The following is a 54,983-nucleotide window of genomic DNA, read 5'->3' on the forward strand; positions in this document are numbered from 1 at the left end:
GGACGGCGGCACAGCTGCGGGCGGATCATTGGTACGGTCTGCAGATCGAGGACCAGTCCGGCCTTGCGCGCAACCGCGCCGAGTTCCTGGGCGGCGAATGCGAACGGCTGCGGCACGATCTTGCGCGGACCGAGCTTCGGCGCGGTCTTTTCGCCGACCGGGCCGAGGCCCTGCGCCGGGACGAACTGGAACGCCGCGCCGCCCGCGCCGAAGCCGCCCTTCCACCCCGGACCGATACGCGGAAGTGATCCGCATCGCGCAGCCGTGGCACCGATCTTGCACCATGTCAGACGCCGGCCATTCCGGTGGAGAGTTCCATGATCCGCCTGACCCCAGACCCTGAAGCAACACGCCTTGCCGCCCCGTCGCGGGGGGCGGCGTCCGCACAGGATGGGGCTGGGGCGGTGCCGCCGTTCAATGCGCTCTTCGACATGCATTTGCCACAGCACGATCCCGCAGGTCGTGATCCGGCGCGCCCGCCGGCGACAGGCGCAGGCATCCCGGGAGAAACCGAAGCCGAGCTGCCGGAGGGTGCGGCGGATACCGGAAACGCGCCGGCCGTTCCGCCAGCCCTCGCTGCCCGCGGGCAGCCCCTTTGGCGGAAGGCTGAGGCAGGCAGCCAATCCGAGATGCCTCTGCCGCGCACCGGATCTCGGCCGGGCGCCGCACTTGCGCCCGCAGATCGTCCCGACGCGCCAGAGACGATCAGCAAGGATCACCCCGCACCCGAACCCGTGGCAGCCCCGCTCGCCATCCCGAGCGGGACGGAATCCCATGGCCCCGCCGGAATGGTGGCTCCCGACCCCGCGACCGGGCGCCCGTTCAGCGCGGCGCAGCTTGATCTCGATCGTGCAGGGGCCACCCCCGGAGAGCCAGACGCCATCGGCGGCCTTGACCCCCGTGGCGCCGATCCCCGTGTTGCGGCAGAACCTGCGCGGACGGCTCCGGACGCTTCCGAAGGTCTTGCACCGGCAGGTCAGGCCGCAGTGTCTGTGCCTGCCCCAGCATCCCTCCCGGGCAAGGCCGCCATGGCATCCCCCTCGGGCGGCGCCGCGGCACCATCCGCCGCGCCGTCGAAAGCATCCGCAGGCTCGCCGCCCCCCCGACCCCCGATCACAGCGCCAGCCAGCCTCGCAGCGGCCCCCTCGGTTGCGGCTGGCGCCCCCGCGCCGTCGGCACCAGCACCCACCGGCACGGGCGCACCACCTCCGGCATCGGTGGCGGTTGCCACAGACATTCCCGCGCCCGCAGGCCCTGCCCCTTCCGTGACCGGGGAGATCGCGGTGGCGGTCGCCGGCATGGCCCCCGCAGCACGCGGCGCGCGCGGCAACCCTGACGCGCAGCCCGAGGCGGACACCGCGCCGCGTGGTGCAGAACCGGCGTCCGAGCCCGGCTCCCTGGCCGAGCCCGACGGGCGCCGCGCGAAAGCGCTGCCGCCCGTGGCGCAAGCCCTTCCCGGCGGTGATGCCGCGCAAGCCGCAGCCACACGCCCCGTGCCCCCCCCGGCCCACGGCCCCGACGCGGACCCCGCACGTCCTTCGGCAACTGCTGCGCCGGAACTGCCGCCCTCCGCCCCGCGACCGGCCGAGATTTCGGGCGAGCGCGCCGAAGCGTCCCGCGTGCCGCTGCCGGCAGACTCTGTCCTGCGCGGCCCCGGTGGTGCGGGAACGATGCTGAACCTCTTGCAAGCCGAATGGCCGGCGCGGCTTGCGCGCCAGGTTGCCGCGCAGATGCTGCGCGCTGGCGCCATTCATGACATTGCCGTCACGCCCGAACGTCTCGGGGCGCTGCGAATCCGCATCGCCGTTTCTGGCGGCGAGACTGCCGTGACGATCACCGCCGAGCAGGCCGCCGCAGCCCGCCTTCTTGCCGCCTCCGAGGATCAGCTTGCCGCCGAGTTCGAGGCGCTGGGCCTGCGCCTGGGGCCGTTCAGCGCCGGCAGCGGCGACACCGGGAATGGCGGGGCGCAGCATCGCGCGGCCGGCGTCGCGCCGGCCCCCGACGCGATCCGCGCCAGATCCGGCACCCCGGCCGCCCATCCGGACCAAGACCCATCCACGCCCCGCAGCCCGGGGCGCATCAATCTCATCGCTTGATACGAGGCAGACATGGCACGCGCCCCCGCCCCGGCCGCCCTGGCCGAAGACCCACCCGCTCCGCCCCGGCGAAAGGGAAAACTGCTGCGCTTCATCCTGATGCCGCTTGCGGCGCTTCTGCTGGTCGGGCTGGGGCTTGGCGCGGGCTATGTGCTGTTTGGTCGGATGGCGAATGACCCGTCGGCCCAGATCGAACAGATCCTGGAACGGCGCGGCAGGCTTGCCGCCGAAACCGATCCGGCCGATGCCCAGGCCACCCCGGCCGAGCCTGCCCGCCGCGAAAGCCCGGCGCCAACCGTCTTCGTGACCACCTATTACGAATTTCCCGGCACCTTCACCACCAACCTGCGCAACTCGCGCCGGTTCCTGCAGGTCGGTATCGGCGTCTCCACCCAGTATGACACCCGGGTCATCACCAATGTCGAAACGCATCAGCTTGCGTTGCGCTCCGAAATCCTGAGCGTGATCAGCGAGTTCACCGAGGAGGAGGTTCAGGGCAAGGAGGGCCGCGACCGGATGGCCGGCGCGATGCGCGATGCGATCAACGACCGGCTTGTGCGGCTCGAGAACTTCGGCGGGATCGAGTCGGTGCATTTCACGTCATTCATCCTGCAATAGGCGCCACGATGGTTTCTTCCCGCAAGCTTTCCGCCGAAGAGGTCGAGGCCCTTGTCGGCGGCCTGTTCAACATGGACGAGGACGAGACGACCGGCCGCACCGAGGACGGCCAGGATGTACGCCCCTATACCTTCGGTGGCAATGACCTGTCGCTCATGGGCGACTACTATGCGCTGCGCATGATCAACGAACGGTTCTGCCGGCTGGCGCGGTCGGTCTTCCTGCCGATGCTGCGGATCACGCCGCGGATCTCCTCCTTCCCGCCCGAGGTCAAGACCTTCGATGAATACCGCGACGGGATCGACAATTTCGTCAGCCTCACCACCAGCCGCATCGAGGAACTGCGGGGCAACCAGCTGATCGTGATCGCCCCCAGCTTCATCTCGCTTCTGACGGAAAGCTATTACGGCGGACGGGCCCGGCCGCTGCGCAATTCCCGGGGCGAGTTCACCGCCACCGAACAGCGGGTGCTGAGCATCATCACCCAGGGGCTGAACCAGGCGCTGCAGCTGGCCTGGCGCGATCTGGTGCCGCTGACCTTCACGATCCAGAGCACCGAGGAGAACCTCCAGTTCGCCTCGTTCGTGGATGGCGGCGACATGGTGATCAACTGCTCGTTCATGGTGCAGCTTCCGGAAAGCGACCCGGCAAGCTTTGACATCCTCTATCCGGTGCAGACGCTCAAGCCGCTTGCCTCGCAGCTTCGGTCGCGCGTCCAGTCCGACTTTGTCGATGACGACATGTCCTGGCGTGACAAGCTGGAGCGGGCGATCCTCTCGATCCCGCTGACACTGACTGCGCGGCTTGCAGAGCCCACCGTGCCGCTGCGCCGGCTTCTGCACCTGCAAAGCGGCGAGGTCTTTCCCATCCAGATCGGCGAGGCGATCGAGGTTCATGTCGAAAACCGCCGCATCTTCGACGCCGAGATGGGCGAGATCGGCGGCCGCGCGGCGCTGAACCTGAAAACCCGCCACACCAGTTGAGCCTGAAAGGAAATCCCATGGCCAGATCCAGCGACGGCGAAAGCCGCCCCAGCGTCGAGAACCTGCGGGTGCTTGAAAACATCGAGGTGCGCATGACCGTCGAGGTCGGGCGCACGGAAATCACCATCCGCGATCTGCTCCGCCTTTCGGAAGGCTCGGTGATCGAGCTTGACCGGCTGGCGGGCGACCCGCTCGATATCCTCGTCAATGGCACGATGATCGCCAAGGGCGAGGTGGTGATGGTCGGCGACCGTTTCGGCGTGCGCTTTGGCGAGATCGTGGAGCCCGAGAAGCGCGTCGAGAGCCTTTGACGCGCCACCCGCCTCCGTCCAGGGCCTGCGGTCCGACGATGTTTCCGGTGGGCAGCTTGGCCGATCCCATCCGGCCGGGCGCCCTCACCGTGGTCCCCGGAGCATCGCGGGGCAAGGCAGGACGGCCGGACCCTGACGCCGGGCCGGGCCACCCGCCCCATGCGCCCGCCCACTCAGCCCGTGGCGGCAGCGGTCACATCGTGGCCATAGATCCAGTCAAAGCGGCGCAGCGGCGCATCCGGCATCAACCGCCCGCCGATCCGCAAGCCCAGATGCGCGACGCCGCGCAGAGGTCCGCGCAGGTGATAGGCGCGGGCATTGCGGTTCGCCGCCTCGACCACAGCGCGCACCCGGGACTGACGGCGCATCTGATAGGCGGCAAAGGCGGCGGCGAGACCGTCATGGCTGGCAAGGCAATCGGCCAGAACCCAGGCATCCTCAAGCGCCATGTTCGCGCCCTGGGCCATGAAGGGCAGCGTCGGATGCGCCGCATCGCCCAGGATGGCAACGCCCTGATCTGCGCCATTCACCCGATACCAGTGCTGCGCGACGGGATGACGGAACAGCCCCCAGAGATGCACCTGCCCCACCTGCGCCAGCCAGTCGGGCAGAGGCCCGCCGAACGCCGCAAAGGCGGCGCGCAGGTTCTCGGGGTTGTCCTCATGCGTCCAGCCTTCTTCCGTCCAGCTGCGCCGCTCCTCGACCGCGACGATGTTGCGCTGCGTGCCGCCCCGCAAGGGATAGCTGACCAGATGCCGCCCCGGCCCCATGAAGACCTGCGCCTCGGCGGGGGCGCCCGGGGTCTCGGGGATCACCGCGCGCCAGGCGACCTGATGGGTGAAAAAGGGCGCGACCTTGCCGTTCAGCGCCTGGCGCACCACCGAATGCAGCCCGTCGGCACCGATCACAAGCGGCAGATCGCATTCGGCACCCTGGGCGGTGCGGAGACGCGGCATGTGATCGCCCAGCGTCAGTTCCGTCACCTGCTGCAGCATCCGGAAGCGCACACCGGCATCGCGCGCCGCCTGGGCCAGCATCTCGATCAGATCGGCACGATGCAGGAAGTGATAGCCGCGCCCGGGCCCCAACCCGGCAAGATCCAGCCGCAGCACCTGCTTTCCGCGCAGCCCGTCGCGCAGCACGACCGCCTGCGCCGCGACCCCCTGCTGCGCCAGCGCCGCGCCCAGCCCCAGGGCCACCAGAACCCGCGCCCCGTTCGGGCTGATCTGCAAGCCGGCGCCGACCTCGCGCAGGGCGTCGGCGCGCTCCAGCACCGTGACCTGCGCCCCGCGCATTGCCAACGCCGTTGCCACCGCAAGCCCCGCGATGCCGGCACCCAGCACGGTGATCTTCTGCCCGATCAGCATTGCCGCCCCCTCGGATGAAAACACCGGGACGATGACCGCCCCGGTGCCCGAACCTTGCCGATCCCCCGGGGATCAGTCGTCGCGATGCACCTTTTCGCGGCGCTCGTGGCGCTCCTGCGCCTCGAGGGTCATGGTTGCGATCGGGCGGGCGTCGAGCCGCTTGAGCGAGATCGGCTCGCCGGTCACTTCACAATAGCCATATTCGCCGTTCTCGATCCGCCGCAGCGCGGCATCGATCTTGGCCACGAGCTTGCGCTGCCGGTCACGTGTGCGCAGTTCCAGCGCGCGGTCGGTTTCCTCGCTTGCGCGGTCGGCAATATCGGGAACGTTGCGGGCGCTGTCCTGCAGGCCCTCAAGGGTTTCGCGGCTGTTATCAAGAAGTTCTGCCTTCCAGGCGTGCAGCTTGCGCCGGAAGTACTCCAGCTGCCGTTCGTTCATGAACGGCTCGTCCTCGGCGGGGCGATAATCCTCGGGTAGAAAGACCTCTGCCTTCATCTCGGTTCCCTTTTGTAAACCGGATACGGAGTGCTCTGTCTTTGTTTTTTCAGTCATTTGCATCCGGCACCCTTCCCGGCCCCGCCTTTAGCGCAACCTCTGGGGCTTGTCACTAGGGGATAGTGCGCCTTGCGGCAAATTGAGGGCGCCGCTATCGTGCTGCAAGGCAGAACAGCAAGAAACGGGCAGAATGATGCGATTCACCGGCACCGACCGCTATGTAGCGACCGAGGATCTTGCGGTCGCGGTCAATGCCGCGGTGACGCTGGAACGGCCGCTGCTGGTCAAGGGCGAACCCGGCACCGGCAAGACCGAGCTTGCCCGCCAGGTGGCCGAAAGCCTGGGCCTGCCGATGATCGAATGGCACGTCAAATCCACCACCCGCGCGCAGCAGGGTCTTTACGAATACGATGCCGTCAGCCGGCTGCGGGACAGTCAGCTGGGCGATGAACGCGTCCATGACGTGCGCAACTACATCCGCAAGGGCAAGCTGTGGCAGGCCTTCGAGGCGGAAGGCCGCGTCGTGCTGCTCATCGACGAGGTGGACAAGGCCGATATCGAGTTTCCGAACGATCTTCTGCAGGAACTCGACCGGATGGAATTCCACGTCTACGAGACCGGCGAGACGATTCGCGCCCGGCAGCGGCCGATCGTCATCATCACCTCGAACAACGAGAAGGAACTGCCCGATGCGTTCCTGCGGCGCTGCTTCTTCCACTACATCCGCTTCCCCGATCCCGAAACGCTGCGCCGCATCATCGAGGTGCATCACCCCGGCATCAAGGAAGCGTTGCTGACGCAGGCGCTGACGCGGTTCTACGAGATCCGCGAAACGCCCGGGCTGAAAAAGAAACCCTCGACATCCGAGGTGCTTGACTGGCTCAAGCTGCTTCTGGCCGAGGATCTTGCCCCCGAGGATCTGCGCGCCGATCCCAGAACCGCCCTGCCGCGGCTGCATGGGGCGCTGCTGAAAAACGAACAGGACGTGCATCTCTTCGAGCGGCTCGCCTTCATGGCCCGGTCGGGCCGCTGACACCTGCCGCGAAAGGGGGCCCCGATGGGCGAACCGCAGACCTTCACCATCCGTCCCCTGGCCCCGGGCGACCGCGACCAGTGGCAGGGCCTGTGGACGGGCTACCTGACCTTCTATGAAACCAGCGTCGCCGCGCCTGTCTATGACAGCACCTTCGCGCGGCTTCTGGGCAGCGATCCGCACGATTTCAGCGCCCTGGTCGCCGAAGATGCCGGCGGCCGGCTGCTTGGCCTGGCGCATTACCTTTTCCATCGCCACTGCTGGCGGACCGAGGACGTGTGCTATCTGCAAGATCTGTTCACCGCGCCCGAGGCCCGCGGCCGCGGGGTGGGACGGGCGCTGATCGAGGCAGTCTATGCGGCGGCCGATAAAGCGGGCGCGGGCATGGTCTACTGGCTGACCCAGCAGGACAACGCAACCGCCCGCCGCCTTTATGACCAGATCGGACAGGTCACACCCTTCATCAAATACAACCGCGCATGAACCTGCCGCAACCCAAGGCCGGCAGCAGGCCGCTCTGCCCACCACGCCTGATTCTGGCGGGTCTCGCGCTTGCGATGCTGGTCGCCTGCACCCCGCGCGAGCCCGCCCGCGACGCGGACTTGCCGCCGATGAAGACCTTTGCCGCCGCCCGGCCCGCCCCGCCGCAGCGGCCCAATGTCAACATTGCGCAGGATTTTCTCGAGCTTTCGTTCGAGATGGAGGACGGGCGGAGCCTTCCGGTGCTCAGCCGCTTCGAAGGGCCGGTGCAGCTTGCCGTCACGGGCGCGATCCCCGAAGTCTCGCTCCGCGATCTCGACCTTCTGATCGCCCGCCTGCGCGCCGAGGCCGAGATCGACATCACGCGCATCGGCGATCCGTCCGGCGCGCAGATCGTGGTCGAGTTCCTGCCCCGCGCCACGCTTCAGTCCTTCGCCCCGCAGACGGCCTGTTTCGTGGTGCCACGGGTCGGCAGCTGGTCCGAGTTTCGCCGCAACCGCCGCGCCCCGCTGCTGGACTGGACGACCCTGTCGCAGCGCGAACGCATCGCCGTCTTCGTGCCGCAGGACACCAGCCCGCAGGAAATCCGCGACTGCCTGCACGAGGAAATCGCCCAGGCGCTGGGGCCGCTCAACGATCTGTATCGCCTGTCGGATTCGATCTTCAATGACGACAATTTCCACTCGGTCCTGACCGGCTTCGACATGCTGATCCTGCGCACCTATTACGCGCCGGAACTGGCAAGCGGCATGTCCCGCAACGAGGTCGCAGCCCGCCTGCCTGCGATCCTGCGCCGCCTGAACCCCGCTGGCGAACGCCCCGCCCTGCCCGATCCCGGCCCCACCCCGCGCGACTGGCTGAACGCGATCGAGGTGGCGCTTGCCCCGGAACGCCGCCCCGACCGGCTGGATGCGGCGCGCTATGCGGTGCTGGTGGCGCAGGATGCGGGCTGGCAGGACAGCCGGCTGGGCCTTTCGCTTTACGCGATGGGCCGGGCCGCAGCGGCGGATTTCAGCACGCTCTCCGTGGCCTCCTTCCTGCGCGCCGGGCTTGTCTGGCGCGATCTTCCCGGCGCCGAAGTGCACATCGCCCATATCGACATGCAGATGGCAGCCTTTGCGCTGACCGCAGATCAGCCCGATCATGCGCTGGCCCTTGCCGATCGCGCGATCGGTCCGGCACGGCAGGCCCAGAATGCGGCGCTTCTGGCCAGCGTGCTGATGCTGCGGGCCACGGCGCTTTCCGCGCTGGGCCGCGACCACGAGGCGCGGGCGGACCGGCTCGACAGCCTTGGCTGGGCGCGCTATGGCTTCGGCTCGGACCAGGAGGTGCGGGACCGGATGGCGGAAATCGCCGCCCTGGCCGCGCCAGCACAGGAAGGCGGATGATGATTGTTCTGGCAGGTATCGTGATCGGGGCGATCATCGGCGTGATGCAGGCACGCAAACGGCAGGGCAACCGGCTGGACATGGCGCAATATGCCGCGGCCTGGGCCATCTTCCTGGCGCTGATCGGCGTGTTCATCACCATCTTTGCCGAAAGGATGTTCTGAGCGCGATGTTCCTGCCCTTCTTCCAGGCCCTGCGGAAGGCCGGCGTTCCGGTCTCGCTGCGCGAGTTTCTCGGGTTTCTGGAAGGGATGGCTGCGGGGCTGGTGATCTATGACACCGAGGGGTTCTATTACCTCGCGCGCAGCACGCTGGTGAAGGACGAACGCCATATCGACCGGTTCGACCAGGCCTTTGCGGCAAGTTTCGCGGGGCTGGAGCAGATCACCCCGGACCAGGTGCTTCAGGCGCTGGACCTGCCGAAGGACTGGCTCGAGAAGCTGGCGGAAAACCACCTCAGCGCCGAGGAACGCGCCGCGATCGAGGCCTTGGGCGGCTTTGAGAAGCTGATGGAAACGCTGCGCCAGCGCCTGGCCGAACAGAAGGGTCGCCATCAGGGGGGCAACAAGTGGATCGGCACCGCCGGCACCAGCCCCTTCGGCGCCTATGGCTATAACCCCGAGGGCGTGCGCATCGGGCAGGATCGCAGCCGCCACGGCCGCGCGGCAAAGGTCTGGGACCGGCGCGAATTCCGGAACCTTGACGACAGCGTCGAACTGGGCACCCGCAACATCAAGGTCGCGCTCAAGCGGTTGCGGAAATGGGCGCGCGATGGCGCGGCGCAGGAACTGGACCTTGACGGCACCATCCGATCCACGGCGGAACAGGGCTGGCTGGATGTGAAAACCCGGCCCGAACGGCGCAATGCGGTGCGGGTCCTGCTGTTTCTCGATGTGGGCGGCAGCATGGACCCGCATGTGCGCGTGGTCGAGGAACTGTTCAGCGCCGCCCGCGCCGAATTCCGGCATCTGGAGCATTACTACTTCCACAACTGCCTTTACGAAGGCGTCTGGCGCGACAATGCCCGGCGCTGGGACGCGCAGATTCCCACCACGGAACTGCTGCGCACCTTTGGCAGCGACTGGAAGTGCATCCTGGTCGGGGATGCCAACATGTCGCCCTATGAAATCACCCATGCCGGCGGCGCCAATGAACACTGGAATGCCGAACCCGGCCAGGTCTGGCTTGAACGGGCCCGCCAGCAATGGCCCGCGCATCTCTGGATCAACCCGACGCCGGAACGGTTCTGGGACAACAGCCATTCCATCCGCCTGATCCGCGGCATCTTCCAGGACCGCATGGTGCCGATGACCCTTGACGGGATCAGCCGCGGCGTGCGGATGCTGGGTTGACCCTGCTCCGGCCCGCCACCCTCAACCCGTCCAGCCAGCCTGAGCCAGCCCGATGACCGAACCGACTGCCCTGATCGTCTTTGCTGCGGCGCTTGTGACGGCGCTTGCCACCGGGCTGGGTGCCCTGCCGCTTCTGTCGCCCCGCGCGCGCGAACGTCGCTGGCGCGCGGCCGGCAGCGCCGCCGCCGCCGGGTTGATGCTGGCCGCAAGCCACAGCATGATCGCCGAAGGCATGGCGCTGAACGGCTGGCGCACGCTTCTGGGCCTTGTCGCGGGGGTCGGGGCGATCATGCTTGCCAAACGGGTTCTGCAGCATCCCGATCTGCCGGGGATCGAGCATCTGGCCAGCGCGGATGGGGCACGGATGGTGCTGATCGTCGGCATCATGACCGCCCATTCCGCCGCCGAGGGCATCGGCCTCGGCGTGGCCTTCGGGGGCGGGCGCGATCTTGGCGAGCTTCTGACCGTCGCGATCACGCTGCAGAACATCCCCGAGGGGCTGGCCATCGCCCTGATCCTTGTGCCACGCGGCGTCCCGGTTCTGCGGGCGGCGGGCTGGGCCGTGGTGTCCAGCCTGCCCCAGCCCCTTCTCGCGGTGCCTGCCTTCCTGATGGTGACGGTCTTTGCGTCGATCCTGCCCTATGGGCTGGGGCTCGCGGCGGGGGCGATGCTCTGGATCGCCTTTTCCGAACTGCTTCCCGATGCCTCCGAGGGCATGGCGCGCGGGCCGATGGGTACGGTCGCCGCGCTGTCCTTCGCCGCCATGCTGGCCGTCACGCTTGTGATGGGGTGACGCATTGCCAGCCGCCGCACCCTGCCCCATATCTGCGCAATGTTGAAGCTCACCCCCATCCTGCTGGCGATTGCCTATGCGGTGCTGATGTACCTGTTCTCGTCCTGGCGCACGCGCCGGGAACTGGACGAGAAATCGCAGCCGCTTGCCGACCATGATCTGCGCCTTCTCACCGATCGCATGGCCCGGGCATTGGACCTGCCCGAGATCAAGGTGCATATCTACGAAGTCGCGCCGGTCAACGGGCTTGCCGCGCCCGACGGGCGCATCTTCCTCACACGTGGCTTCTACGACAAGTATCGCGCCGGCCTCGTCTCGGCCGAGGAGATCGCCAGTGTCATCGCGCATGAACTGGGCCATGTGGCCTTGGGTCATGCCCGGCGGCGGATGATCGATTTTTCCGGCCAGAATGCCATCCGCGTGGCGCTGGCGACGGTGCTCAACCGCTTTCTGCCCGGGGTCGGAATCTGGATTGCCAATGCGGTGGCAAGCCTTCTGGCGGCCCGGTTGTCGCGGCAGGACGAATACGAGGCCGATGCCTATGCCTCGGCGCTTCTGGTGAAGGCCGGGATCGGCACCGGCGCGCAGAAATCGCTGTTCCGCAAGCTGCCCGGCCTGACCGGGATGGGTGGCGGTCCGCCCGTCTGGCTGGCAAGCCATCCGCCGACCGAGGACCGCATCGCGGCAATCGAGGCCAACGAGGCCCGCTGGCGCGCGGCTATCGGCTGAGCGCCTTGCCCAGCCGCGGAAGCCGCGCCCGCTTCATCAGCGGCCGCAGGGGCTGTGGCTCGCCCGACAGGCGCTCGGCCGTGGCGCGCACTGCTTCGACGACCTCTGCAACCGGCCCCGGCGCACGGTGCCAAAGCCCCAGCAGGAAGGCATCGGGCGCCTCGGCGCGCATGCCTTCGGCGCCAAGCGCGGCGCGGGGGAAATCGCGCAGGTTCTGGGTGACGATCACCTCGGCCCCGCCCGCAAGAGCTGCGGCCAGCACATGCCGGTCGGCGGGATCGGGCAGCCAGAGCCGCGCTTCGGCTTCGGGATCGGGCATGACCTCGGCCAGGGGCCAGTCGCGGCGCAAAGCCGCGATTTCGGCGCGCGCGATCTCCTCCTGTCCCAGCTTCACGGTTGCCCGTGCCCATTCCTCCAGCACCCGCGCCGACCAGAGCGGCGTGAACAGCCCCTGCCCGGCCACGCCGATCAGGATTTCCCGCAGGACAGTGGGATAGAGAACGCAGGCGTCCAGAAACGCGCGCATCAGTCCAGCCGGAAGAACAGCGCCTTGAGGTAACCGCTTTCGGCCAGTTGCGGCAGCATCGGATGATCCGGCCCTGCGAAGCCCGTGTGCAGGATCTGCGCCCGGCGGCCACCCCGGCCGATTCCGCGCACGCTGGCGGTGCGGAAGGCCGTCAGATCGGCCGCATGGGAACAGGAGCAGAGGCAGAGATAGCCGCCCTCGGCCACCAGCGGCGCAGCAAGCCGGGCGATACGTTCATAGGCACGCAGGCCCGCCTGAAGGGCAGGTTTGGCGGGCGCGAAGGCCGGCGGATCGCAGATTACCACGTCAAAGCGCTGACCCTCGGCGGCCAGCGCCTCCATCACCGCGAAAGCGTCGCCCTGACGGGTCTCGAACCGGTCAGAGCAACCCATGGCCGCGGCGCCCTGCCGGGCAAGATCCAGCGCGGGGGCCGATCCGTCCACCGCGAGGGCCGTCTGCGCCCCGCCGGCAAGCGTGGCAAGCGAAAAGCCCCCGACATGCGAAAACACATCAAGCACCCGCCCCTGGGGCGCAAGCCGGGCGGCGAAGGCGTGGTTGGGCCGCTGGTCATAGAACAGGCCGGTTTTCTGCCCCCCCATGACATCGGCCATATAAGTCGCACCGTTCATCACCACCGGGATCGGCCCGTCGATCGTTCCCCGCAGCACGGTCATTTCCTCGGGCAGACCTTCCAGCCCGCGCGCGCGCCCCGCGCCATTCTTGACGATCCGCTGCACGCCGGTGACCTGCGCCAGAGCCTCGGCCAGTGTCTCGATCATCAGGTCGGCCCAGGCGGCATTGGGCTGGATCACCGCGAGATCGCCGAACCGGTCGATCACCACCCCCGGAAAGCCGTCGGCTTCGGCATGGACAAGCCGGTAGAACGGCGCATCGAACAGCCGTTCGCGCAAGGCCAGCGCCCGGCGCAGCCGGAGGCTGATCCAGTCATGGTCGATCACCGCCTCGGGGTCGCGGTCAAGCATCCTGGCGATGATCTTGGAGTTGGGGTTCACGGTCACGATGCCAAGGGGTGCGCGGGCTTCGTCCTGCAACTGGCAGATCGTGCCGGGAGCAAGCGCGCGCGTGCGGCGATCGACGACAAGTTCATCGGCAAAGACCCAGGGCGCGCCATGACGAATGGCGCGGGCATCGGTCTTGGGCCGCAGGCGGATCACGGGATAATCGAAAGCTGTCATGGCCCTGCTCTAGCCGCTCTGCGGCGATCGCGAAAGCGCCAATCCGCAGGCATGAAAAAAACCCGGCCCTGTCCGGGGCCGGGTCTGTCCTGCACTGGATGCAGCCACGGGCTTGATGCCCTGTCTGCGATCGCGTGTCAGGTTCGGGCACGCTGGGCGATCTGACGCCCTGCGTTCCTGACTGAAACTCTCAGGCCGCTTGCGACCGGGTGCCCCGCAGGCCGGCAAAGCGGCGCGAAAACCAGGCTGCGATGGCGCGTGCCGTTTCGCGGGTCGCTTCGGCACGCAGTTCGCGGGCGCGGCGCTCGATCGCGGCAAAGCAGATCACATCGGCGTCGGTCGTCTTGTTCATCTCGGTCATCTCGGATCCTCTCGGGTTGGTGTAACCCTCCCACGGATCCGAAAATAGGTCAGCCAGCTTGACGTTACCAGCGCCATACCGGAATTGCTGCCATGCAGCATTTGCAATGCGGGGCTGGGGCACTTGCCTTTCACCGACCTGCCCCGCAAGATGATCGGGCGCCGCCGAAATGCCCGCCCGCACTTGTTAGCGCTAACTTTTTCTGGTAAGCCGCTTCCATCCGGTGCCGTCGCGGCACCGCCGCCCCAGTCAACGAGGAGCGACATGCCACTCGACAGCCGCATCGCCCGTGTCACCGACCGCATCCGCGAAAGATCGCGCCCTCTGCGGGAGGATTACCTGGCCCGCATGGCCCGCGCCGCCGCCGACGGCCCCGCCCGGGCCCATCTGACCTGCGGCAACCAGGCCCATGCCTATGCGGCGATGGGCCAGGACAAGGAGGCGCTTGCCACAAGCCGTGCCCCGAACCTTGGCATCGTCACCGCCTATAACGACATGCTGTCGGCCCATCAGCCCTATGAAACCTACCCGGCCCTGATCCGCGAGGCGGCGCGCGCGGCGGGAGGAACGGCACAGGTGGCGGGGGGCGTTCCAGCCATGTGCGACGGGGTCACTCAGGGTCAGGTGGGGATGGAGCTGTCGCTGTTCTCCCGTGATGTCATCGCGCTCGCCGCCGGGGTTGCGATGAGCCATAACGTCTTTGACAGTTCTGTCTATCTCGGCGTCTGCGACAAGATCGTGCCGGGGCTGGTGATCGCTGCGGCCACCTTCGGCCATGTGCCGGCGGTGTTCATTCCCGCCGGGCCGATGACTTCGGGCCTGCCCAATGATGAAAAATCCCGCGTGCGCCAGCAGTTTGCGACCGGCGAAATCGGCCGCGACGCGCTGATGGCAGCCGAGATGGCCAGCTATCACGGGCCGGGCACCTGCACCTTCTACGGCACAGCAAATACCAACCAGATGCTGATGGAGTTCATGGGTCTGCACCTGCCCGGGACCAGCTTCGTCAATCCCGGCACCCCCCTGCGCGAGGCGCTGACGGTCGCCGCGGCGCAGCGCGCGCTGCAGATCAGCGCGCTGGGCAACGATTATCGCCCCGTCTGCGATATCCTTGACGAACGCGCCTTCGTGAACGGCATCGTCGGGCTGATGGCCACGGGCGGATCGACGAACCTTGTGCTGCATCTGCCGGCGATGGCCCGCGCCGCCGGGGTGATCCTCGATCTCGAGGATTTCGCCGATATCTCCGAGGCGGTGCCGCTGATGGCCAAGGTCTATCCCAACGGGCTGGCCGATGTGAACCATTTCCATGCCGCCGGAGGCCTGGGCTACATGATCGCGCAATTGCTCGAGGCCGGGCTTCTGCACGAGGATACGCGCACCGTGGCCGGCGACGGCCTGCAGCTTTATACCCGTGAGCCGCGCCTGTCCGGGGGCGCGCTGACCTGGGAAGCCGGGGCGCGCGAGACGCTGAACGACCGGATCCTGCGCCCCGCCTCGAATCCGTTCCAGGCGCAGGGCGGGCTTCGGCAGCTTTCGGGCACGCTGGGGCGCGGGGTGATCAAGATTTCCGCCGTCGCCCCCGAACGCCATGTGATCGAAGCCCCGGCGCGGGTGTTCCACGACCAGTCCGAAGTCAAGGCCGCCTTCCAGCGCGGCGAGTTCACCGAGGACACGGTCGTCGTCGTGCGCTTCCAGGGTCCGAAGGCCAATGGCATGCCCGAACTGCATTCGCTTACGCCGGTTCTCGCCGTGCTTCAGGATCGCGGGCTGAAGGTGGCGCTGATCACCGATGGCCGCATGTCGGGCGCCAGCGGCAAGGTTCCCGCAGCGATCCACATCAGCCCCGAGGCCGCCGATGGCGGGCCGCTCGCCCGGCTGCGCGACGGGGATCTGGTGCGGCTTGACGCCGTAAGCGGACGGCTTGATGTTCTGGCGGCGGATTTCGATGCCCGCACGCCCGCAACGCCCGATCTCTCGGCCAATCGGCAGGGGCTTGGACGCGAACTTTTCGATGCCTTCCGCGCTGCGGTCGGTCCCGCGACCGCCGGTGCCGGCGTCGTCATCTGAGCCTGAGGAGACCTGAATGACCCCCGAAGACGCCAGCGCCCGCGCCGCCGAAATCTGCCTGCTGGCCCCTGTCGTGCCGGTGCTGGTGATCGAGGATACCGCCCATGCCCGCCCCCTGGCCGAGGCGCTGATCGCCGGGGGGCTGCCGGCGCTGGAGGTGACGCTCCGCACCCCCGCCGCGCTGGATGTGATCCGCGAAATGGCGACGGTGCCGGGCGGTGTGGTCGGCGCCGGCACGCTGCTGACCCCCGAGGATGTGCGCGCCGCCAAGGAGGCCGGGGCGCAGTTCGGCGTCTCGCCGGGCGCGACCGGGCGGCTGCTTGACGCGGCCGAGGCGCTCGACCTGCCGATGCTGCCCGGCGCCGCCACCGCAACCGAGGTGATGTGGCTGCTGGAACGCGGTTATACCACGCAGAAGTTCTTCCCGGCCGAGGCCGCAGGCGGCGCCCCCGCGCTGCGCGCCATTGGCGCGCCGCTGCCACAGGTCCGGTTCTGCCCCACAGGCGGCATAAGCCTTGCCAATGCGCGGGACTATCTGGCGCTGCCGAACACGCTGTGCGTGGGCGGAAGCTGGGTTGCGCCCAAGGCGCTGATCGAGGCCGGCGACTGGGCAGGCATCACCCGCCTCGCCCGCGAGGCCAGCGCGCTTCCGCGCTGAGATCCTGCACAAGGAACGTCCGGCAGGCCATTGAAAAGGTTGGTCAGTGACGGATCGGGCGACAGACACATCTGCGCCGGTCGGTCCGGGCGCCTGTCCTCGGGCCAGACGCCCGGACATGCCACGATCCTGGCGCCGGGGCCGGCGACTGGGAGGGCATCACCCGCCTCGCCCGCGAGGCCAGCGCGCTTCCGCGCTGAGATCCTGCACAAGGAACGTCCGGCAGGCCATTGAAAAGGTTGGTCAGTGACGGATCGGGCGACAGACACATCTGCGCCGGTCGGTCCGGGCGCCTGTCCTCGGGCCAGACGCCCGGACATGGCACGATCCTGGCAGCGCGGCCGGCGGCAGCCAGCGGACGCTGATGCAGCCTCGTCGGTCCGGCACCCGTCACAGGCGGCAAGAGACCATCGACCGGAGCAGCAGGTTTCCGGAACTCCGGCGGGCGCTCCTGACGGGCGCTTCAGCGTTCATGTGACCACGTTCACGGGATGGCATCGTTTCACCGTGGGCCGCCAACCGACTGACGCGGTGCCTTTCACCTGCCGCGGCAGCCCCGTGAGACATCCGGCAGCCCCCGGTGCCATTGACGGCCCCAGTCTCTCCCGAGACTGAACGGCAAGCCGGAAACCGCCGCTGGACTGGCTTCCACCGCCCCTCCGGCGCTGCAGGTTTCTCTGCGCCGGGCAGCTAGACGCTGTGCAGGTAAAGATCGAAATCCACCTCGGAGACGGTGCGCGCGACGCGGGCGTATTCGGCAGCCTTGATCGCGGTGAAGGTGCGGTGCATGTCCGCGCCAAGCGCGTCGCGCAGGAAGGCCGAGGCGCGCGCCGTCTCGATCGCGCTGCGCCAGTCGGGCGGGATGGGCAGATCGGCGGGGCTGTCATAGCCGTTGCCCGTCACCTCCGGGCCCGGGTCGATGGCCTCGGCCAAACCCTTTGCGATCCCGGCCAGCACCACTGCGCCGACCAGATAGGGATTGGCATCCACCCCCGCCGGGCGGTGTTCGATGCGCCGGGCCGCGACGGCCCCTGCCGGCACGCGCAGCGCGACCGAGCGGTTGTTGACCCCCCAGTTCGGCGAAACCGGCGCATAGCTTTGCGTGGCAAAGCGCCGCCAGCTGTTGGCATGGGGCGCAAAGACCAGCATCGCCTCGCCCATGGTTTGCCGCAGGCCGCCGATGGCGTGCAGAAGCGCGGGCCGGAAGCTCTCGCCCGCGCCTTCGGCAAAGACGTTGCGCCCGATCGCATCGCGCATCGAGACGTGAAAATGCATCCCCGATCCGGCGTAATCGGCATCGGGCTTGGCCATGAAGCAGGCCGTCACCCCGTGCCGCCGCGCCTGCATCCGCACGATCCGCTTGAGCCGGATCAGATCATCGGCCGCCTGCATCACATCGGTCCGGTAATCCAGCGTCAGCTCGTACTGGCCCGGGGCATATTCCGAGATCACCGTTTCGGCACGGATGCCCATCGCCTCGGCCGCGCGATAGATATCCGAGAACAGCGGCTCCATCCCGTGCAGGTGATCGACGGAATAGACCTCGGTCTTGCGGCTTTCGCGCCCGTCGAGAACCGCGCGCGCGGGGCGCATCCTGCCATCGGCGCCGCGCTGCGGGTCAAGCAGGAAGAACTCCAGCTCGAAGGCCCCGGCCGGATGCAAGCCCTGCGCGGCCAGGGCCCGCACCTGCCGTGCAAGCGCGTGGCGCGGATCGCTTGTCATCGCGGCGCCGTCCAGGTGGTACATCGACATCAGAAGTTCGGCCCGCGCGGGATCGGTGCCATGCAGCAGCCTGAGCGTGCCGGGCACCGGCCAGGCGCGCAGATCGCCATCGCCCTGATCCCAGATCAGGCCGGTTTCGTGGACATCCTCGCCGCAGATATCCAGGCCCAGGATCGAGATCGGCAGATGCCGGCCGTTGCGGTAAAGGCCCTCCAGCTCGTGCCGGCGGATGATCTTGCCGCGCCCGATACCGTTGGCATCGGTCAGCACGATGTCGATGGCCTCGACCTGCGGATGGGCGGCAAGGAAGGCGGCGGCCTCGGCCGGATCGGCGCCGTTGGGGGAAGCGATCATGCGAAAAGCTCGGTCAGGATCTCGTCGAAGGCGGCAACAAGCCGGTCGATCTGCTTGCGGGTCGTCACGGGGCTGACCAGCATCATGTTGTGGAAGGGCGCGATCAGGCAGCCCCGGTTCAGCAGGGCGGCGTGGATCGCGGCCTCGAGATCCGGGTGATGCGCGGCCACGGCCTCGGATCCGGTGCGAAGCGGCTGCGGATGACAGATGAACTCGACCCGCGCGCCCACACGCACCACATGCCAGGGCGCGCCATGCCGGGCAATGGACTTCGCCAGGCCCTTTTCCAGCCGGGCGGCGCCTTTTTCCATCCGGGCATAGGCCTTTTCGGTCATCACCTCGGCCAGCGTGGCGCGCATCGCGGCGAATTGCAGCGGATTGGCGGAAAGTGTCGTGCCCATGCCGGAATGACCACTGGGCCTGCAGGCATCATAGGCGGCAAAGCGCGCGGCGATCTCGAAGCTCATGCCCCAGACGCTGGCGGCAACGCCGCCCGCGACCGGCTTGCCCAGAACGAAGATGTCGGGCGCAAGGCCATGGCGGGCGGTATAGCCGCCAAGACCGCTCGAGATCGTATGCGTCTCGTCGAGGATCAGCAGCGTGCCATGTGCCCGGGTCAGCGCCCGAAGCCCGTCGTGGAACCCCGGTTCGGGCAGGACCATGCAGCAATTGGTCATGACCGGCTCGGTAAGCACCGCCGCCACATCGCCGGCAGCCAGCAGGGTTTCAAGGCCGGCCAGGTCGTTGAACTCGGCCACCACGCCGGTGCGGGTCAGGTCGGCCACCTGCCCCACCAGTCCGGGCCGCGCGATGGTCTGACGACCCTCGTCAAGGCAGATCATCGCATCGTCCACCGTGCCGTGATAACAGCCGTTGAACACCAGCACCTTGGGCCGTCCGGTCACCGCGCGCGCCACCCGCAACGCAAAACGGTTGGCATCGGTGGCCGTGGTCGCGATCTGCCAGCGGAAGGGGCCGAAGCGTTCGCTCAGCAGATGGCCGACCTCAAGCGCCTCCTCGCAGGGCAACATGTAGGTCAGCCCCCGCCGTGCCTGACGGCGGATCGCCTTGGCCACCGGTGCCGGCGAATGGCCGAACATCGAGCCGGTGTCGCCGAGGCAGAAATCATCAAGCTCGTGCCCGTCGGCATCGCGGATCCGCGCGCCCTCGGCCCGGTCGATCAGCAGCGGGAAGGGCTGCGGCCAGTCGCGCATCCAGTGCATCGGGACGCCGTGCAGAAAGGCCTCTGACCCGGTTTCAAGCCGGGCGCGGCTGTAGGGGCGCGCCCGGGCGAAGCGGCGCGCCTCGCGCTCGGTCATGGCGGTGATGCGGCTGCGGGCGACACCCGCGATCTGGTCGGTCTTGTCCATGGCTCATCCTCTGCCCAAGGCGTAGCCGCGCCGCAGGGCTGCGTCAATCACCGCGCAGGGGCGCGGTGATCGTGCCAAGCCAGGCGCGGAAGGCCTGCAGCGGCGGATGCCCCGCGCCCGTTTCGGGCCAGACCAGCCAGTAGCTGCCCACCCCGGTCGCCGCCGTCCCGCAGGCGCGCACCAGCCGGCCCTCGGCGATTTCGCCCGCGGCAAGGAAGGCCGGCAGCAGTGCCAGCCCCACCCCCGCAATGGCGGCCTGGGTCATCGTCGCGAACTGGTCGAACATCATCCCGCGCGCCGGGGTCGCGCCCTCGATCCCGTGCTGGCTGAACCACTGCGCCCAGGCATCGGGCCGGGTTTCCAGCTGCAAAAGCGGCAGGCTTGCCAGATCGCCGGGGCCCGAGACCGGATTGCGGCGCAGGAAATCCGGGGAACAGGTGGCGATCAGCCGTTCGTCGAACAGCTTCATCGCCCCGGCGCCCTGCCAGTCGTCGCGGCCAAAGTGGATCGCGGCATCAAAGCCTTCGCGCGCAAAGTCGAAGGGCCGCAGCCGGGTGGCAAGGTTGATGGTGATGCCCGGATGGGCGGTCAGGAAGGCGGGCAGGCGCGGCGCCAGCCAGCGGGTGCCGAAGGTCGGCAGGATCGCCAGCGACAGCACCCCGCCCCCGGGGTTCGAGCGCACGCCAAGCGAGGACCGCGCGATCAGGTCCAGCGCCTTGCGCACATCGCGCGCATAGACCTGCGCGGCCTCGGTCGGCACCAGCCGCCGCCGGTCGCGCTGGAAAAGCTGCACCCCCAGCTGCCCCTCCAGCCCCTGCACCAGCCGGCTGACGGCCCCCTGGGTCAGCGCCAGTTCCCGTGCGGCAGCCGCGGTCGATCCGGTGCGGCAGACGGCCTCGAAGGCCTGCAGCAGGCTGATCGAGGGCAAAAGGCGGCGCGGCGCCGCAGTCATATGAGCTTTGTGCATATCATCAGGCGAAAATAACCCGTCCATCGGGGGTTTAACAGGCCTGTTGCGCATGTGATACTTGCATCTGTCGCGCGATCTTGCGCTTTTTGCACACATGTCGGACGCTGCACGCGCTGCTGACGCCCATTGCCGAGGAAAAGATGACCGAGAAACCCGCCCTCAAACCCAAGGATGCCCCTGATCTGTCTCGGTTCGACTGGCGCGACCCGTTCCGCCTTGACGATCAGCTGACCGAGGAAGAGCGGATGATGCGCGACGCGGCCCGCGCCTATGCGCAGGAAAAGCTGCAACCCCGCGTCACCCGCGCCTATGAGCGCGAGGAAACCGACCCGCAGATCTTCCGCGAGATGGGCGAGATGGGCCTGCTGGGGGTCACGGTTCCAGAGCAATATGGCGGGCTCGGCGCCTCTTACGTCGCCTACGGCCTTGTCGCGCGCGAGGTCGAGCGTGTGGACAGCGGCTATCGCTCGATGATGTCGGTGCAGTCCAGCCTCGTGATGTATCCGATCTATGCCTATGGCTCGGAAGAGCAGCGGATGAAGTATCTGCCGAAACTGGCCAGTGGCGAATTCATCGGCTGCTTCGGCCTGACCGAACCCGACGCGGGTTCCGACCCGGCAGGCATGAAGACCGTGGCCCGCAAGACTGCCAGCGGCTATGTGCTGAACGGGTCGAAGATGTGGATCTCGAACAGCCCGATCGCCGATGTCTTCGTGGTCTGGGCCAAGTCCGAGGCCCATGGCGGCAAGATCCGCGGCTTCGTGCTGGAAAAGGGCATGAAGGGCCTGTCCGCCCCCAAGATCGAGGGCAAACTGTCGCTGCGCGCCTCGATCACCGGCGAAATCGTCATGTCCGATGTCGAAGTGGGCGAGGATGCGCTTCTGCCGCATGTGGAAGGGCTCAAGGGGCCGTTCGGCTGCCTCAACCGCGCGCGCTACGGGATCAGCTGGGGCGTGATGGGCGCGGCGGAATTCTGCTGGCACGCGGCGCTGCAATACGGGCTTGACCGCAAGCAGTTCAACAGGCCGCTGGCCCAGACTCAGCTTTACCAGAAGAAACTGGCCGACATGATGACCGAGATCAGCCTTGGCCTGCAGGGCAGTCTGCGCGTGGGCCGGCTGCTGGACGAGGCGAACGCTGCCCCCGAGATGATCAGCCTGGTCAAGCGCAACAACTGCGGCAAGGCGCTGGACATCGCGCGCATGGCGCGCGACATGCACGGCGGCAACGGCATTTCGCAGGAATTCCAGGTGATGCGTCACATGGTGAACCTGGAAACCGTGAATACCTATGAGGGCACGCATGACGTGCACGCCCTTATCCTGGGCCGCGCCCAGACCGGACTTCAGGCGTTCTTCTGAGCGCCGCGACAGGGAGACTAGAATGAACCACTCCGATACCCTTGCCGCCTGCGGCTTTTCCGATGCCGAGCTGACGGCGGGCGATCTGGTCGTGACCTCGCCGATCGACGGGGCCGAGGTTGCGCGCCTTGCCCAGACCGGCGCGCAGGACATGGCCGCCGTCATCGCCGCTTCGCAGGCCGCCTTCCGCCAATGGCGCGAGGTTCCCGCCCCCCGGCGCGGCGAACTGGTGCGCCTTCTGGGCGAGGAACTGCGCGCCGCGAAAGAGCCGCTGGGCGCGCTGGTCACCCTTGAGGCCGGCAAGATCATCAGCGAAGGCCTGGGCGAAGTGCAGGAGATGATCGACATCTGCGACTTCGCCGTGGGCCTCTCGCGCCAGCTTTACGGCCTCACCATCGCCTCGGAACGCCCCGGTCACCGGATGATGGAGACATGGCACCCGATGGGTCCCTGCGGCGTCATTTCGGCCTTCAACTTCCCGGTGGCGGTCTGGTCGTGGAACGCGGCGCTCGCGCTGGTCTGCGGCGATCCGGTGATCTGGAAACCCTCCGAAAAAACCCCGCTGACGGCCCTCGCGACGATGAAGATCATGCAGCGTGCGCTGGACCGGTTCGGCGATGCGCCCGAAGGGCTGGTGCAGCTTGTCATCGGCGGCCCCGAGGTGGGCGAAGCGCTGGTCGCCTCGAAGGACGTGCCGATCATTTCGGCCACCGGATCGACCCGGATGGGACGGATCGTCGGGCCGAAGGTCGCTGAACGCTTTGGCCGTTCGATCCTCGAACTCGGCGGCAACAATGCGATGATCGTCGCCCCTTCCGCCGATCTGGACATGGCCGTGCGGGCCATCGTCTTTTCCGCCGTCGGCACCTGCGGACAGCGCTGCACCTCGCTTCGGCGGCTGATCGTGCACGAAAGCATCCGCGAGGATCTGGTGGCCCGGCTGGTCAAGGCCTATGCCAGCCTGCCGATCGGCGATCCCCGTGTGGCCGGCACGCTGATCGGCCCGCTGGTTGACGCGGCGGCGCGCGACCGGATGCAGGCGATGCTGGAGCGCGCCCGCGCCGAAGGCGGCACCGTGCATGGCGGCGAAACGGTCGAGGGCGTCACGGGCGGCACCTATGTCACCCCGGCCATCGTCGAGATGCCCGGCCAGACCGACACGGTGCGCGAGGAAACCTTTGCCCCGATCCTCTATGTCCTGAGCTATTCGGATCTGGACGAGGCCATCGCCCTGCAGAACGACGTGCCGCAGGGCCTGTCGTCCTGCATCTTCACGCTGAACCTGCGCGAGGCCGAGACCTTCCTGTCGGCCGTGGGCTCGGACTGCGGCATTGCCAATGTCAACATCGGCCCCTCGGGCGCCGAGATCGGCGGGGCCTTTGGCGGCGAGAAGGAGACCGGTGGCGGGCGCGAAAGCGGCTCGGACGCCTGGAAGGGCTATATGCGCCGCCAGACCAATACGGTGAACTACTCGGCGCAGCTTCCGCTCGCGCAGGGCGTCAAGTTCGACATCTGAAACAATGACCCGACTTTCGGCGGAAGGGCCCCTTTCGGGGCCCTTCTTCCATCGTCGCGCTGCGCGTCATGAGCATCGGCCAGGCATGGTGTTCTGCCGGTTGAGATCAGCAATCATTGCCAGCGATTCATTCAGCGCCTCGACCTCGGCGGCTGCGACTGTGCCTCTGCCGCTTCGGGCACTTGCCCCGCCCGCCGGGCCGATCCGCAGAACCCCTCAGGCAGCGCGATCCAGCGCCGTCACCTCTCCGGGCGCATAGTGGCGGCCGAACTCGGTCGCCATGAACTCGGGCAATTGCACCTGTTCCTGGGCAACGAAACCCTGCCCCGGCAGCTTGCCGCTGCGCACCAGATCCACCGCGCCGCAGACGCCAGCCGCCGTTGTCACCTGAATGGCGCTGAACCTCTGCCCACCGATCATCTGGCCCAGCGACTTGTTCAGGAACGACTGTTCGCGCAGCACCCCGTCGCGCAGCCCGGTTGCGGTGCAGAACACGATCACAACGTCCTGATCCGTGCGCGGCAGCGCCGTTTCAAACACTTCCTTCATCAGGTCGCGGCGACGCTCCAACCCCAGATCGCTCAGCAAAAGGCGCAGGATGTCGCGGTGGCCGGGATAGCGGATCGTGCGATAGGACAGCCGCCGCACCCGGCCCTCCAGCGTTTCGCACAGCGTGCCGAGCCCGCCCGAGGTGTTGAAACATTCGTATTCCGACCCGTCCAGCGCGAAGCGTTCGTGATCCTCCAGCGGCGCGGTCTTGATGCGCTGGCCAGCAACGATCGCATCGCAGGGATTGCAGTATTCGTTGATAAGCCCGTCGGTGGACCAGGTAAGGTTGTATTTCAAGGCATTCGTCGGGAACAGTGGCAGCGCCCCCACCCGCAGAGACAGGGTATCAAGCGCGTCGAACTGCCCCGCAAGATGCGCCCCGACGATACCTACGAAGCCCGGCGCAAGGCCGCATTGCGGCATCAGAACCGTGCCCGCGTCCTGCGCAAGCGCGCGAACGGCTTCGGTGCCGGCGACATCCTCGGTCAGATCGAAGTAATGCGCACCAGCCGCCTTTGCCGCCGCCGCGATGGTGGGCGTCAGGAAGAAGGGCGCGGCACTGATGACGGCATCGAAGCCGGTCAGCACCCTGGCAAGCCCTGCCGGATCGGCGGCATCAACCGCCAGCGTCGGCCAGCCGGCCCCGGCCGCCCGATGAAGCGCCCGCGCATCCTGATCGGCCATGGTGACGCGATAGCGCCCCGAGGCCCCCAGCATCGTGGCGATGCACTGCCCGATATTCCCCGCGCCGACGATACAGATATGCCACATCCCTGCTCTCCTTTGTGGTTTCTGGGATCATGATCTGCCGCATCCCGGCGTTTCGCATCATGCAGAACGCCGGTATGCGTGGCAGAGGCCGGCATTTTGCCGGTCAGCCGCGTCATTATGCCGACGCAACGCGGTGCCCGCTCCGATGGCTTTCAATGCGCGGGCAAGCGGGTTACCACTGCACGACAGGCAGAGCCAGGGAGAGAAGATGACCGAGTTTCCGGTATTTGACGGACATAACGACCTTCTGCTGCATCTCTGGCTGTCAGGAGATCGCGCCGGCGACGGGTTCTTTGACGGCCGCGCCGGCCATCTGGATCTGCCGCGCGCCCGCGCGGGGGGCTTTGCGGGGGGCTTCTTTGCCAGCTGGATCCCCAACCCCGAGGATCTGCCCGAACCCGAAAACCTTGCCGCCGCCGTCAGCTATCCGGGGTTGGAGCCGAACCGCGCCGCCCGGATCAGCCTGCAGATGATGGGCATCCTGCGCCGCATGGAACGTGCCCGCCCCGATGCGCTGCAGGTCTGCACCAGCGCCGCCGACATCGAGGCCGCCCGGTCGCGCGGCGCCATCGCCGCCATCATGCATCTGGAAGGCTGCGAGGGGATCGGCCCCGATCTGGACGAGCTGCACCTGTTCCACGCCGCGGGCCTGCGCTCGCTCGGGCCGGTCTGGGCGCGGGAAACGATCTTTGCCCATGGGGTGCCGTTCCGCTTTGGCGTCACCCCCGATATCGGCCCGGGCCTCACCGACGCCGGCCGCCGGCTGGTGCGGGAATGCGGGGCGCTGGGCATACTGGTAGACCTGAGCCACCTGAACGAGGCCGGGTTCTGGGACGTCGCAAGGATCAGCGACCGCCCGCTGGTGGCCACCCATAGCAATGTCCATGCGCTCTGCCCCATGACGCGCAACCTGACCGACCGCCAGCTTGACGCCATCGCCGAGAGCAAGGGCCTGGTCGGCCTGAACTTTGCCACCAGTTTCCTGCGCGCCGATGGGCGCAAGGATGCCGAGACATCGCTTGACGTGCCGATCGCGCATCTGGCCTACCTGCTGGACAAGCTGGGCGAAGACGGCGTGGCGCTGGGATCGGATTTCGACGGCGCGCAGATCCCTTCGGCCATCGGCTCGGTGGCGGGGCTTCCGGCACTGATCGATGCCATGCGCAAGGCGGGTTTCGGCGACCCGCTGATCCGGCGCATCTGCTGGGACAACTGGCTTGGCCTCATCGGGCGGGTGATTGGCTAGAGTTCTTCGTATACCACGGCATACCTGCCTTTCATACCGCTACGTAATGCGCTAAGGAACCGCCAGACGAGTCATCCAAGCGGAGAGGCACATGACCAAGATCAAGGTAGAGAACCCCGTCGTCGAGCTTGACGGCGACGAGATGACCCGGATCATCTGGGATTTCATCAAGAAGAAACTGATCCTGCCCTATCTGGACATCAACCTCAAATACTACGACCTCGGCATCGAGGAACGCGACCGCACCGATGACCAGATCACCATCGATGCCGCCAATGCGATCAAGCAATATGGCGTGGGCGTGAAATGTGCCACCATCACCCCGGACGAAGCCCGGGTCGAGGAATTCGGCCTCAAGCAGATGTGGCGCTCGCCCAACGGGACGATCCGCAACATCCTGGGCGGCGTGATCTTCCGCGAACCGATCATCTGCAAGAACGTGCCGCGCCTTGTGCCCGGCTGGACACAGCCGATCGTCGTGGGCCGCCACGCCTTCGGCGACCAGTATCGCGCCACCGATTTCCGCTTTCCGGGCAAGGGCAAGCTGACGATCAAGTTCGTCGGCGAGGATGGCACGGTGATCGAGAAGGAAGTGTTCGACGCGCCCGGCGCCGGTGTGACCATGGCGATGTACAACCTCGACCAGTCGATCATCGACTTTGCCCGCGCCTCGATGAACTATGGTCTGGTCAAGGGCTGGCCGGTCTATCTCTCGACCAAGAACACCATCCTCAAGGCCTATGACGGCCGCTTCAAGGACCTGTTCCAGAAGGTCTATGACGAAGAATTCGCCGACAAGTTCAAGGCGGCCGGCATCACCTATGAACACCGGCTGATCGACGACATGGTGGCCTCGGCGCTGAAATGGTCGGGCGGCTATGTCTGGGCCTGCAAGAACTATGACGGCGACGTGCAGTCGGATACCGTGGCGCAGGGTTTCGGCTCGCTCGGCCTGATGACCTCGGTGCTGATGACGCCGGATGGCAAGACGGTCGAGGCCGAGGCCGCGCATGGCACCGTGACCCGTCACTACCGTCAGCACCAGCAGGGCAAGGAGACCTCCACGAACTCGATCGCGTCGATCTATGCCTGGACGGGCGGGCTGAAGCACCGCGCCACGCTGGACAACAACGAGGCGCTGATGACCTTCGCCAACACGCTTGAACGCGTGACGGTGCAGGCGGTCGAGGACGGTTTCATGACCAAGGACCTCGCGCTGCTGGTCGGCCCGGATCAGAAATGGCTCACCACGATGGGCTACCTGGAAAAGGTGGACGAATATCTGAACAAGGCGCTTGCTGGCTGACAGGCCCGCGCCATCCCGGAGCGCAACGCCCGGGACCAGAATGCACAGGCGCGCCCTCGGGCGCGCCTTTTCTGTCGCCCCATCCCCACCTCGGTGCAGAACGCGTGCACAAGGGCCACGCGGGCCGGTCATGCCTCGCGACCGCGCAGATGCGCGGCGGCCCGGCCGGTGGAACCGCAACGACCCGGGCGGGGCAACGGGCGTCCGGCCCCTCTGCGCCGGCGGCAGAGGCGGCGTGGTCGCCCGGACGCCCGAATGCAGGGTTCCTGTGACAAAAGGCCACTGGAATCCCGCGCGGCTTCGGTGCATTGGCAGGCCATGACCGAACCGCAGAAAACCGCGCGACATTCCTGGCTGGACGACATGCAGGGCCTTCTGTTCGGCGTCACCATGTGCGCCTTCGGCCTGGCGATCCTGACCGAGGCGGGATTCGTCACCGGGCAGACGGCGGGGCTTGCGGTGCTGATCGGCTATGCGACGGGCTGGGATTTCGGCCCGGTGTTCTTCGCGATCAACCTGCCGTTCTACGCGCTCGCGCTGCGGCGCATGGGGCTGCGCTTCACGCTCAAGACCTTTGCCGCCGTGGCGCTCCTGTCGGTGCTGACCACGCTCCTGCCCCGGATGATCGCCTTCGAACACCTGTCGCCCGCTGCGGCGGCGGTGCTGTTCGGACTGGTTTCGGGGGCCGGGCTGCTTGCGCTGTTCCGGCATGGGGCAAGCCTGGGCGGCGTCGGCATCGTGGCGCTGTATCTTCAGGATCGCACCGGTTTTCGCGCGGGCTACGCGCAGCTTCTGTTCGACATCATGGTCTTTGGCGCCGCCCTTCTGGTGATGGAACCGGCGGCAGTGGGCTGGTCGCTCCTGGGGGCGGCGGTGCTCAATCTCGTGATCGCTGTCAATCACCGCCGGGACCGCTATATCGCGACCTGAGCCCGTTGGGGCTGGATTTTGCGGGCATTCTCGGATAATCGCGGCGGCGCAGCATAAAAGGCAGACCCTATGGACCTTCGCAATATCGCGATCATCGCGCACGTTGACCACGGCAAAACAACCCTGGTGGACGAGCTTCTGAAACAATCCGGTGCGTTTCGCGACAATCAGGCCGTGGCCGAGCGGGCAATGGATTCGAACGATATCGAGCGCGAGCGCGGCATCACGATCCTTGCGAAATGCACCTCGCTCGAATGGGGCGGCAAGCGGATCAACATCGTCGATACCCCCGGCCACGCCGATTTCGGCGGCGAGGTCGAACGCATCCTGAACATGGTCGATGGCGTGGTGCTGCTGGTCGATGCTGCCGAAGGCCCGATGCCGCAGACGAAATTCGTGACCTCCAAGGCGCTGGCGCTGGGGCTGCGCCCGATCGTGGTGCTGAACAAGGTCGACAAGCCCGATGCCGAACCCGACCGCGCGCTGGATGAGGTGTTCGACCTTTTCGCCAACCTTGGTGCGACGGACGAACAGCTTGATTTTCCGGTGCTTTACGCCTCGGGCCGGTCCGGCTGGGCGGATGAGGAACTGGACGGCCCGCGCAAGGATCTTTCGGCGCTTTACGATCTGGTGGTGCGCCATGTGCCGGAACCGAAGCAGATCGCGCACCGGTCCGAGCCCTTCCGGATGCTGGCCACAACGCTTTCCGCCGACCCGTTCATCGGCCGCATCCTGACCGGCCGTGTCGAGAGTGGCACGCTCAAGGTCGGCGAAACGCTCAAGGCGCTGTCGCGCGACGGCGAGCGGATCGAGCAGTTCCGCGTGACCAAGATCCTCGCTTTCCGCGGTCTGGGCCAGCAGCCCATCGACGCCGCCGAAGCGGGCGACATCGTGACCATCGCCGGCATGAGCAAGGCGACCGTGGCCGACACGCTCTGCGCGCCCGAGATCGACGTGCCGCTGCCGGCGCAGCCGATCGACCCGCCGACCATCTCGGTCACCTTCGGCATCAACGATTCGCCCCTGGCCGGCAAGGACGGCAACAAGGTGCAGTCGCGCGTCATCCGCGACCGCCTGATGAAGGAAGCCGAGGTCAACGTCGCGATCAAGATCAGCGACACCCCCGGCGGCGAGGCCTTCGAGGTCGCGGGCCGCGGCGAATTGCAGATGGGCGTGCTGATCGAGAACATGCGCCGCGAAGGGTTCGAGCTGTCGATCTCGCGCCCGCGCGTTCTGTTCCGCGAGGAAGACGGCCAGCGGCTGGAGCCGATCGAGGAAGTCACCATCGACGTGGATGACGAATATTCCGGCGCGGTGATCGAGAAACTGACCGGCGCGCGCAAGGGCGACCTGGTCGAGATGAAACCCGCAGGCGCCGGCAAGACCCGGATCATCGCCCATGTGCCCTCGCGCGGGCTGATCGGCTATCACGGCGAGTTCCTGACCGACACGCGCGGCACCGGCGTCCTGAACCGCGTGTTCCACGAATGGGCGCCGCACAAGGGGCCGATCCAGGGCCGCCGCCAGGGCGTGCTGATCTCGATGGAGAACGGCGTTTCGGTGGGCTATGCGCTCTGGAACCTCGAGGAGCGCGGCAAGCTGTTCATCGGCGCGCAGGAACAGGTCTATGAGGGGATGATCATCGGCGAACATTCCCGCGACAACGACCTTGAGGTGAACCCGCTCAAGGGCAAGAAGCTCACGAACATCCGCGCCTCCGGCACGGATGAGGCGGTGCGGCTGACGACCCCGGTGCGGTTCAGCCTGGAAGAGGCCATCGCCTATATCGACGATGACGAACTGGTCGAGGTGACGCCCAAGTCGATCCGCCTGCGCAAGCGGTTCCTTGACCCGCATGAACGCAAGCGTCAGGCCAAGGCGGCAAGCTGACAGGAGGGCGGGGGTTTCCCCGCCCTTTTCCGTTCGATCAGCCCGCGGGCTGGGCGCGTTCGACCAGCCGCGCGAAAAAGCTCGCCCCCACCGGCGCAACCTCGTCGTTGAAATCGAAGCCGGGGTGGTGCAATCCCGGCCCCTCCCCCTGCCCGAGGAACAGATAGGCGCCCGGACGCTGTTCCAGCATGTAGGAAAAGTCCTCGGCCCCCATCTCGCGCGAGGCCTCGGCCTCGACCGCTGCGGCGCCCGAGATTTCGCGCGCGACCTCGGCGGCAAAGGCGGCGCGTGAGGGATCGTTGATCGTGGCCGGATAGCCCAGCTGATAATCCAGCCGCGCCGTAACGCCATAGGCGGCGGCGGTGCCCTCGACCAGTTCGGCAAAGCGGCGCTGGACCATTGCCTGCACCTCCTTGTCGAAGGTGCGGATCGTGGCGCAGAACCAGGCCTCGTCGGGGATGACATTGTCGGCGGTGCCCGCATGGATCTGCGTGACCGAGATCACCAGATCCCTGGTCGCCATGTGGTTGCGGCTGACGATGGTCTGCACCGCACTGATCATCGCCAGCGCCGCCACGATCGGATCGGCGGTTTCATGCGGCATGGCGCCGTGACCGCCGCGCCCCGTGACATGGACCCAAGCCGTATCGACTGCAGCCATGATCGGGCCCGGCGTCGTCACGAAATGCCCCGCAGGCGTGTTGGGCGAGGTGTGCAGGGCAAAGACCTGCGTAATGCCGAACCGGTCCAGAACCCCCTCGCGCACCATCACCCCTGCGCCGCCGCCGCCCTCTTCCGCCGGCTGGAAGATCAGCGCGACCCGACCCGAGAAGTTGCGGGTTTCCGCCAGATACCGCGCAGCGCCCAGCAGCATCGTCACATGGCCGTCGTGGCCACAGGCATGCATTTTCCCCGGCACGGTCGAGGCATGGGGCAGCCCGGTCGCTTCCGACATCGGCAGCGCATCCATGTCGGCGCGCAGACCGATCGTTGGGCCATCGCCCTGCCCGTTGATGATCGCGATGATCCCGGACTCGGCGATCCCGCGATGGATTTCGTCAACGCCGAAACTCTCCAGCCGGGCCGCGATGAAATCGGCCGTCTGGTGGCAGTCGAACTGCAGTTCGGGGTGCTGGTGCAGATGGCGGCGCCAGGTCTTCATCTCCTCCGAGAAATCGGCAATACGGTTGAGAACGGGCATCATGGACTCCTTGGCGCTTTCCCGGGATTGTGCCGCCAGATGACCGCAAAACGGAAGGCGCCGCAATGACCATCGATCCCGCCACCCTGCCCGATGCGCCCCTGCCCCGGCTTCTGGCCATCATGGCGGCGCTGCGCGATCCCGCCAGGGGGTGCCCCTGGGATATCGAACAGGATTTCGCCTCGATCGCGCCCTATACGATCGAAGAAGCCTATGAAGTGGCCGATGCGATCGAACGCCGGGACTGGCCGGCGCTTGAGGGCGAACTGGGCGATCTGCTGCTGCAGGTCGTCTATCACGCCCAGATGGGTGCCGAGGCCGGGCTGTTCGATTTCGACAGCATTGCCGCGGCGACCAATGCCAAGATGATCGCCCGCCACCCGCATGTGTTCGGCACGGCCAACCGCGACAAGAGCGCGGCCGATCAGGTCGCCGACTGGGAGGCGATCAAGGCCGCGGAACGCGCCGCATCGCAGGAAAAGGGCGTGCTTGACGGCGTGGCGCTTGGGCTTCCCGCGCTGATGCGGGCGGTCAAGCTGCAGCGCCGGGCGGCGCGGGTGGGCTTCGACTGGCCCGATGCCGCGCAGGTTCTGGACAAGATCGCCGAGGAAACCCGCGAACTGGTCGAGGCACGCGACAGCCTTGGCCCCGAGGCCCGCGAAGAGGAATTCGGCGACCTTCTGTTCGTCATGGCCAATCTGGCGCGACACCTGGACATCGACCCCGAAGTCGCGCTGCGCCGCGCCAATGACAAGTTCACCCGCCGCTTCGGCGCGGTCGAATCTGCCCTGGCCGCGACGGGCCGAACCCCGGCCCAATCCACGCTTTCCGAGATGGACAGCCTCTGGGATGCGGCAAAACGCGCCGAGAAAAAGGCGGGCTCCTAATCCTGATAAAAGGAATCATGATTGACGAAAGCAAATTTGTCGGGTTTAAGCGCGACAGGATTTGTTAGATCATTCTGGAGGAGTATCATGACTCTGCGTTCCGTTCTGCTGGGCTCTGCCCTTGCTGCCGTTGCCATTCCGGCGCTGGCCGATGAGGTCAATGTCTATACCACGCGTCAGGCCTTCCTGATCGAGCCCGTGGTCGAGGCCTTCACCGAGGCGACCGGCATCACCGTCAACCTCTCCTATATCGAGTCGGGTCTCGTCGAGCGCCTGACCGCCGAGGGCGAACGTTCGCCGGCCGACCTGGTGCTGACCGTCGATATCGCCAACCTGCAGCAGATCGTCGATGCCGACGTCCTGCAACCGATCGACAACGACGTGCTGAAGGCCGCGGTGCCCGAGCATCTGCGCAGCCCTGACGACCTCTGGTATGCGCTGACCACCCGCGCCCGCGTGGTCTATGCCCACAAGGACCGCGTTGCCGAGGGTGAAGTCACCACCTACGAGGATCTGGCCGACGAGAAATGGCGCGGCCGCATCTGCACCCGCCCCGGCGTGCACAACTACAACCTCGCGCTGCTGGCCGCCGTCATCGCCCATCACGGCGAAGAAGCCGCACGCGACTGGGCCGAGGGGCTGAAAGCCAACCTCGCCCGCAAGCCGGAAGGCAACGACCGTCAGCAGGTGCGGGCCGTCTGGGCCGGCGAATGCGACATCGCGCTGGCGAACACCTATTACATGGGCGCGATGCTGGCCGATGACGAACAGCGCGCCTGGGCCGAAAGCGCACGGATCGTGTTCCCGACCTTCGAGGATGGCGGCACGCATCTGAACGTTTCGGGCGTGGCGATGACCAAGGCGGCGCCGAACCACGATGCAGCGATCCAGTTCCTCGAATACATGGTCTCGCCCGAAGCACAGGCCATCTATGCCGAGCTGAACCACGAATACCCGGTGCTCGAAGGCGCGGCGCGCTCGGAACTGGTTGCAAGCTGGGGCGAACCCGCGTTCGACACCCATGACCTGACGGAAATCGCGCGCAACCGCGCGGCAGCCCTGCGGATCATGGAAGAGGTCGATTTCGACGGCTGACCCGCCGCGGAACCGTCGGGAAGGGGCCGTCATCCGGCCCCTTCCGCCTTTTGCAAACCACCCGCCTGTTGCCCCGGTGGAACTGCGGCGCTGACCTTGGCCTGCGTGCCGCGGCCGGAGCTGTGCCGCGCCGCATGTCGGGACGATGGTGATTGGCGATCTCATGCGTCACCGGCGATGCACGCCGGATGCTCTCGGCGCGCGGGCTTCGCCGGCCTGCTCCCGGATCGGTCGGATCGCGCATTTGGCCATGGCGCCCTGCCGGGGGTGGTGCAGCGTGCTGATGCCCTGCTGCGCCCGTCGCCGTGAGACTGCACAGGCAAGCGAAGGGCGCGCTGTCGCCGCGATCCGCGCCTCGCCATTCGGCGCCACAGGGGCGCGCGGGACAGGAACGCCGCCATCACGCCAGGACCTGATCGCGCCGCCGGGCCGGCGCTGCCTCCGGTGCGGGGCTGGAGTCGGTGCGGCGCTGCCGCCGGTGCGGGGCTGGAGCCGGCCGTCTCTCGCCTCCGCCAGCCCTGGCTTACACCTCTCATGAAGGCCCGGAGCGTGATCGGCCCGCCGCCGATCAAGAAGCCGCCGATCGAGAAACCGTCGTCTGGCGCGGCGGCCATCGCGGGCCCGGACTGCCCTTGTCACCCCGAGCGCCCTCGCGGCAGGGGTCGGCAGGGCGCTGCTCCGGGTTGACTGCGGTATGCGTGCCGGATCCTCGTTCCCTTGGGGGCACGCCGCTTCCGACCTGTGGCAAGCGCAGCCGCGGCCGATCCGGTCGTCCGCCGCCGGGCCGGGACACGCGGACTCGCCAGCAGGCCGGACAGCCCCGTCGCGCAGGCAGGAGCCAGCGTGCCCCTCCAGCCTCACCGGAAGGTGCCGGAAGCTCGCGGCCCGCCGCGCCGCCAATGCGGCCGCGCTCTCTTGTGACCGCCCCTGCGCCGGGGTATGAGGTTGGAAACGGAGGCTTTCATGTCCGCACCCACCCCCGCTGCAGAACGGCCGCAGCTTTACCTCATCACACCGCCGGCGTTCGATCCGGCCCCTTTTGCCGACCAGCTTGCCGCAGTGCTTGACGGGGCTGAAATCGCCTGCATCCGCCTTGCCCTTGCCACCCGCGACGAGGATGCGGTGGCGCGGGCTGCCGATGCGCTGCGCGATGTTGCCCATGCCCGCGACGTGGCGCTGGTGATCGAGAGCCATGTGCTGATGGTTGAACGGCTTGGCCTGGACGGCGTGCATCTGACCGACGGCGCCCGCAACCTGCGCAAGGTGCGCAAGGATCTGGGCGAGGATGCGATCGTCGGCGCCTATTGCGGCATCACGCGCCACGACGGCATCAATGCGGCCGAGGCTGGCGCCGATTACGTCGCCTTCGGGCCGGTGGGCCGCACCCCGCTGGGGGCCGGCGAAACCGCCCCGGACGACCTGTTCCAGTGGTGGTCCGAGATGATCGAGGTGCCGGTGGTGGCCGAAGGCGCGCTGAGTGTCGAGGATGTGGCCCGGCTGGCACCGATGACGGATTTCTTTGCCTTCGGCGAAGAGATCTGGCGCAGCGAGGATCCGCTTTTGGCGCTCAGGGCGCTGGTTGCGCCGCTGGGATAGCCCCCATGCCGCTGCGCACCGCCATTTCGCAATGGGCGGCAAGGGCCTTGCGATCCGCGAAATCCCCCACCCGCACCGGCGGGTGGAACACCACATCCACCCGTCCCTGCCGGGGCTGCGCCAGCACGGCCAGCAGATGCGGCCCCAGCGCCATGTCACCCCACCAGCCATAGAAGCGCGGATCGGCCCCTTCGGGCGCCTGATACCGCACCGAGACCGGCTGAACATGCAGGATCTCGGCCAGGCCATGGGTGAAGAAGGCCGCGAACAGCGTCGTCTTGAACGGCAGCACCCGCTGGCCGTCGGTACTTGTGCCTTCGGGGAAGAACAGAAGCTTGTGGCCGGCCCGCAGACGCGCCTCGAACAGTTCCTTCTGCAACCGCGCCTCGCGGCCATTGCGGTTGATGAACACGGTTCCGGTGGCCCGCGCCAGCCAGCCGATGCCCGGCCAACCCGCAACCTCGGCCTTTGACACGAAATAGACCCGCTGCGGCGCGTTCAACGTGAAGATGTCCAGCCACGAGGCGTGGTTGGCCACCACCGCGCCCTTTTCCTGCATCGGACGGCCATGCGTGCGCAGATGCAGACCAAGGATCACGAAGGCGCTGCGACAGACGAACTGGGTGATATGCGGCGTGATCGGCCGGCGCAGGCCGAACAGCGGGCGTTCGACCAGCCGAAGCGCAAGCAGCAGCACGAGACAGCCATAGGTGACAAGCAGCAGCGCCGCCCCGCGCCAGATCACCCTCAACCAGCCCATCGGCGGAATGCGACAGGGTGTCGGGGCCGCCTCGGAATGCCAGGTGCTCACACGCGGGCCTCTTGCTTGCGCATGTAGAAGCCGCGGTGCTTTTCCGACATGACCCGTGTGTCCATCAGCAGGCAGACATCGGTGGTATTGAAATCGTGATCCACGAAGGCACCGTCGCCGACAAAGCCGCCAAGCCGGATATAGGCCTTGATCAGCGCGGGCGTCAGGCGCATCGCCTCGCGCCGGTCGATCTGGTCGTCGGGCAGCAGGTCCATCGGCTGATAATGCGCCTCCTGCGCCCGGACCCGCAAGCTGTCCGGCGCGAGGTGGAACCGGTGAAGATAGCTTAGCGGCTGGCGCAGCGCCGCGATGTCGGTGCCGTGGAAACTGGCCACACCGAACAACACCTCGATCTCGCGCCGCAGGACATAGTCTGCCAGGCCGTTCCACAGATGGAACATCGCCGTGCCGCCACGATAGTCGGCATGAACGCAGGACCGGCCCAGTTCCAGCAGCCGCCGCCCCGAGGCGCGCAGCGGCCCAAGGTCATATTCGGTTTCGCTGTAATACCGGCCCAGGGCTTCGGCGCGATCGCAGGGCAACAGCCGATAGACCCCGACCACATGGTCAAGCCGCGCCGCATCACGCCGGCGGTCGATCAGCACCAGATGGTCATAGAACGGATCGTACCTGTCGCGCTCCAGCCGGTTCGCGTGATCGACAAGGTCGCCGTCGCCGCCAAGCTCGGTCACGAAGACGTCGTAGCGCAGCCGCTGCGCCGCCAGCACGTCCTGTTCCTCGGTGGCCAGTTTCAGTTCGAAATGGGGATCGGTCGGGGTCATCAACTCGCGGTTCTGCGGGGGCGCCGGGCTCTCGCGGTTCTAGGGGTCACGCAGCAAATATGCAACTGAAAGCAACAATGATGAAGACGGGCGGGTCCCAGCATGGCGCGGTTAACGTTTTGTTTATCAATATTACGGATCAAGAACCAACAGCAACTCAACCCTGCGGCCGTCAATGACAACCTTTCCCTGATGCTCGAAGTTCACGGTGATCCGTCCGGCGATGTTCGACTGCACCTGTCCCAGGCCCCAGTCGGGGCGGGCGGGATGGCGGACAAACATCCCCGGTTCCAGGATCGCGTTCATTCCCCCCATCATCTCTCCTGTTCCGGACGATATTCCATGACGGTTGCCCCTGATCTGAGCGCCCTGCTCGCCTCGCGTATCTGCCACGACCTTATCAGCCCTCTGGGCGCGATCGGCAATGGCCTGGAACTGATGCGGATGGCCGGCACGACAAGGGGCCCCGAGGCGGACCTCATCGCCGAAAGCGTCCTGAGCGCCAGCGCCCGGATCCGTTTCTTCCGTGTGGCCTTCGGCGCGGCGGCACTCGGGCAGCGGATGGGCCGGCCCGAGATCCTGTCGATCCTTGCCGACATGACCGCCGGCAGCCGGCTCCGGATCGACTGGCAGCCGATGGGCGACCTGCCGCGCCACGAGGTGCGCCTGGCCTTCCTGCTGTTGCAATGCCTTGAAACCGCCATGCCCTATGGCGGCGCGATCACCGTCACCTGCGAAGGCGGGATGTGGGAAATGACGGGGCTGGCGCCGCGGCTGCGGATCGAGACCGATCTCTGGGACGGGCTCGAGGATCCGTCGCTTGCGCCGCCGCCGGCAGCGGCACAGGTGCATTTCGCCCTGGTTCCGCCGGAACTGCGCGCCCAGGGTCGAAGCCTGCGGGTCGAGACCACCGAAACCCGGATCCGGCTGCGCTACTAGCGCCTTTCGGGCAAGGTGGTTCATTCCCGGGCTCGGGTGGATCGACGGCCGTCAGGCCCGGTCCGGCCCTGAACTCGGCGGCGGACAGCATGAGAGGCGTGCCGCCGATCAGCGCCTCGGGCTGCATGGACATAGCGGGCCGCGCGGGGGTGGGCGATCTGCGCCAGTGACGGCTGTTGCTGCCCTGGCCGGATCGTCTGGCGGCGGCGTGCGCGATCCTGCGGTTCATCCGCGCGGCTTGGCCATTGGTCTGGAAATGGTTCAGTGCGGCCCGGTCGCGGGGATCAGGGCCGCACGGTTCCGTTTCCGGTCACCAGATACTTGAAGCTGGTCAGCTGCTCGGCGCCCACCGGGCCGCGGGCGTGCAGCTTGCCGGTGGCGATACCGATTTCCGCGCCCATGCCGAACTCGCCGCCATCCGCGAACTGGGTCGAGGCATTGCGGATCAGGATCGCGCTGTCGAGCCGGGTAAAGAACCGGTCCGCCGTGGCGTCATCCTCGGTCAGGATCGCCTCGGTATGCTGCGAGCCATAGCGACGGATATGGGCAATTGCCGCGTCCACGTCCGCCACCACCTCGGCGGCAATGATGCGGTCAAGGAACTCGCGGCCAAAGTCCTCGGCATCGGCCGGAACCACGCCGGGCAGATGCTGCAGACCCGGCCCGCCGCGCACCTCGACGCCGGCAGCCACCAGATCCGCGATGATCTGCGCGCCCAGCCCGTCCACGATGTCACGGTGCAGCAGAAGGCATTCGGCCGCGCCGCAGATCCCGGTGCGCCGGGTCTTGGCGTTCAGAACCACCGCCCGCGCCTTCTGCGGATCGGCAGCCACATCGACATAGACATGGCAAATGCCCTCCAGATGGGCAAAGACCGGCACGCGCGCTTCCGCCTGAACCAGGCCCACCAGCCCCTTGCCGCCGCGCGGCACGATCACGTCGATCACCCCGACCATCCGCAGCATTTCCGTTACCGCCGCCCGATCGCGCGTCGGCACAAGCTGGATCGCATCTTCGGGCAGGCCTGCGGCACGCAAGCCGTCGCGCAGGCAGGCATGAATTGCCGCCGAGGAATGGAAGCTTTCCGACCCGCCCCGCAGGATCACCGCATTCCCGGCCTTGAGACACAGCGCACCGGCGTCGGCGGTCACGTTGGGACGGCTTTCATAGATCACGCCGACAACCCCCAGCGGCGTGCGGACACGACGGATATGCAGCCCGTTCGGCCGGTCCCAGGCGGCGATGTCCTGCCCCACCGGATCCGGCTGGGCCGCAACGGCGCGCAGACCTTCGACGATGGAGGCAATCCGGCCCTCATCCAGCAGCAGCCGGTCCATCATCGCGGCCGAAAGGCCCTTGTCGCGGCCAAAGGCCAGATCGCGCGCATTCGCCTCGATGATCTGCCCGCGCGCGTCCCAGACCGCCGCCGCCGCCGCGTCGAGCGCGGCGCGTTTGGCCTCCGAAGGGGCATAGGCCAGTTCCGCAGCCGCAGCCTTGGCCCGCAGCCCCATCGCCCGCATCGTTTCCTCGATCTCGCTCATCGTTTCCTCACAGCACCATGTCGTCGCGGTGGATCAGCGCCGCCCGGCCGGGATAGCCCAGAACCGCCTCGATCTCGGCGGATCGGCGCCCGGCGATGGCGCGCGCCTCGTCCCCGGTATAGCGGGCAAGCCCCTTGCCCAGGGTCTCGCCCCCCGCGCCCAGGATCGCGACCGGCTCGCCGCGACCGAAATCACCGCTGACGGCCAGCACCCCGGCGGGCAGCAACGACCGGCCCTGACGCAGCGCGGCCTCGGCGCCCGCATCGACGCGGATCGTGCCCTTTTCCTTCATCGCCGCAATCCAGCGCTTGCGCGCCACCTGCGGATCGGCCTGGGCGGTGAACCAGGTGCAGGCAGCCCGCCCCTCGGCCAGGGCCAGCAGCGGCCGCGAAACCGAGCCCTCCATGATCGCCATGGCGCAGCCGCCGCGCACCGCCGTCTTGGCGGCAAGCAGCTTGGTCTTCATCCCGCCCTTGGAGAGGCCGGAGATCGGATCGCCCGCCATTGCCTCGATCGCCGGGGTGATCTCCTCGATCAGATCGAAGCGGCGGGCGGTCGGATCTTCCTTGGGATTGGCGGAATAGAACCCGTCCACATCCGACAGAAGCACCAACTGGTCGGCACCGACCGTTACCGCAACCTGCGCCGCAAGCCGGTCATTGTCGCCAAAGCGGATTTCATCGGTGGCGACAGTGTCGTTTTCATTGACGATCGGCACCACGCCAAGGCCCAGCAACGTCTGCAACGTGGCCCGGCTGTTGAGATAGCGGCGCCGGTCCTCGGTATCTTCGAGCGTCACAAGCACCTGCGCGGTGGTGATGCCATGGGGGGCAAGCACCTCTTCATAGGCGCGGGCCAGCCGGATCTGCCCGACCGCGGCCGCCGCCTGGCTTTGCTCAAGCGCGAGCGGCCCCGGCGGCAGGCCCAGCACCCCGCGCCCCAGCGCGATGGACCCCGAAGACACCAGCACCACATCCGCGCCGCCGGCCTTCAGCGCCGCGACATCCGCCGCAAGATCGCGCAGCCAGTCGTTGCGCAGCCCCGTTGTCCGATCGACCAGCAGCGCCGAGCCGATCTTGACCACCAATCGCCGCGCATCGGCGATCCTTGGTGTCAGGGTTGCCAAGGCGCATCCTCCTCGGGGGCGGCACGGTCCCGGGCGATCTCGGCCTGGATCGCGCGCAGCACATCCTGGATGCCCTCGCCGGCGACGCCCGAGATCAGGAACACCTTGCCGCCCGATGCCGCCTCAAGTGCCGCCTTCTTCTCGGCGCGCTCTTCCTCGTCCAGCGCGTCGATCTTGTTCAGCGCGGTGATCCGCGGCTTGCGGGCAAGCGCCTCGGCATAGGCCTCCAGTTCGCCGATGATCACCCGATAATCGTGCACAACATCCTCGGCGGTGCCATCGACCAGATGCAGCAGCACGGAACAGCGTTCGACATGGCCAAGGAACAGATCACCCAGCCCCCGCCCTTCGGACGCCCCCTCGATCAGGCCGGGGATATCGGCCATGACGAATTCCTTGCCGTCGATCCCCACCACACCGAGGTTCGGATGCAGGGTGGTGAAGGGATAATCCGCGATCTTGGGCCGTGCATTCGATGTCGCGGCAAGGAAGGTCGATTTGCCGGCATTCGGCAGGCCCAGAAGTCCCGCATCAGCGATCAGCTTGAGCCGGAGCCAGATGGTGCGCTCTACCCCCTCCTGCCCCGGATTGGCGCGGCGCGGTGACTGGTTGGTGGCGGATTTGAAATGCAGGTTGCCCCAGCCGCCATTGCCCCCGCGGGCCAGCAGAACGCGCTGGCCGGGTTCGGTCAGGTCGGCGATCAGCGTCTCTTCGTCCTCATCCAGGATCTCGGTGCCCACGGGAACGCGCAGGATGATGTCATCGCCGGATTTCCCGGTCATCTGCCGCCCCATGCCGGGCTGGCCGGATTTCGCGAAGAAATGCTGCTGGAAACGGAAATCGATGAGGGTGTTCAGCCCCTCCACCGCCTCGGCCCAGACCGAGCCGCCGTTGCCGCCGTCACCGCCATCGGGGCCCCCGAATTCGACGAACTTTTCGCGGCGGAAGCTGACGCAACCCGAACCGCCGCCGCCCGAACGGATATAGACCTTGGCCAGATCGAGGAACTTCATGTCATGCCGCCTTGTATTCTTTCCTTGTCAGCCGATAGAGCCAAATCGCCGCCGGCTCAACCCTCGCCGCCGAGGAATGCGTTGCCGCACCGGTTTTCCGGAAGCCGATGCGTTCCAGAAGCCGCGCCGAGGCGGGATTGTCCTGAAAGACCTCCGCCCCCAGCGCGGGCATGGGATAGTGTCGAAACAGCGCATCGACAAAGCCGTGCACCGCTTCCGCGCCCAGTCGCTGCCCGGCTTCGACGGGATCAAGGAAATAGAAGATCGAGGGCTCATCGCCCGCCCCCACGCCGATCGAGCCGATGAAACGGCCCGCACGCGTGATCGCCAGCCGGAACGGCGGCGCCCCGTGAAAGGCCGTCGCCTCGATGAAGGCGCCGGCTGCGGCAAGCGTCCAGTCCGGCGGGAAGACGAACAGCATCCGCCCGACCTCAGGCCGTGTGACGATGCGGCGCAGATCGCCTGCATCATCGGCCACCATCGGGCGCAGAAGCAGGCGATCCGTCGCAATCAGCATCGGTCAGTCAAGCTTGCGCAGATAGGTCCAGGTGGGAACCATCGCGCCGCGCGCCACGCTGAAGGCCTCGGCATCGCCCAGATAGACGAAACCGGCATTGGTCAGCACCCGGGCGGAACCGGGATTATCCTGAAACACCTGTGCGAACATCGTCTTGTTGCCCAGGGGGTTCGCCGCGACGATCGCCTGCACTGCCTCCGAGGCATAGCCGGTGTTCCACAGCGCCGGGGCGACCCAATAGCCGATCTCGGCCTGCGCACGGTCCAGCCGCGACAGTGACACAAGGCCCAGAAGCTCGGACCCGCCGTGCGCCGAACCGTCCAGCGCCCAGACCGCCTGCGCCCCGTCACCCGACATGGCCCGCGCCACGAAGGCTTCGGCCGCGCCCGGGGGATAGGGATGCGGGATCGAGGTTGTCTGCGTCGCAACCCGGCGATCCGCGCCATACATGGCAATCGGGCCGGCATCGGATCGGCGCAGGGGGCGCAGAACAAAACGTTCGGTCGGAACGACCGGCAGATCGGCTTCAAGCCGCGGCGTTATCAGTGTCATGCCTTCCCTCCTCGGGGCCGCCCGGCCGTATGGCCTGTGCCCCGCCTTTCTTGAAGATGGCGATAACCCGCCTGCCGCGCAAGCGGCCCCGGGCATCTTCTGGTCAACCCCGTTACCGGATAACCGGTTAACATCCGGCAAACGAAACGGGGGGCCGGCTGAGCAGCCGACCCCCCGATACATGAACTTTGTAAAGGTTCGGCTTACTCCGCAGCCTCCGCAACCGGGAGGACCGAAATGAATGTGCGGCCCTTGAGGCCCTTGTGGAAGGTCACATTGCCTTCGGTCACGGCGAAGATCGTGTGATCCTTGCCCATGCCGACGCCCTGGCCCGGCCACCACTTGGTGCCGCGCTGACGCACGATGATGTTGCCCGGGATGACCGACTGGCCCCCGAAAAGCTTCACGCCGAGGCGACGACCGGCCGAGTCGCGGCCGTTACGGGATGAACCGCCAGCTTTCTTGTGTGCCATATCGTGTTACTCCTGCGCTTCGGCCGCGGGTTTCTTCTTCGCGGCGCGTTTCGGTTTTGCCGGCGCCTCTTCGGCAACCGGAGCCGCCGGGGCGGCATTTGCCGGGGCCGAACCCGCGGCTGCCTTGACGCCGGTCGCATCCGCGCCCGAGGTCAGGATGTCGGTCACGCGCAGCAGCGTCAGCTTCTGGCGGTGGCCCTTGGTGCGCTGCGACGAATGCTTCCGGCGGCGCTTGACGTAGTGGATGACTTTCTCACCCTTGATCTGGTCGATCACTTCGGCCTGCACGGCAGCGCCCGACACCAGCGGGGCACCGACCGTCAGCTCATCGCCGCCGACCATCAGAATCTCGTTGAACTGGATCTTCTCGCCAGCTTCGGCAGCAAGCTTTTCCACGCGCAGGACGTCACCCGCCTGCACCCGGTATTGTTTGCCACCTGTCTTGAGGACCGCGAACATCGGCCTTTTCCTTCTCTGCTCCGCGTCCTGCGGCCCCCGTTTCCGGGCGTTTGCGCCAAGCGCCTTCGGACAGCGCGCCCCGAGGGGCGTAATCGATATGACCCGCCAGGGCACCATGCCGAGTCGGGAACCCGCTATATCGGGCAAGGCGTGCGCCCTGTCAAGCTTTGCTCAGATGTCCTGACTGCTGACGAACCGGCCCGTCGCCACGCCCAGATCCCGCGAGATCATCGTGAACAACCCGTCGAAGGCGGTGAACAGCGCCCGGTTCAGCCGCCGCCCCGCAGCCCCTTCCGAGAAGGCGATATAATCCTCCAGCGCGGCATCCTCCAGCGGCTGATAGGCAAGCGCGAGATAGGAATAGAGCCATTCGCCGGTTTCCTCTCGGATCACGGGTTCCTGGGACCAGACATCGGCCAGGATGTCGGTCTCGCTCATGTCGAAGCCGATGGCGTCGGCCTCGACCATGCCGTAATAGAAGGCGAGGTTCGAGTTCAGCGCCCCGGTCACGTTCTGCTCGACCAGATCGTTGGCGGTGACGAAGCGGTCGATCAGATCCAGCCGCGGGCTTTCCTCGGCCAGCAGCTCGTAGAAGTGATCGCGGCTCTGGGCATCCACGGCCTCGTCCAGCATCGCGCGGCGGGCGGACAGTTCGAGGCTCACGATCTGCTGGCCCTGCGCCGAGCCGAAGAAGGCCGCGATCTCGCCCGTCTCGGCGGCGCCGTCAAGCTCGGCGGTGAAACTGTCGATGAACCGGCTCTGCATGCGCTCGAGGTCATAGATCCGCGCAACCGTTTCGCGCCAGCGGGCGCCGCCCTGTCCGGGAAACATCTCGGCTTCCAGATCGGCACCATAGCCGATCCCCTCCTCCCGCATGATGGCGATCACCTCGTCAAGGCGCAGCAGCGCCGCGATCTCGGCCGCCGTGGCGACCTCATCCGCCTGCTGGGCAGCAACCGGCGCAGCCCCGACAAGCGAGAGAGCGAAAGCCATGGGCAGAAGTGACGAAGGCGGCCTTGAAAACATGATGATCCTGTGGGACGGGCGTTTCCTTAATGCTAGTGCCGCCCCCAGGCAAAGCCAAGCGCCCTGCAAAAAAACTAACGTGAAGCGGGGCACCGCCGCCGGCACCGGAACGAAGCGGAACGCGCGGCGCAGGCGGTGACGGCGCGCCCTGCCCGGGCAGCCGCGGCGCGGCATGAACCCGGTCGCCCGCCGCGACCAGCATGACCGCTTCGGGGCCTGGCGCCCCCGGGCCAGTGCCCGGGTCGGGTAAATGCATCCACATGCGCCAGACGGCCCTCGGCGACAGCTGAGCGGAGGCTTGCCCCGCTGCCCCCCCTTGCAGGCTGATCTTAAGGATGCGTGATGGCCCGGATCCTGGCGTCGGCGGGCGTCCGGAACCGGCCATCCCTCCGAAAGAGAGTCCATCAACTGGACAATTCCATGCCAGAAACGCTAGGCTTAGTTAATTATTAACGATCGCTCGTTTTCAATCGCCGGCCGGCCGTATTGTGGTCTTTTGCGTCGGTTTTGGGTAACAGATTATGGCCGGGGGCCGCTGCTTGTTTTTCTCATGTTGATTTTGACCCGGAATACAGATGCTCGGTCATCTTGAAGCCATCATTCATGCCACCGACGTGCGGAAGGTCTGGGAGCTTCACCAATGCCGGATGGCGCATTACGGCTTTGACCGGCTGCTCTATGGCTATACCCGCTTCCGCTCGCGTCACTTCCTGGGCGATCCGAAGGATCTGGTGGTCCTTTCGAATCTGCCGTCCGACTATCTCGAACACTATATCAACGGCGGCCTTTATCGGCAGGCGCCCGCCGTGCAATGGGCGACCGCCAATGTCGGCGCCCTGAGCTGGCGGATCATCAAGGAACATCATGCGACCGGCGCGCTCACCCCTGAACAACGTCAGGTGGTAGAGTTCAACCACAGGCACGGAATCCTTGCCGGATACACGATCAGCTTCCACGACATCTCGCTGCGCGCCAAGGGGGCGATCGGCCTGATTGCCCGCCCGGGCATGACTCAGGATGATGTGGAGGCGGTCTGGCAGGTGCATGGGCGGGAAATAACCCTTCTGAACGATATCACGCACATGCGTATCGCCACCCTGCCCGTCATCTGCCCGGATCGCGCCTTGACCCGGCGACAGCGCGAAGTGCTGGAATGGGTCGGCGAAGGCAAGACGACCCAGGATATCGCCACGATCATGGGCCTGACGGTAACGACGGTGGAGAAACACCTGCGTCTTGCGCGCGAGATCCTGGACGCAGGCACGACGGCCCAGGCCCTGCTCAAGGCCGTGCTTCAGAACCAGATCTATGTGTTCTCTCCGCTCGGCGCCAGGCCAGAGCGCAACGGCAAGAAGCCGCAGGAATGCCGAAGCCCGTTATGGGCCGTCCCCGGCAGCGCGTGAGAGGGCAGCGCTGGCCCGTGCGGCCCGCAGGGGCGGGACGCTCCCTGGATGCCGGCCTTGGGCTGACGGCGCTGCATGCCACCGGATTAAGGATCAGGTAAGGAATACCGCACTACCAAAGTATGCCTGGCCGATCCAAAAGAGGGATGTTCCGTGAGTGGTGGCTTAACGGGACCAAGAGGCCGGACATCCTTGCAATTACAAGGGAAAGGTTTCTTCCGGTAACCCGGGGTCGGCGCGCGGGCCTTATTGGTCGGCTTACGCGCGCCGGCGGAGTTGACAAGTAACAGGGTACGAGTGCCCCAGGCGCGTCCAGAAGGACGCGCGCTTGGGGTTACGTCTTCGGGCCGGTCCGGCAGGCGCGGCATGAGAATGGCTGCGTCTGCCCGCCGCCCGCGGCCGTGACCCTGCACGAGCGCCTTCTGCCGTCTCCAAACCTGCCGCGGGCGCCGCATCGACCGCGCGTCGGGCGCGATCCCGGACAGCGGCGCACATGGATGCTGCCCGGCCAACAGCGCGTGGCGTCGAAGCGGCCAGCCGCGACCATGACAAGGAACCGCTCTGCCTTGAACCGGACGTGCGGCTTTCTGCTCCGGGGCGTCCTCGGGCAGGACGGCGGCGCCCGCGGCCTCGGTGCTGTCTGCCTCGGCCGACCACCGTGCGCGGTTTCCGCAGGCTGTCCGTCTCGGTCAGGCGTGTCCGGTCCGGGGGCACGGCAGGCGCGACGGCCTGGCCCATGCGGCCGATACGGCGCCAGATCTGCGCGCGACGAACAGCCCGAACGCCGTCGCGGGCGTGAAGCGGCACGCGCCCGTCCGATCGCCGAGAAACCGGTCTGCTTCGGCATCATGCATCCGATCGGCCAAGGCGGCCAGGGCGCGGCGTGTAGCGGCGGACCCGCCGCGATCCGGGCCCTGCAGCGGGGGCCGCGGCCAGGGGCATCCGGCTCCTGCGCCGCCGCGTTTGTGGCCCTGCGCAGGCTCATCACGACCCGCAACGGCGGGGAGAGCGCGCCCGGATCCGCGCGTGCCGGACCCGGCCGCTGCAGCCGAACGGCAGGCCAGGGATACCGCCAATGAAAAAGAGCGCCCGAAGGCGCCCTTGTCCAGGTGATGCGATTACGCTCAGCCGGCGAGGGTCTTGGCGACCTCGGCTGCGAAATCCTCTTTCTCTTTCTCGATGCCTTCGCCGACCGACATGCGGACGAAGCCCAGCACTTCCACGCCGGCCTCCTTGGCAGCCTGCTCGACGGTCAGGTCGGGGTTGATGACGAACTTCTGGCCCAGAAGCGTCACTTCCTCGAAGAACTTCGCCATCCGGCCCACGATCATCTTTTCGATCACGGCCTCGGGCTTGCCCGATTCACGGGCCTGCTCGGAGAGGACGGCCTTTTCCCGCTCGACCAGCGCCGGGTCCAGATCGGCCTCGGAAAGCGAGGCGGGGTTCGTTGCGGCGACATGCATGGCGATCTGCTTGCCGATGCCGTTGTCGGTGCCCTTCAGCGCAACCAGCACGCCGATCTTGCCCATGTTGTCGGCGGCGGCGTTGTGAACGTAGGACACCACCACATCACCTTCCAGCACCGCCATGCGGCGCAGGGTCATGTTCTCGCCGATCACGGCGATGGCTTCGTTCAGCACGGTTTCAACCGGCTTGCCGTTCAGCTCGGCGGCCTTCAGCGCGTCGATATCCGCCACGTTCAGCGCGGCATTGGTGAAGCTGGCGACCAGCTTCTGGAAATCGGCGTTCTTGGCGACGAAATCGGTTTCCGAGTTCAGTTCGACCGCGACACCCTTGCCACCCGAGACAGCCACGCCCACCAGACCTTCGGCGGCGGTGCGGCCGGATTTCTTGGCGGCCTTGGCCAGACCCTTGGTGCGCAGCCAGTCAACCGCAGCTTCCATGTCGCCGTCGGTTTCCGTCAGGGCCTTCTTCGCGTCCATCATGCCTGCGCCGGTGGTTTCGCGCAGTTCCTTCACCATCTGAGCGGTGATCGCCATTGGGCTTCTCCTCGAATTGAATGCATGGGGCGGGGAATCCCCGCCCTCTGACCGTCACAGGCGGAATATCTCCGCCATGTGACACGCGTCTGACAGCGGGCCTCAGGCCTCGGCGACGGCGTCTTCCGCGGGCGCCTCTTCCAGCGCGCCGAGATCGACACCGGCGGCGCCAAGCTGGGCCGACATGCCGTCAAGGGCTGCGCGCGAGATCAGGTCGCAGTACAGCGCGATCGCGCGGGCCGCGTCGTCATTGCCGGGGATGATGTAATCCACGCCCTTGGGCGAGCAGTTGGTGTCAACCACCGCCACGACCGGGATGCCAAGCTTCTGCGCTTCCAGGATGGCCAGATCTTCCTTGTTCACGTCGATGACGAACAGAAGGTCCGGCACGCCGCCCATTTCGCGGATCCCGCCAAGGCTGGCCTGCAGCTTGGCCTGCTCGCGCTCCATGCCCAGACGTTCCTTCTTGGTCAGGCCTTCGGCGCCCTGCGCCATCAGTTCGTCGATCTGCTTGAGCCGCGCGATCGACTGCGAAACGGTTTTCCAGTTGGTCAGCGTGCCACCCAGCCAGCGGTGGTTCATGTAGTACTGCGCGCATTTTTCCGCGGCTTCGGCGATCGGCTTCTGCGCCTGGCGCTTGGTGCCGACGAACAGGATCCGCCCGCCCTTGGCAACGGTTTCGCGCACGACGTTCAGCGCCGCATCCAGCATCGGGACGGTCTGCGTGAGGTCGAGGATGTGGATGCCGTTCCGCTCGCCATAGATGAACTCGGCCATGCGGGGGTTCCAGCGCTGCGTCTGGTGACCATAGTGAACGCCAGCTTCAAGAAGCTGACGCATCGAGAAATCGGGAAGCGCCATATCGTGTTCCTTTTCCGGTTTGCGCCTTGGCGGGGCATTTCAGGCTTTCGCCCAACCGGTGGACCATCCAGGATGTCTCCCTGAAAGGCCCGGCCCCGCCTGTGAAGTGCGCGCCCCTTAGCGCGTTTCGGACCCCCTGACAAGGGCCGATCGCCTGCCCGGCCCACTCCGCCCTTGCAGTGCGTCGCCCGGCACGGCAAGAGGGCGCAATGACGGCTGCACCTGACATCCTCTGTATCGGCTCGGTCCTGTGGGACATCATCGGTCGTTCGGCCGCGACCCTGCGGCTGGGCAGCGATGTGCCGGGGCGCATCACCCGCCTGCCCGGCGGCGTGGCCATGAACATCGCCATGACGCTGCGCCGGTTCGGCTTTACCCCGGCGCTCCTGACGGCGATGGGCCGCGATCCCGAGGGGCAGGAACTGCTGGCCGCCTGTGCGCGCATGGGCATGGTAACCGACCACATCTACCTGTCCGACGATCTGCCCACCGACCGCTACATGGCCGTCGAGGGGGCCAACGGGCTGATCGCGGCCATCGCCGATGCCCATTCGCTGGAAGCCGCCGGCGACAAGATCCTGCGGCCCCTGTCCGAGGGCCGGCTCGGCCCCTGGCGCGGCCCGGTGGCGCTGGACGGCAACCTGACCGAGGCGCTGCTGGCCGAGATCGCCCAAAGCCCGCTCTTTGCCGATGCGGATCTGCGCGTGGCGCCGGCCAGCCCGGGCAAGGCCGAACGGCTGACGCCGCTCTTGCACAGTCCGCGCGCAACGCTTTACGTGAACCTCGAAGAGGCAGGGCTTCTGTGCCTGACCCGGTTCGCCAGCGCCCCCGAGGCCGCGGGCGCCCTTGTCGCGCGCGGGGCGGCACGGGTTCTGGTCACCGACGGCGGCCGGGCCTGCGCCGACGGCGGGCCCGACGGCGTTCTGACCGCGATCCCGCCGCAGGTGCTTGTCACACGGGTGACGGGCGCGGGCGACACCTTCATGGCGGCGCATATCGCTGCCGAAACCGGCGGTGCCGACCGGGCCCAAGCGCTTGAACAGGCCCTGCGCGCTGCCGCCGACTATGTATCAGGAGATATCGGTTCATGAACGCCCCGCTTGTTTTCGCCCCCGAGGTCGAAGCCGCCCGCCGCAACGGCGCCGCCATCGTGGCGCTGGAATCCACGATCATCACCCATGGCATGCCCTATCCGCAGAATGTCGAGGCGGCCGCCCGGGTGGAACAGGTGGTCCGCGATGCGGGCGCGGTGCCGGCCACCATCGCCATCATGGGCGGGCGCATCCACATCGGGCTTGCGCCGGAGGAACTGCAGGCGCTGGGTCAGGCCGAGGGCGTGATGAAGCTCAGCCGGGCCGATCTTGGCGCCTGCCTTGCCCTTGGCCGCACCGGGGCGACCACGGTGGCCGCAACGATGATCTGCGCGCGCCTTGCCGGGATTGCCGTCTTTGCCACCGGCGGCATCGGGGGCGTGCATCGCGGCGCCGAGACGAGCTTCGACATCTCGGCCGATCTGCGCGAACTGTCGGAAACGCCGGTCAGTGTCATTGCGGCCGGCGCGAAGGCGATCCTTGACCTGCCCAAGACGCTGGAGGTCCTGGAAACGCTGGGCGTGCCGGTCATCACCTTCGCGCAGGAGGCCTTCCCGGCCTTCTGGTCGCGCGACTCGGGCCTGCCCTCGCCACTGCGGATGGACAGCGCCGACCAGATTGCCGCCGCGCATCTGATGCGCGCCCGGCTGGGGCTTCCCGGCGGACAGCTTGTGGCGAATCCCATCCCCGAAAACGCCGAGATCCCGCGCGAGCGGATGATCCCGGTGATCGAACAGGCCCTGGCCGAGGCCGAGGCGCAGCGCGTCGTCGCCAAGCAGGTCACCCCCTTCCTGCTGCAGCGGGTCTATGAAGGGACGGGGGGCGCCTCGCTGGCCGCCAATATCGCGCTGGTGGAACATAACGCCCGTCTTGCCGCGGCCGTCGCGCAGGCGATCGCGGCGCAGAAATAGCACGCTCCGCCGCGCCCCGGACGTTGCAATCGCCCCGAGGCAACCATACGTTTCCCGCGGCATGCCCCGCCCAGTTCCGAGAGCGCGATGACCGAACACGACCCCCTTCTGCCGCATCGACGCCGGACCCTGTTCGGCCGCCTGCGCGCCAGCTTCCTGACCGGCCTGGTCGTTGTTCTGCCCATCAGTCTGACGCTCTGGCTGATCTGGGCTGCGATCGGCTGGATCGACGGCTGGGTCTTGCCCTTCGTGCCCTCGGCCTATCGACCGCAGAATTATGTCGGCTGGGATATCCGCGGCCTGGGCGTGATCGTGTTTCTCGTGTTCACCACGCTGGTGGGCTGGATGGCCAAGGGGCTGATCGGGCGTTCGCTGATCGGCTGGGGCGAAAACCTGGTCGATCGCATGCCGATCGTGCGGTCCATCTACAACGGAATCAAGCAGATCGCCGAAACGATCTTTGCCCAGACCGAAACCACCTTCGACCGCGCCTGTCTGATCGAGTATCCCCGCAAGGGGCTTTGGGCGCTTGGCTTCGTCTCGACCCAGGCCAAGGGTGAAGTGGCCGCCAATATCCCGCGCGATCAGACGGTTCTGTCGGTCTTCCTGCCGACCACGCCGAACCCCACCTCGGGCTTTCTGCTGTTCGTGCCGGAAAGCGACGTGATCCTGCTGGACATGAAGGTGGAAGATGCGGCCAAGCTGGTGATCTCGGCCGGGCTGGTCTATCCGAATGGCAAGGACGTCGCCCGCCAGGCCACAGCCGCCCCCGAGGGCCGCCCGGCGGCCTGATCCGTCCCCGTCTCCGGCCGTTGCCGGCGGCCCATCCGGGGCCGTGCCCCGTCGCACCGGCGGTCGTCCGGGAACGGGCGGGCGCGGCTTGCCGGCCCGCAGCCGGCCGCCCGCATCGATCCTACGGCTCGTACCACCAGACTTCTGGCTGAAAGCCCAGCCAGTCGCCGTAAAGCGGCGGCCGGTCGGGATAGCGCAGTGCGCGGACATGGGCGATGCGCCCGACATTGGCATACCAGGTCGGGATCACGAAGCGCCCCGCCGTCAGCACCCGGTCCAGCGCCTGGGCGGTGGCGGTGAATTCCTCCTGCGAGGTGGTGGTCAGCAGGTTCTCGATCAGCGCGTCCACGACCGGATCCTTGACCCCCATCCAGTTGCGCGTCCCCGGCACATCCGCCGAGGCGCTGCCCCAATAGGCGATCTGCTCGGTGCCCGGGCTCAGCGACATCGAGCGCGCGAACCAGGTCATGTCGAAATCCAGATTGTTGGTGCGATCAGTATACTGGGCGCTGTCCACCATGGTCACGCGCAAGGTGATCCCCAGCCGCCGCAGCGCCTCGGCAAAGATCGCGGCGATGCTTTGCGCCTCGCTTGCCCCTTGCTGGAGCAACACCTCGATCGACAGCACATCGCCCGCCGCATTGCGCAGTTGTCCGTTCTCGACCGTCCAGCCGGCCTCGTCCAGAAGCTGGGTCGCACGGCGGATACCGCTGCGATTGGCCGCCTCGCCATTCGTTTCCGGCAGGGAATAGCCTTCAAGCACACCGGGCAGAAGCTGATCGGCATGGGGTTCCAGCAGGGCGCGCACCTGCCCCTCGGCCGGGCCATGATCCATGCCCAGCGGCGAGTTCGAGAAATAGGACGTGATCCGCGGCTCCGAGCCACCGTTCAGCGTGTTGTTGATGAATTCGAAGTTGAAGGCCTGAATCAGCGCCTCGCGCACGCGCCAGTCGTCGAAGGGCGCCCGGCGGGTGTTCATCACCAGCCCGGTGATCCCCGAGGGCCGCTGATGCGGAATCTCGGACCGCACCACCTCGCCGCTGCGCAGCGCCGGAAAATCATAGGCGCTGGCCCAGCGGCTGGCGTTCACCTCGCGGAACGAGGTGAGCACCCCGGCCTTGAACGCCTCGAACATCACCCCGGCATCGGCGAAAAAGTCGAACCGGATCTCGTCCAGATTATGCTGGCCGCGGTAGAAGGGCAGATCGGCCGCCCACCAGTCGGGGTTCTTGCGAAAGACGATGAAGCGGCCACGCTCGAACCGGTCCACGACATAGGGCCCCGACCCGATCGGCAGCGTGGTGCTGGCCTCGGCGAAATCGACGCCCTCCCACTGCGCCTTCCTGAGGATCGGCCGCAGCCCGAGGATCAGCGGCAATTCCCGGTCCGGTGCGGTGAAGGTGAAGCGCACACTGCGCGGGCCGCTCTGCTCGGCGCTGGCCACCTTGCGCCAGGCGGCGTGATAGACCGGGCTGCCCGAGGTGCCCAGCGTCTCGACCGACCAGAGCACATCCTCGACCGTGACGGGGCTTCCGTCCGAGAAGCGCGCGCCTTCGCGCAGGGTGAACTCGACGAAGCTGCGCGATTCGTCCGTCTCGACCGATTCGGCCAGAACGCCATAGAGCGCGAAGGGCTCGTCATAGTTTCGTCCCATCAACGACTCGACCGTATAGGTGCGGATCCCCCAGGGCGCACGGCCCTTGATGATGTAGGGATTGAGCGAGTCGAAGCCGGTATCATCGCCGAAAACGATCCGCCCGCCCTTCGGTGCATCGGGGTTCACATGGGGCAGATGCGCAAAATCCGGTGGGAGCGCGGGGTCGCCATACATAGCTATGCCATGCCGAGGCTCGGCAAGGGCCGGCGCCGCGACCAGCGCCAGCGCCAGAACGCCTCCCCGCAGCAGAGGTAGAATTGCCTGCATCATCTGCCTTGTGTCCTTTGTCCCAGGGCCTTCGACTGGCGCGACGCTACCTGCGCTTTGCCGCATTTTCAAACTTTTAGCTTGGCCCCCGGCAGAGAAGGGCTTATACATAGGGCACTGCTCGATAGGTTTCTTGCCTGTATGAAACCTGCCTCAATAACTTGCGCCCGCTTTCCAGCGGGCGTTTTTTTTACCTCGCCCGCATGACGCTTCGCTTTATTTTGCAGGTGCAGCATGTAAGCTGTCCCGGCAGTGAGAGGAGCTTTTCATGACGCTTTCCGGCAAGACCGCGATCATCACCGGATCCAATTCGGGCATCGGCCTTGGAGTGGCCGAAGAACTGGCCCGTGCCGGGGCAGATATCATCCTCAACTCCTTCACCGACCGCGACGAGGATCACGCCCTTGCCGCGCGGCTTGGCGCCGCTCACGGGGTGCGTGCGCGCTATATCGCCGCCGACATGGCCGACGGCGCCGCCTGCCGGCGGCTGATCGACACGGCCGGGCGCTGTGATATCCTTGTGAACAATGCCGGCATCCAGCATGTGGCGGGGATCGACGAATTCCCGGTCGAGAAATGGGATGCGGTGCTGGCCATCAACCTCAGCTCGGTCTTTCACACCACCGCGGCCGCCCTGCCAATGATGCGCGCGGCAGGCTGGGGGCGGGTCATCAACATCGCCTCGGCGCACGGGCTGACCGCCTCGCCCTACAAGTCGGCCTATGTCGCGGCCAAGCATGGCGTGGTGGGGCTCAGCAAGGTCACCGCGCTGGAAACCGCGCAGGAGCCGATCACCTGCAACGCGATCTGCCCGGGCTATGTGCTGACGCCGCTGGTCGAGGCGCAGATCCCCGACCAGATGAAGAAACACGGGATGGACCGCGAGACGGTGATCCGCGAGGTGATGCTGGAGCGCCAGCCGTCGCGCCAATTCGCGACGACCGGCCAGATCGGCGGGACGGTGGTGTTTCTCTGCTCGCCCGCCGCCGATCAGATCACCGGCACGACGATCAGCATCGACGGCGGCTGGACGGCCTTGTGATGCGCGCGCCGGTGCGGATCAATCTGGCATTGCAGGGGGGCGGCGCGCATGGCGCCTATACCTGGGGCGTGCTCGACCGGCTGCTCGAGGAGGACTGGATCGAGATCGCGGGGATCTCGGGCACATCGGCGGGGGCGCTGAACGGGGCGGCGCTCAAGGCCGGGCTCAGCGCCGGCGGCCGGACGGCTGCGCGCGAAACGCTGGAATGGCTCTGGCTGCAGATCGGCGCGGTGGGCGACATGCGCCTGGCGGGCTGGATGTCCTCGGCCCTGCCTGCTGCCGGGCCCCTGACACGGATGGCGGAAGGCTATGTGGCGCTGTCTCCGGTGGACATGATGACGCGGCTGTTCAGCCCCTATGCCTATGGTCCGCTTTACCGCAATCCGCTGGAGCGGGTGGTGCGGCGCTTCCGCTTCAGCGAAGTCTGTGCCGAAACCGGGCCACGGCTGTTCATCTCGGCCACGAATGTACGCACCGGCAAGATCCGGGTGTTTTCGGGCG

General features: G+C 67.1%; 53 protein-coding genes and 1 pseudogene (2 of these 54 running past the window's edge). 30 read left to right on the forward strand and 24 right to left on the reverse strand.

What is annotated here, in order from left to right; all coding sequences use genetic code 11:
* The 5 genes from ACFQXB_RS11905 to fliN all read left to right on the forward strand — a co-directional run.
* Window positions 1–248, forward strand: partial view of a hypothetical protein gene (locus ACFQXB_RS11905; RefSeq protein WP_377403816.1) — the 3' portion only. The gene continues 172 nt to the left of window position 1, outside the view; the window shows 248 of its 420 coding nt (coding positions 173–420); its start codon lies off the left edge, out of view; its stop codon occupies window positions 246–248.
* A 1,035-nt stretch (window positions 249–1,283) separates the two neighbouring features.
* Entirely contained in the window at window positions 1,284–2,096 is an 813-nt protein-coding gene (locus ACFQXB_RS11910) for a flagellar hook-length control protein FliK (protein ID WP_377403819.1), read from the forward strand.
* A gap of 12 nt (window positions 2,097–2,108) precedes the next feature.
* Window positions 2,109–2,714: a flagellar basal body-associated FliL family protein gene (locus tag ACFQXB_RS11915; RefSeq protein WP_377403822.1), complete on the forward strand. Its 606-nt coding sequence runs from the start codon at window positions 2,109–2,111 to the stop codon at window positions 2,712–2,714.
* Window positions 2,715–2,722: 8 nt separating this feature from the next.
* Entirely contained in the window at window positions 2,723–3,697 is a 975-nt protein-coding gene (fliM, locus tag ACFQXB_RS11920; protein WP_377403825.1) for a flagellar motor switch protein FliM, read from the forward strand.
* A 17-nt stretch (window positions 3,698–3,714) separates the two neighbouring features.
* Window positions 3,715–4,008 (forward strand): flagellar motor switch protein FliN, encoded by a 294-nt coding sequence (fliN, locus tag ACFQXB_RS11925; RefSeq protein WP_377403828.1) that lies wholly within the window; start codon window positions 3,715–3,717, stop codon window positions 4,006–4,008.
* A gap of 173 nt (window positions 4,009–4,181) precedes the next feature.
* Here the strand turns inward: fliN and ACFQXB_RS11930 are convergent, their stop codons facing one another.
* Both ACFQXB_RS11930 and dksA read right to left on the reverse strand, forming a co-directional pair.
* The gene (locus ACFQXB_RS11930; protein WP_377403831.1) at window positions 4,182–5,375 is read right to left on the reverse strand and encodes an FAD-dependent monooxygenase; all 1,194 of its coding nucleotides are present in this window, start codon (window positions 5,373–5,375) and stop codon (window positions 4,182–4,184) included.
* 72 nt (window positions 5,376–5,447) lie between these two features.
* Complete coding sequence (gene dksA / locus ACFQXB_RS11935) at window positions 5,448–5,870, reverse strand: RNA polymerase-binding protein DksA (protein WP_377403834.1); 423 nt, start codon at window positions 5,868–5,870, stop codon at window positions 5,448–5,450.
* Window positions 5,871–6,063: 193 nt separating this feature from the next.
* Here dksA and ACFQXB_RS11940 point away from each other — a divergent pair, with 193 nt between their 5' ends.
* Genes ACFQXB_RS11940 through ACFQXB_RS11970 form a run of 7 tightly spaced genes read left to right on the forward strand, consistent with a single transcriptional unit; the run spans window position 6,064 to window position 11,644 of the window.
* Complete coding sequence (locus ACFQXB_RS11940) at window positions 6,064–6,903, forward strand: AAA family ATPase (RefSeq protein ID WP_377404578.1); 840 nt, start codon at window positions 6,064–6,066, stop codon at window positions 6,901–6,903.
* Window positions 6,904–6,927: 24 nt separating this feature from the next.
* On the forward strand, window positions 6,928–7,386 hold the full coding sequence (locus ACFQXB_RS11945) for a GNAT family N-acetyltransferase (RefSeq protein ID WP_377403837.1): 459 nt from the start codon (window positions 6,928–6,930) through the stop codon (window positions 7,384–7,386).
* Complete coding sequence (locus ACFQXB_RS11950) at window positions 7,383–8,771, forward strand: DUF2927 domain-containing protein (RefSeq protein WP_377403840.1); 1,389 nt, start codon at window positions 7,383–7,385, stop codon at window positions 8,769–8,771. Before ACFQXB_RS11945 ends, ACFQXB_RS11950 begins: the two co-directional genes overlap by 4 nt.
* Window positions 8,768–8,935 (forward strand): hypothetical protein, encoded by a 168-nt coding sequence (locus ACFQXB_RS11955; RefSeq protein WP_377403843.1) that lies wholly within the window; start codon window positions 8,768–8,770, stop codon window positions 8,933–8,935. Before ACFQXB_RS11950 ends, ACFQXB_RS11955 begins: the two co-directional genes overlap by 4 nt.
* Before the next feature lie 5 nt (window positions 8,936–8,940).
* Window positions 8,941–10,122, forward strand: coding sequence for a vWA domain-containing protein (locus tag ACFQXB_RS11960; RefSeq protein WP_377403846.1), 1,182 nt, complete (start codon window positions 8,941–8,943; stop codon window positions 10,120–10,122).
* A 52-nt stretch (window positions 10,123–10,174) separates the two neighbouring features.
* Complete coding sequence (locus tag ACFQXB_RS11965) at window positions 10,175–10,915, forward strand: ZIP family metal transporter (protein WP_377403849.1); 741 nt, start codon at window positions 10,175–10,177, stop codon at window positions 10,913–10,915.
* Between the two features lie 39 nt (window positions 10,916–10,954).
* A complete protein-coding gene (locus tag ACFQXB_RS11970; RefSeq protein ID WP_377403852.1) occupies window positions 10,955–11,644 on the forward strand; it encodes a M48 family metallopeptidase in 690 nt (229 codons plus the stop codon).
* Here the strand turns inward: ACFQXB_RS11970 and ACFQXB_RS11975 are convergent.
* From ACFQXB_RS11975 to ACFQXB_RS11985, 3 genes are all read right to left on the reverse strand, one after another.
* Complete coding sequence (locus ACFQXB_RS11975) at window positions 11,634–12,170, reverse strand: RSP_2648 family PIN domain-containing protein (protein ID WP_377403855.1); 537 nt, start codon at window positions 12,168–12,170, stop codon at window positions 11,634–11,636. The two genes, ACFQXB_RS11970 and ACFQXB_RS11975, sit on opposite strands and share 11 nt — an antisense overlap.
* On the reverse strand, window positions 12,170–13,366 hold the full coding sequence (locus ACFQXB_RS11980; protein WP_377403859.1) for an RSP_2647 family RNA methyltransferase: 1,197 nt from the start codon (window positions 13,364–13,366) through the stop codon (window positions 12,170–12,172). The genes ACFQXB_RS11975 and ACFQXB_RS11980 overlap by 1 nt, the downstream gene beginning before the upstream one ends.
* Before the next feature lie 190 nt (window positions 13,367–13,556).
* Window positions 13,557–13,727 carry an RSP_7527 family protein gene (locus tag ACFQXB_RS11985; protein ID WP_377403862.1) on the reverse strand — a complete coding sequence of 57 codons (171 nt, stop codon included), beginning with the start codon at window positions 13,725–13,727 and terminating at the stop codon, window positions 13,557–13,559.
* 264 nt (window positions 13,728–13,991) lie between these two features.
* Between ACFQXB_RS11985 and edd the strand changes: the two genes are divergently transcribed.
* Window positions 13,992–15,797: a phosphogluconate dehydratase gene (gene edd / locus ACFQXB_RS11990; protein WP_377403865.1), complete on the forward strand. Its 1,806-nt coding sequence runs from the start codon at window positions 13,992–13,994 to the stop codon at window positions 15,795–15,797.
* Window positions 15,798–15,813: 16 nt separating this feature from the next.
* Window positions 15,814–16,455, forward strand: a complete 642-nt coding sequence (gene eda / locus ACFQXB_RS11995) for a bifunctional 4-hydroxy-2-oxoglutarate aldolase/2-dehydro-3-deoxy-phosphogluconate aldolase (RefSeq protein ID WP_377403867.1) — start codon at window positions 15,814–15,816, stop codon at window positions 16,453–16,455.
* A 690-nt stretch (window positions 16,456–17,145) separates the two neighbouring features.
* On the opposite strand, the gene ACFQXB_RS12000 is transcribed toward eda, so the two are convergent.
* From ACFQXB_RS12000 to ACFQXB_RS12010, 3 genes are read right to left on the reverse strand one after another with little or no spacing between them, the layout of a single operon-like run.
* Window positions 17,146–18,531 (reverse strand): glutamine synthetase family protein, encoded by a 1,386-nt coding sequence (locus tag ACFQXB_RS12000; protein ID WP_377403870.1) that lies wholly within the window; start codon window positions 18,529–18,531, stop codon window positions 17,146–17,148.
* A complete protein-coding gene (locus ACFQXB_RS12005; RefSeq protein WP_377403873.1) occupies window positions 18,528–19,901 on the reverse strand; it encodes an aspartate aminotransferase family protein in 1,374 nt (457 codons plus the stop codon). Before ACFQXB_RS12005 ends, ACFQXB_RS12000 begins: the two co-directional genes overlap by 4 nt.
* 43 nt (window positions 19,902–19,944) lie before the next feature.
* Window positions 19,945–20,868, reverse strand: coding sequence for a LysR family transcriptional regulator (locus tag ACFQXB_RS12010; RefSeq protein ID WP_377403875.1), 924 nt, complete (start codon window positions 20,866–20,868; stop codon window positions 19,945–19,947).
* Window positions 20,869–21,011: 143 nt separating this feature from the next.
* Here ACFQXB_RS12010 and ACFQXB_RS12015 point away from each other — a divergent pair, with 143 nt between their 5' ends.
* Both ACFQXB_RS12015 and amaB read left to right on the forward strand, forming a co-directional pair.
* Complete coding sequence (locus ACFQXB_RS12015; protein ID WP_377403878.1) at window positions 21,012–22,232, forward strand: acyl-CoA dehydrogenase; 1,221 nt, start codon at window positions 21,012–21,014, stop codon at window positions 22,230–22,232.
* A gap of 22 nt (window positions 22,233–22,254) precedes the next feature.
* On the forward strand, window positions 22,255–23,748 hold the full coding sequence (amaB, locus tag ACFQXB_RS12020; protein WP_377403881.1) for an L-piperidine-6-carboxylate dehydrogenase: 1,494 nt from the start codon (window positions 22,255–22,257) through the stop codon (window positions 23,746–23,748).
* 216 nt (window positions 23,749–23,964) lie between these two features.
* On the opposite strand, the gene ACFQXB_RS12025 is transcribed toward amaB, so the two are convergent.
* Complete coding sequence (locus ACFQXB_RS12025; RefSeq protein ID WP_377403884.1) at window positions 23,965–25,068, reverse strand: saccharopine dehydrogenase family protein; 1,104 nt, start codon at window positions 25,066–25,068, stop codon at window positions 23,965–23,967.
* Between the two features lie 208 nt (window positions 25,069–25,276).
* On the opposite strand from ACFQXB_RS12025, the gene ACFQXB_RS12030 reads away from it, so the two are divergent.
* From ACFQXB_RS12030 to typA, 4 genes are all read left to right on the forward strand, one after another.
* Entirely contained in the window at window positions 25,277–26,314 is a 1,038-nt protein-coding gene (locus ACFQXB_RS12030; protein ID WP_377403888.1) for a dipeptidase, read from the forward strand.
* Between the two features lie 91 nt (window positions 26,315–26,405).
* Window positions 26,406–27,620, forward strand: a complete 1,215-nt coding sequence (locus tag ACFQXB_RS12035) for an NADP-dependent isocitrate dehydrogenase (protein WP_377403891.1) — start codon at window positions 26,406–26,408, stop codon at window positions 27,618–27,620.
* 318 nt (window positions 27,621–27,938) lie between these two features.
* On the forward strand, window positions 27,939–28,550 hold the full coding sequence (locus tag ACFQXB_RS12040) for a YitT family protein (RefSeq protein ID WP_377404581.1): 612 nt from the start codon (window positions 27,939–27,941) through the stop codon (window positions 28,548–28,550).
* Between the two features lie 69 nt (window positions 28,551–28,619).
* Window positions 28,620–30,440 carry a translational GTPase TypA gene (gene typA, locus ACFQXB_RS12045; protein WP_377403894.1) on the forward strand — a complete coding sequence of 607 codons (1,821 nt, stop codon included), beginning with the start codon at window positions 28,620–28,622 and terminating at the stop codon, window positions 30,438–30,440.
* Between the two features lie 37 nt (window positions 30,441–30,477).
* On the opposite strand, the gene ACFQXB_RS12050 is transcribed toward typA, so the two are convergent.
* The gene (locus tag ACFQXB_RS12050; protein ID WP_377403897.1) at window positions 30,478–31,641 is read right to left on the reverse strand and encodes a M20 aminoacylase family protein; all 1,164 of its coding nucleotides are present in this window, start codon (window positions 31,639–31,641) and stop codon (window positions 30,478–30,480) included.
* 65 nt (window positions 31,642–31,706) lie between these two features.
* Between ACFQXB_RS12050 and mazG the strand changes: the two genes are divergently transcribed.
* The 3 genes from mazG (at window position 31,707) to ACFQXB_RS12065 (ending at window position 35,219) form a co-directional block, all read left to right on the forward strand.
* Window positions 31,707–32,528, forward strand: a complete 822-nt coding sequence (mazG, locus tag ACFQXB_RS12055; protein WP_377403900.1) for a nucleoside triphosphate pyrophosphohydrolase — start codon at window positions 31,707–31,709, stop codon at window positions 32,526–32,528.
* A gap of 87 nt (window positions 32,529–32,615) precedes the next feature.
* The gene (locus tag ACFQXB_RS12060; protein ID WP_377403903.1) at window positions 32,616–33,623 is read left to right on the forward strand and encodes a Fe(3+) ABC transporter substrate-binding protein; all 1,008 of its coding nucleotides are present in this window, start codon (window positions 32,616–32,618) and stop codon (window positions 33,621–33,623) included.
* Between the two features lie 963 nt (window positions 33,624–34,586).
* A complete protein-coding gene (locus ACFQXB_RS12065) occupies window positions 34,587–35,219 on the forward strand; it encodes a thiamine phosphate synthase (protein ID WP_377403906.1) in 633 nt (210 codons plus the stop codon).
* Here the strand turns inward: ACFQXB_RS12065 and ACFQXB_RS12070 are convergent.
* The 3 genes from ACFQXB_RS12070 to ACFQXB_RS12080 form a co-directional block, all read right to left on the reverse strand.
* Window positions 35,191–36,030, reverse strand: a complete 840-nt coding sequence (locus tag ACFQXB_RS12070) for a lysophospholipid acyltransferase family protein (protein ID WP_377403909.1) — start codon at window positions 36,028–36,030, stop codon at window positions 35,191–35,193. The two genes, ACFQXB_RS12065 and ACFQXB_RS12070, sit on opposite strands and share 29 nt — an antisense overlap.
* Window positions 36,027–36,812, reverse strand: coding sequence for a GNAT family N-acetyltransferase (locus ACFQXB_RS12075; RefSeq protein WP_377403912.1), 786 nt, complete (start codon window positions 36,810–36,812; stop codon window positions 36,027–36,029). Before ACFQXB_RS12075 ends, ACFQXB_RS12070 begins: the two co-directional genes overlap by 4 nt.
* 132 nt (window positions 36,813–36,944) lie before the next feature.
* Window positions 36,945–37,127 carry a DUF3553 domain-containing protein gene (locus ACFQXB_RS12080; RefSeq protein ID WP_377403915.1) on the reverse strand — a complete coding sequence of 61 codons (183 nt, stop codon included), beginning with the start codon at window positions 37,125–37,127 and terminating at the stop codon, window positions 36,945–36,947.
* A 27-nt stretch (window positions 37,128–37,154) separates the two neighbouring features.
* On the opposite strand from ACFQXB_RS12080, the gene ACFQXB_RS12085 reads away from it, so the two are divergent.
* Window positions 37,155–37,751, forward strand: a complete 597-nt coding sequence (locus ACFQXB_RS12085; RefSeq protein ID WP_377403918.1) for a histidine phosphotransferase family protein — start codon at window positions 37,155–37,157, stop codon at window positions 37,749–37,751.
* Window positions 37,752–38,035: 284 nt separating this feature from the next.
* On the opposite strand, the gene ACFQXB_RS12090 is transcribed toward ACFQXB_RS12085, so the two are convergent.
* The 8 genes and pseudogenes from ACFQXB_RS12090 to ACFQXB_RS12125 form a co-directional block, all read right to left on the reverse strand.
* A complete protein-coding gene (locus tag ACFQXB_RS12090) occupies window positions 38,036–39,292 on the reverse strand; it encodes a glutamate-5-semialdehyde dehydrogenase (RefSeq protein ID WP_377403921.1) in 1,257 nt (418 codons plus the stop codon).
* 7 nt (window positions 39,293–39,299) lie between these two features.
* The gene (gene proB / locus ACFQXB_RS12095) at window positions 39,300–40,409 is read right to left on the reverse strand and encodes a glutamate 5-kinase (protein ID WP_377404584.1); all 1,110 of its coding nucleotides are present in this window, start codon (window positions 40,407–40,409) and stop codon (window positions 39,300–39,302) included.
* A complete protein-coding gene (obgE, locus tag ACFQXB_RS12100; protein ID WP_377403924.1) occupies window positions 40,406–41,431 on the reverse strand; it encodes a GTPase ObgE in 1,026 nt (341 codons plus the stop codon). Before obgE ends, proB begins: the two co-directional genes overlap by 4 nt.
* A gap of 1 nt (window position 41,432) precedes the next feature.
* Entirely contained in the window at window positions 41,433–41,948 is a 516-nt protein-coding gene (locus ACFQXB_RS12105) for a GNAT family N-acetyltransferase (RefSeq protein ID WP_377403927.1), read from the reverse strand.
* A gap of 3 nt (window positions 41,949–41,951) precedes the next feature.
* Window positions 41,952–42,500: a GNAT family N-acetyltransferase gene (locus tag ACFQXB_RS12110; RefSeq protein ID WP_377403930.1), complete on the reverse strand. Its 549-nt coding sequence runs from the start codon at window positions 42,498–42,500 to the stop codon at window positions 41,952–41,954.
* Window positions 42,501–42,703: 203 nt separating this feature from the next.
* Window positions 42,704–42,973: a 50S ribosomal protein L27 gene (gene rpmA / locus ACFQXB_RS12115; protein ID WP_377403933.1), complete on the reverse strand. Its 270-nt coding sequence runs from the start codon at window positions 42,971–42,973 to the stop codon at window positions 42,704–42,706.
* 39 nt (window positions 42,974–43,012) lie between these two features.
* Window positions 43,013–43,432, reverse strand: a pseudogene (gene rplU / locus ACFQXB_RS12120) (50S ribosomal protein L21); the annotation flags it as partial.
* Between the two features lie 171 nt (window positions 43,433–43,603).
* Window positions 43,604–44,425, reverse strand: coding sequence for a hypothetical protein (locus tag ACFQXB_RS12125; protein WP_377403935.1), 822 nt, complete (start codon window positions 44,423–44,425; stop codon window positions 43,604–43,606).
* Between the two features lie 608 nt (window positions 44,426–45,033).
* On the opposite strand from ACFQXB_RS12125, the gene ACFQXB_RS12130 reads away from it, so the two are divergent.
* Window positions 45,034–45,861: a LuxR family transcriptional regulator gene (locus ACFQXB_RS12130; RefSeq protein WP_377403938.1), complete on the forward strand. Its 828-nt coding sequence runs from the start codon at window positions 45,034–45,036 to the stop codon at window positions 45,859–45,861.
* A 1,124-nt stretch (window positions 45,862–46,985) separates the two neighbouring features.
* Here the strand turns inward: ACFQXB_RS12130 and tsf are convergent.
* Both tsf and rpsB read right to left on the reverse strand, forming a co-directional pair.
* Complete coding sequence (tsf, locus tag ACFQXB_RS12135; RefSeq protein ID WP_377403941.1) at window positions 46,986–47,861, reverse strand: translation elongation factor Ts; 876 nt, start codon at window positions 47,859–47,861, stop codon at window positions 46,986–46,988.
* 102 nt (window positions 47,862–47,963) lie between these two features.
* Window positions 47,964–48,722 carry a 30S ribosomal protein S2 gene (gene rpsB, locus ACFQXB_RS12140; protein WP_377403944.1) on the reverse strand — a complete coding sequence of 253 codons (759 nt, stop codon included), beginning with the start codon at window positions 48,720–48,722 and terminating at the stop codon, window positions 47,964–47,966.
* Between the two features lie 209 nt (window positions 48,723–48,931).
* On the opposite strand from rpsB, the gene ACFQXB_RS12145 reads away from it, so the two are divergent.
* The 3 genes from ACFQXB_RS12145 to ACFQXB_RS12155 all read left to right on the forward strand — a co-directional run bounded on the left by ACFQXB_RS12145 (window position 48,932) and on the right by ACFQXB_RS12155 (window position 51,516).
* A complete protein-coding gene (locus ACFQXB_RS12145) occupies window positions 48,932–49,813 on the forward strand; it encodes a PfkB family carbohydrate kinase (RefSeq protein ID WP_377403947.1) in 882 nt (293 codons plus the stop codon).
* Window positions 49,810–50,724, forward strand: a complete 915-nt coding sequence (locus ACFQXB_RS12150; protein ID WP_377403949.1) for a pseudouridine-5'-phosphate glycosidase — start codon at window positions 49,810–49,812, stop codon at window positions 50,722–50,724. Before ACFQXB_RS12145 ends, ACFQXB_RS12150 begins: the two co-directional genes overlap by 4 nt.
* A gap of 87 nt (window positions 50,725–50,811) precedes the next feature.
* Window positions 50,812–51,516: a DUF502 domain-containing protein gene (locus tag ACFQXB_RS12155; protein ID WP_377403952.1), complete on the forward strand. Its 705-nt coding sequence runs from the start codon at window positions 50,812–50,814 to the stop codon at window positions 51,514–51,516.
* Between the two features lie 121 nt (window positions 51,517–51,637).
* Here ACFQXB_RS12155 and ACFQXB_RS12160 read toward each other — a convergent pair whose 3' ends face one another.
* Entirely contained in the window at window positions 51,638–53,443 is a 1,806-nt protein-coding gene (locus ACFQXB_RS12160; protein ID WP_377403955.1) for an extracellular solute-binding protein, read from the reverse strand.
* A gap of 265 nt (window positions 53,444–53,708) precedes the next feature.
* Between ACFQXB_RS12160 and ACFQXB_RS12165 the strand changes: the two genes are divergently transcribed.
* Both ACFQXB_RS12165 and ACFQXB_RS12170 read left to right on the forward strand, forming a co-directional pair.
* Window positions 53,709–54,482, forward strand: coding sequence for a 3-hydroxybutyrate dehydrogenase (locus tag ACFQXB_RS12165; protein WP_377403958.1), 774 nt, complete (start codon window positions 53,709–53,711; stop codon window positions 54,480–54,482).
* On the forward strand, window positions 54,482–54,983 hold the start of the coding sequence (locus ACFQXB_RS12170) for a patatin-like phospholipase family protein (protein WP_377403961.1). Its footprint extends 536 nt past the window's final position; only the first 502 of its 1,038 coding nucleotides appear in the window; its start codon is at window positions 54,482–54,484; its stop codon lies beyond the right edge, outside the window. Before ACFQXB_RS12165 ends, ACFQXB_RS12170 begins: the two co-directional genes overlap by 1 nt.

The sequence above is a fragment of the Halodurantibacterium daqingense genome (assembly GCF_042666235.1).
GTDB lineage: Bacteria > Pseudomonadota > Alphaproteobacteria > Rhodobacterales > Rhodobacteraceae > Halodurantibacterium > Halodurantibacterium daqingensis.

What these genes read in the sequence shown, in the direction of transcription:
- ACFQXB_RS11930 (WP_377403831.1), bottom strand. Translation starts at nt 5,375, where the DNA reads ATGCTGATCGGGCAGAAGATCACCGTGCTGGGTGCCGGCATCGCGGGG.
- typA (WP_377403894.1), top strand. Translation starts at nt 28,620, where the DNA reads ATGGACCTTCGCAATATCGCGATCATCGCGCACGTTGACCACGGCAAA.
- fliM (WP_377403825.1), top strand. Translation starts at nt 2,723, where the DNA reads ATGGTTTCTTCCCGCAAGCTTTCCGCCGAAGAGGTCGAGGCCCTTGTC.
- ACFQXB_RS11980 (WP_377403859.1), bottom strand. Translation starts at nt 13,366, where the DNA reads ATGACAGCTTTCGATTATCCCGTGATCCGCCTGCGGCCCAAGACCGAT.
- ACFQXB_RS12040 (WP_377404581.1), top strand. Translation starts at nt 27,939, where the DNA reads ATGACCGAACCGCAGAAAACCGCGCGACATTCCTGGCTGGACGACATG.
- ACFQXB_RS12060 (WP_377403903.1), top strand. Translation starts at nt 32,616, where the DNA reads ATGACTCTGCGTTCCGTTCTGCTGGGCTCTGCCCTTGCTGCCGTTGCC.
- ACFQXB_RS12000 (WP_377403870.1), bottom strand. Translation starts at nt 18,531, where the DNA reads ATGATCGCTTCCCCCAACGGCGCCGATCCGGCCGAGGCCGCCGCCTTC.
- ACFQXB_RS12030 (WP_377403888.1), top strand. Translation starts at nt 25,277, where the DNA reads ATGACCGAGTTTCCGGTATTTGACGGACATAACGACCTTCTGCTGCAT.
- ACFQXB_RS12125 (WP_377403935.1), bottom strand. Translation starts at nt 44,425, where the DNA reads ATGGCTTTCGCTCTCTCGCTTGTCGGGGCTGCGCCGGTTGCTGCCCAG.
- ACFQXB_RS12090 (WP_377403921.1), bottom strand. Translation starts at nt 39,292, where the DNA reads ATGAGCGAGATCGAGGAAACGATGCGGGCGATGGGGCTGCGGGCCAAG.
- ACFQXB_RS12005 (WP_377403873.1), bottom strand. Translation starts at nt 19,901, where the DNA reads ATGGACAAGACCGACCAGATCGCGGGTGTCGCCCGCAGCCGCATCACC.
- ACFQXB_RS12155 (WP_377403952.1), top strand. Translation starts at nt 50,812, where the DNA reads ATGACCGAACACGACCCCCTTCTGCCGCATCGACGCCGGACCCTGTTC.
- amaB (WP_377403881.1), top strand. Translation starts at nt 22,255, where the DNA reads ATGAACCACTCCGATACCCTTGCCGCCTGCGGCTTTTCCGATGCCGAG.
- ACFQXB_RS12065 (WP_377403906.1), top strand. Translation starts at nt 34,587, where the DNA reads ATGTCCGCACCCACCCCCGCTGCAGAACGGCCGCAGCTTTACCTCATC.
- ACFQXB_RS11940 (WP_377404578.1), top strand. Translation starts at nt 6,064, where the DNA reads ATGCGATTCACCGGCACCGACCGCTATGTAGCGACCGAGGATCTTGCG.
- ACFQXB_RS12110 (WP_377403930.1), bottom strand. Translation starts at nt 42,500, where the DNA reads ATGACACTGATAACGCCGCGGCTTGAAGCCGATCTGCCGGTCGTTCCG.
- ACFQXB_RS12160 (WP_377403955.1), bottom strand. Translation starts at nt 53,443, where the DNA reads ATGATGCAGGCAATTCTACCTCTGCTGCGGGGAGGCGTTCTGGCGCTG.
- ACFQXB_RS12035 (WP_377403891.1), top strand. Translation starts at nt 26,406, where the DNA reads ATGACCAAGATCAAGGTAGAGAACCCCGTCGTCGAGCTTGACGGCGAC.
- ACFQXB_RS12075 (WP_377403912.1), bottom strand. Translation starts at nt 36,812, where the DNA reads ATGACCCCGACCGATCCCCATTTCGAACTGAAACTGGCCACCGAGGAA.
- ACFQXB_RS11975 (WP_377403855.1), bottom strand. Translation starts at nt 12,170, where the DNA reads ATGCGCGCGTTTCTGGACGCCTGCGTTCTCTATCCCACTGTCCTGCGG.
- mazG (WP_377403900.1), top strand. Translation starts at nt 31,707, where the DNA reads ATGACCATCGATCCCGCCACCCTGCCCGATGCGCCCCTGCCCCGGCTT.
- ACFQXB_RS11970 (WP_377403852.1), top strand. Translation starts at nt 10,955, where the DNA reads ATGTTGAAGCTCACCCCCATCCTGCTGGCGATTGCCTATGCGGTGCTG.
- tsf (WP_377403941.1), bottom strand. Translation starts at nt 47,861, where the DNA reads ATGGCGATCACCGCTCAGATGGTGAAGGAACTGCGCGAAACCACCGGC.
- ACFQXB_RS11965 (WP_377403849.1), top strand. Translation starts at nt 10,175, where the DNA reads ATGACCGAACCGACTGCCCTGATCGTCTTTGCTGCGGCGCTTGTGACG.
- ACFQXB_RS12010 (WP_377403875.1), bottom strand. Translation starts at nt 20,868, where the DNA reads ATGCACAAAGCTCATATGACTGCGGCGCCGCGCCGCCTTTTGCCCTCG.
- ACFQXB_RS12085 (WP_377403918.1), top strand. Translation starts at nt 37,155, where the DNA reads ATGACGGTTGCCCCTGATCTGAGCGCCCTGCTCGCCTCGCGTATCTGC.
- ACFQXB_RS12050 (WP_377403897.1), bottom strand. Translation starts at nt 31,641, where the DNA reads ATGCCCGTTCTCAACCGTATTGCCGATTTCTCGGAGGAGATGAAGACC.
- ACFQXB_RS12080 (WP_377403915.1), bottom strand. Translation starts at nt 37,127, where the DNA reads ATGGGGGGAATGAACGCGATCCTGGAACCGGGGATGTTTGTCCGCCAT.
- ACFQXB_RS11915 (WP_377403822.1), top strand. Translation starts at nt 2,109, where the DNA reads ATGGCACGCGCCCCCGCCCCGGCCGCCCTGGCCGAAGACCCACCCGCT.
- ACFQXB_RS12025 (WP_377403884.1), bottom strand. Translation starts at nt 25,068, where the DNA reads ATGTGGCATATCTGTATCGTCGGCGCGGGGAATATCGGGCAGTGCATC.
- ACFQXB_RS12150 (WP_377403949.1), top strand. Translation starts at nt 49,810, where the DNA reads ATGAACGCCCCGCTTGTTTTCGCCCCCGAGGTCGAAGCCGCCCGCCGC.
- edd (WP_377403865.1), top strand. Translation starts at nt 13,992, where the DNA reads ATGCCACTCGACAGCCGCATCGCCCGTGTCACCGACCGCATCCGCGAA.
- ACFQXB_RS11960 (WP_377403846.1), top strand. Translation starts at nt 8,941, where the DNA reads ATGTTCCTGCCCTTCTTCCAGGCCCTGCGGAAGGCCGGCGTTCCGGTC.
- ACFQXB_RS11945 (WP_377403837.1), top strand. Translation starts at nt 6,928, where the DNA reads ATGGGCGAACCGCAGACCTTCACCATCCGTCCCCTGGCCCCGGGCGAC.
- ACFQXB_RS11955 (WP_377403843.1), top strand. Translation starts at nt 8,768, where the DNA reads ATGATGATTGTTCTGGCAGGTATCGTGATCGGGGCGATCATCGGCGTG.
- rpsB (WP_377403944.1), bottom strand. Translation starts at nt 48,722, where the DNA reads ATGGCGCTTCCCGATTTCTCGATGCGTCAGCTTCTTGAAGCTGGCGTT.
- ACFQXB_RS11950 (WP_377403840.1), top strand. Translation starts at nt 7,383, where the DNA reads ATGAACCTGCCGCAACCCAAGGCCGGCAGCAGGCCGCTCTGCCCACCA.
- ACFQXB_RS12145 (WP_377403947.1), top strand. Translation starts at nt 48,932, where the DNA reads ATGACGGCTGCACCTGACATCCTCTGTATCGGCTCGGTCCTGTGGGAC.
- ACFQXB_RS12015 (WP_377403878.1), top strand. Translation starts at nt 21,012, where the DNA reads ATGACCGAGAAACCCGCCCTCAAACCCAAGGATGCCCCTGATCTGTCT.
- dksA (WP_377403834.1), bottom strand. Translation starts at nt 5,870, where the DNA reads ATGAAGGCAGAGGTCTTTCTACCCGAGGATTATCGCCCCGCCGAGGAC.
- obgE (WP_377403924.1), bottom strand. Translation starts at nt 41,431, where the DNA reads ATGAAGTTCCTCGATCTGGCCAAGGTCTATATCCGTTCGGGCGGCGGC.
- ACFQXB_RS12165 (WP_377403958.1), top strand. Translation starts at nt 53,709, where the DNA reads ATGACGCTTTCCGGCAAGACCGCGATCATCACCGGATCCAATTCGGGC.
- ACFQXB_RS12105 (WP_377403927.1), bottom strand. Translation starts at nt 41,948, where the DNA reads ATGCTGATTGCGACGGATCGCCTGCTTCTGCGCCCGATGGTGGCCGAT.
- rpmA (WP_377403933.1), bottom strand. Translation starts at nt 42,973, where the DNA reads ATGGCACACAAGAAAGCTGGCGGTTCATCCCGTAACGGCCGCGACTCG.
- ACFQXB_RS12130 (WP_377403938.1), top strand. Translation starts at nt 45,034, where the DNA reads ATGCTCGGTCATCTTGAAGCCATCATTCATGCCACCGACGTGCGGAAG.
- ACFQXB_RS11985 (WP_377403862.1), bottom strand. Translation starts at nt 13,727, where the DNA reads ATGACCGAGATGAACAAGACGACCGACGCCGATGTGATCTGCTTTGCC.
- eda (WP_377403867.1), top strand. Translation starts at nt 15,814, where the DNA reads ATGACCCCCGAAGACGCCAGCGCCCGCGCCGCCGAAATCTGCCTGCTG.
- fliN (WP_377403828.1), top strand. Translation starts at nt 3,715, where the DNA reads ATGGCCAGATCCAGCGACGGCGAAAGCCGCCCCAGCGTCGAGAACCTG.